This window comes from Frigoribacterium sp. CFBP 8751, assembly GCF_014841545.1.
Classification (GTDB): Bacteria; Actinomycetota; Actinomycetes; order Actinomycetales; family Microbacteriaceae; genus Frigoribacterium.
In genome coordinates this window covers 169,047-224,154 of record NZ_JACYUB010000005.1, presented here as the reverse complement: position 1 = coordinate 224,154, position 55,108 = coordinate 169,047, and the positions used below count along the sequence as shown (strand labels likewise).

Annotated in this window: 53 protein-coding genes and 4 tRNA genes (2 of these 57 only partly in view); 32 read left to right on the top strand and 25 right to left on the bottom strand. The window is 71.1% G+C overall.

Going from position 1 to position 55,108, the window contains the following annotated elements:
- The 3 genes in view from IFT88_RS13600 to IFT88_RS13590 are tightly spaced (each overlapping or abutting the next) and all read left to right on the top strand, a layout consistent with a single transcriptional unit that may run on beyond the window.
- A protein-coding gene (locus tag IFT88_RS13600) for an ATP-binding cassette domain-containing protein (protein WP_192121168.1) crosses the window boundary here: on the top strand, nucleotides 1-238 show its final stretch. 1,241 nt of this gene lie to the left of the window's left edge; 238 of the gene's 1,479 nt are visible here — the last part of the coding sequence; its start codon lies off the left edge, out of view; the stop codon is at nucleotides 236-238.
- Nucleotides 235-1,029: an energy-coupling factor transporter transmembrane component T family protein gene (locus tag IFT88_RS13595; RefSeq protein ID WP_192121166.1), complete on the top strand. Its 795-nt coding sequence runs from the start codon at nucleotides 235-237 to the stop codon at nucleotides 1,027-1,029. Before IFT88_RS13600 ends, IFT88_RS13595 begins: the two co-directional genes overlap by 4 nt.
- The gene (locus IFT88_RS13590; protein WP_235472224.1) at nucleotides 1,022-1,585 is read left to right on the top strand and encodes an ATP-binding protein; all 564 of its coding nucleotides are present in this window, start codon (nucleotides 1,022-1,024) and stop codon (nucleotides 1,583-1,585) included. The genes IFT88_RS13595 and IFT88_RS13590 overlap by 8 nt, the downstream gene beginning before the upstream one ends.
- A gap of 10 nt (nucleotides 1,586-1,595) precedes the next feature.
- On the opposite strand, the gene IFT88_RS13585 is transcribed toward IFT88_RS13590, so the two are convergent.
- Complete coding sequence (locus IFT88_RS13585; protein WP_192121164.1) at nucleotides 1,596-3,809, bottom strand: acyltransferase family protein; 2,214 nt, start codon at nucleotides 3,807-3,809, stop codon at nucleotides 1,596-1,598.
- Between the two features lie 42 nt (nucleotides 3,810-3,851).
- Here IFT88_RS13585 and IFT88_RS13580 point away from each other — a divergent pair, with 42 nt between their 5' ends.
- On the top strand, nucleotides 3,852-5,477 hold the full coding sequence (locus tag IFT88_RS13580) for a glycosyl hydrolase family 28-related protein (protein WP_192121162.1): 1,626 nt from the start codon (nucleotides 3,852-3,854) through the stop codon (nucleotides 5,475-5,477).
- A 12-nt stretch (nucleotides 5,478-5,489) separates the two neighbouring features.
- On the opposite strand, the gene IFT88_RS13575 is transcribed toward IFT88_RS13580, so the two are convergent.
- The 5 genes from IFT88_RS13575 to IFT88_RS13555 all read right to left on the bottom strand — a co-directional run bounded on the left by IFT88_RS13575 (nucleotide 5,490) and on the right by IFT88_RS13555 (nucleotide 8,893).
- On the bottom strand, nucleotides 5,490-5,807 hold the full coding sequence (locus tag IFT88_RS13575) for a metallopeptidase family protein (RefSeq protein ID WP_137848109.1): 318 nt from the start codon (nucleotides 5,805-5,807) through the stop codon (nucleotides 5,490-5,492).
- A 553-nt stretch (nucleotides 5,808-6,360) separates the two neighbouring features.
- Nucleotides 6,361-6,433: transfer RNA gene (locus tag IFT88_RS13570), tRNA-His, on the bottom strand.
- A 40-nt stretch (nucleotides 6,434-6,473) separates the two neighbouring features.
- Nucleotides 6,474-7,094, bottom strand: coding sequence for an oligoribonuclease (gene orn, locus IFT88_RS13565; protein WP_043596986.1), 621 nt, complete (start codon nucleotides 7,092-7,094; stop codon nucleotides 6,474-6,476).
- A 78-nt stretch (nucleotides 7,095-7,172) separates the two neighbouring features.
- Entirely contained in the window at nucleotides 7,173-8,432 is a 1,260-nt protein-coding gene (locus IFT88_RS13560) for an MFS transporter (RefSeq protein WP_192121160.1), read from the bottom strand.
- On the bottom strand, nucleotides 8,429-8,893 hold the full coding sequence (locus IFT88_RS13555; protein WP_192121159.1) for a MarR family winged helix-turn-helix transcriptional regulator: 465 nt from the start codon (nucleotides 8,891-8,893) through the stop codon (nucleotides 8,429-8,431). Before IFT88_RS13555 ends, IFT88_RS13560 begins: the two co-directional genes overlap by 4 nt.
- A gap of 95 nt (nucleotides 8,894-8,988) precedes the next feature.
- Between IFT88_RS13555 and IFT88_RS13550 the strand changes: the two genes are divergently transcribed.
- The 5 genes from IFT88_RS13550 (at nucleotide 8,989) to IFT88_RS13530 (ending at nucleotide 13,262) form a co-directional block, all read left to right on the top strand.
- Nucleotides 8,989-9,273, top strand: coding sequence for a hypothetical protein (locus IFT88_RS13550; RefSeq protein ID WP_043597121.1), 285 nt, complete (start codon nucleotides 8,989-8,991; stop codon nucleotides 9,271-9,273).
- A gap of 84 nt (nucleotides 9,274-9,357) precedes the next feature.
- A complete protein-coding gene (locus IFT88_RS13545; RefSeq protein ID WP_043596991.1) occupies nucleotides 9,358-9,618 on the top strand; it encodes a thioredoxin domain-containing protein in 261 nt (86 codons plus the stop codon).
- Nucleotides 9,619-9,714: 96 nt separating this feature from the next.
- Nucleotides 9,715-11,013, top strand: a complete 1,299-nt coding sequence (locus tag IFT88_RS13540) for a bifunctional glycosyltransferase family 2/GtrA family protein (protein ID WP_056227173.1) — start codon at nucleotides 9,715-9,717, stop codon at nucleotides 11,011-11,013.
- The gene (locus IFT88_RS13535; RefSeq protein ID WP_192121157.1) at nucleotides 11,010-13,130 is read left to right on the top strand and encodes an ArnT family glycosyltransferase; all 2,121 of its coding nucleotides are present in this window, start codon (nucleotides 11,010-11,012) and stop codon (nucleotides 13,128-13,130) included. The genes IFT88_RS13540 and IFT88_RS13535 overlap by 4 nt, the downstream gene beginning before the upstream one ends.
- A 56-nt stretch (nucleotides 13,131-13,186) precedes the next feature.
- Nucleotides 13,187-13,262 (top strand) — tRNA-Arg (locus IFT88_RS13530).
- A gap of 71 nt (nucleotides 13,263-13,333) precedes the next feature.
- Here IFT88_RS13530 and IFT88_RS13525 read toward each other — a convergent pair.
- The 3 genes from IFT88_RS13525 to IFT88_RS13515 all read right to left on the bottom strand — a co-directional run bounded on the left by IFT88_RS13525 (nucleotide 13,334) and on the right by IFT88_RS13515 (nucleotide 15,748).
- Nucleotides 13,334-14,200 carry a hypothetical protein gene (locus IFT88_RS13525; RefSeq protein ID WP_192121155.1) on the bottom strand — a complete coding sequence of 289 codons (867 nt, stop codon included), beginning with the start codon at nucleotides 14,198-14,200 and terminating at the stop codon, nucleotides 13,334-13,336.
- 90 nt (nucleotides 14,201-14,290) lie between these two features.
- Entirely contained in the window at nucleotides 14,291-14,587 is a 297-nt protein-coding gene (locus tag IFT88_RS13520; protein ID WP_231567179.1) for a hypothetical protein, read from the bottom strand.
- A 141-nt stretch (nucleotides 14,588-14,728) separates the two neighbouring features.
- The gene (locus tag IFT88_RS13515; protein ID WP_043596993.1) at nucleotides 14,729-15,748 is read right to left on the bottom strand and encodes an aldo/keto reductase; all 1,020 of its coding nucleotides are present in this window, start codon (nucleotides 15,746-15,748) and stop codon (nucleotides 14,729-14,731) included.
- Between the two features lie 47 nt (nucleotides 15,749-15,795).
- Here IFT88_RS13515 and msrA point away from each other — a divergent pair, with 47 nt between their 5' ends.
- The 6 genes from msrA to IFT88_RS13485 all read left to right on the top strand — a co-directional run bounded on the left by msrA (nucleotide 15,796) and on the right by IFT88_RS13485 (nucleotide 20,090).
- Nucleotides 15,796-16,323, top strand: a complete 528-nt coding sequence (msrA, locus tag IFT88_RS13510; RefSeq protein ID WP_192121153.1) for a peptide-methionine (S)-S-oxide reductase MsrA — start codon at nucleotides 15,796-15,798, stop codon at nucleotides 16,321-16,323.
- A 56-nt stretch (nucleotides 16,324-16,379) separates the two neighbouring features.
- On the top strand, nucleotides 16,380-16,595 hold the full coding sequence (locus IFT88_RS13505) for a methyltransferase (RefSeq protein WP_137847439.1): 216 nt from the start codon (nucleotides 16,380-16,382) through the stop codon (nucleotides 16,593-16,595).
- 115 nt (nucleotides 16,596-16,710) lie between these two features.
- A complete protein-coding gene (locus IFT88_RS13500; RefSeq protein ID WP_192121151.1) occupies nucleotides 16,711-17,316 on the top strand; it encodes a single-stranded DNA-binding protein in 606 nt (201 codons plus the stop codon).
- 153 nt (nucleotides 17,317-17,469) lie between these two features.
- A complete protein-coding gene (locus IFT88_RS13495) occupies nucleotides 17,470-17,877 on the top strand; it encodes a DUF6993 domain-containing protein (protein WP_342212158.1) in 408 nt (135 codons plus the stop codon).
- 37 nt (nucleotides 17,878-17,914) lie between these two features.
- The gene (gene ettA, locus IFT88_RS13490) at nucleotides 17,915-19,600 is read left to right on the top strand and encodes an energy-dependent translational throttle protein EttA (RefSeq protein WP_056226966.1); all 1,686 of its coding nucleotides are present in this window, start codon (nucleotides 17,915-17,917) and stop codon (nucleotides 19,598-19,600) included.
- 16 nt (nucleotides 19,601-19,616) lie between these two features.
- Nucleotides 19,617-20,090 carry an acyl-CoA thioesterase gene (locus tag IFT88_RS13485; protein ID WP_043597007.1) on the top strand — a complete coding sequence of 158 codons (474 nt, stop codon included), beginning with the start codon at nucleotides 19,617-19,619 and terminating at the stop codon, nucleotides 20,088-20,090.
- A 16-nt stretch (nucleotides 20,091-20,106) separates the two neighbouring features.
- Here IFT88_RS13485 and IFT88_RS13480 read toward each other — a convergent pair whose 3' ends face one another.
- The gene (locus IFT88_RS13480; RefSeq protein ID WP_446718833.1) at nucleotides 20,107-20,976 is read right to left on the bottom strand and encodes an acyl-CoA thioesterase; all 870 of its coding nucleotides are present in this window, start codon (nucleotides 20,974-20,976) and stop codon (nucleotides 20,107-20,109) included.
- 21 nt (nucleotides 20,977-20,997) lie between these two features.
- Between IFT88_RS13480 and IFT88_RS13475 the strand changes: the two genes are divergently transcribed.
- The gene (locus IFT88_RS13475) at nucleotides 20,998-21,669 is read left to right on the top strand and encodes a hypothetical protein (protein ID WP_043597013.1); all 672 of its coding nucleotides are present in this window, start codon (nucleotides 20,998-21,000) and stop codon (nucleotides 21,667-21,669) included.
- 15 nt (nucleotides 21,670-21,684) lie between these two features.
- Here the strand turns inward: IFT88_RS13475 and IFT88_RS13470 are convergent, their stop codons facing one another.
- The 3 genes from IFT88_RS13470 to pepN form a co-directional block, all read right to left on the bottom strand.
- Nucleotides 21,685-22,170 (bottom strand): globin, encoded by a 486-nt coding sequence (locus IFT88_RS13470; protein ID WP_082060186.1) that lies wholly within the window; start codon nucleotides 22,168-22,170, stop codon nucleotides 21,685-21,687.
- Nucleotides 22,167-23,168, bottom strand: a complete 1,002-nt coding sequence (locus IFT88_RS13465) for a mechanosensitive ion channel family protein (RefSeq protein ID WP_056226968.1) — start codon at nucleotides 23,166-23,168, stop codon at nucleotides 22,167-22,169. The genes IFT88_RS13470 and IFT88_RS13465 overlap by 4 nt, the downstream gene beginning before the upstream one ends.
- A gap of 128 nt (nucleotides 23,169-23,296) precedes the next feature.
- Nucleotides 23,297-25,837: an aminopeptidase N gene (gene pepN / locus IFT88_RS13460; RefSeq protein WP_192121147.1), complete on the bottom strand. Its 2,541-nt coding sequence runs from the start codon at nucleotides 25,835-25,837 to the stop codon at nucleotides 23,297-23,299.
- Nucleotides 25,838-25,928: 91 nt separating this feature from the next.
- Between pepN and IFT88_RS13455 the strand changes: the two genes are divergently transcribed.
- The 5 genes from IFT88_RS13455 (at nucleotide 25,929) to IFT88_RS13435 (ending at nucleotide 30,408) form a co-directional block, all read left to right on the top strand.
- The gene (locus IFT88_RS13455) at nucleotides 25,929-26,555 is read left to right on the top strand and encodes a mycothiol-dependent nitroreductase Rv2466c family protein (protein WP_137847432.1); all 627 of its coding nucleotides are present in this window, start codon (nucleotides 25,929-25,931) and stop codon (nucleotides 26,553-26,555) included.
- A gap of 90 nt (nucleotides 26,556-26,645) precedes the next feature.
- Entirely contained in the window at nucleotides 26,646-27,131 is a 486-nt protein-coding gene (locus IFT88_RS13450; RefSeq protein WP_043597130.1) for a ribose-5-phosphate isomerase, read from the top strand.
- Between the two features lie 105 nt (nucleotides 27,132-27,236).
- Nucleotides 27,237-28,211, top strand: coding sequence for an Fpg/Nei family DNA glycosylase (locus IFT88_RS13445; protein WP_043597021.1), 975 nt, complete (start codon nucleotides 27,237-27,239; stop codon nucleotides 28,209-28,211).
- Nucleotides 28,212-28,279: 68 nt separating this feature from the next.
- Nucleotides 28,280-28,903 (top strand): FMN-binding negative transcriptional regulator, encoded by a 624-nt coding sequence (locus tag IFT88_RS13440; protein WP_192121145.1) that lies wholly within the window; start codon nucleotides 28,280-28,282, stop codon nucleotides 28,901-28,903.
- Entirely contained in the window at nucleotides 28,900-30,408 is a 1,509-nt protein-coding gene (locus tag IFT88_RS13435) for an amidohydrolase (protein WP_192121142.1), read from the top strand. Before IFT88_RS13440 ends, IFT88_RS13435 begins: the two co-directional genes overlap by 4 nt.
- 77 nt (nucleotides 30,409-30,485) lie before the next feature.
- Here IFT88_RS13435 and IFT88_RS13430 read toward each other — a convergent pair whose 3' ends face one another.
- Nucleotides 30,486-30,974, bottom strand: coding sequence for a Dps family protein (locus IFT88_RS13430; protein WP_043597026.1), 489 nt, complete (start codon nucleotides 30,972-30,974; stop codon nucleotides 30,486-30,488).
- A 185-nt stretch (nucleotides 30,975-31,159) separates the two neighbouring features.
- Here IFT88_RS13430 and IFT88_RS13425 point away from each other — a divergent pair, with 185 nt between their 5' ends.
- Nucleotides 31,160-32,668, top strand: a complete 1,509-nt coding sequence (locus IFT88_RS13425) for a histidine kinase (protein ID WP_052505435.1) — start codon at nucleotides 31,160-31,162, stop codon at nucleotides 32,666-32,668.
- A gap of 29 nt (nucleotides 32,669-32,697) precedes the next feature.
- Nucleotides 32,698-33,366 (top strand): response regulator transcription factor, encoded by a 669-nt coding sequence (locus IFT88_RS13420; protein ID WP_043597028.1) that lies wholly within the window; start codon nucleotides 32,698-32,700, stop codon nucleotides 33,364-33,366.
- Nucleotides 33,367-33,428: 62 nt separating this feature from the next.
- On the opposite strand, the gene IFT88_RS13415 is transcribed toward IFT88_RS13420, so the two are convergent.
- A complete protein-coding gene (locus IFT88_RS13415) occupies nucleotides 33,429-34,199 on the bottom strand; it encodes an SGNH/GDSL hydrolase family protein (RefSeq protein WP_043597030.1) in 771 nt (256 codons plus the stop codon).
- Between the two features lie 271 nt (nucleotides 34,200-34,470).
- Nucleotides 34,471-34,541 (bottom strand) — tRNA-Gly (locus IFT88_RS13410).
- Between the two features lie 152 nt (nucleotides 34,542-34,693).
- On the opposite strand from IFT88_RS13410, the gene IFT88_RS13405 reads away from it, so the two are divergent.
- From IFT88_RS13405 to clpX, 5 genes are all read left to right on the top strand, one after another.
- Nucleotides 34,694-34,766 (top strand) — tRNA-Pro (locus IFT88_RS13405).
- A gap of 62 nt (nucleotides 34,767-34,828) precedes the next feature.
- Nucleotides 34,829-36,151: a trigger factor gene (gene tig, locus IFT88_RS13400; protein WP_043597032.1), complete on the top strand. Its 1,323-nt coding sequence runs from the start codon at nucleotides 34,829-34,831 to the stop codon at nucleotides 36,149-36,151.
- A gap of 213 nt (nucleotides 36,152-36,364) precedes the next feature.
- A complete protein-coding gene (locus IFT88_RS13395) occupies nucleotides 36,365-36,952 on the top strand; it encodes an ATP-dependent Clp protease proteolytic subunit (RefSeq protein WP_043597035.1) in 588 nt (195 codons plus the stop codon).
- A gap of 40 nt (nucleotides 36,953-36,992) precedes the next feature.
- A complete protein-coding gene (locus IFT88_RS13390) occupies nucleotides 36,993-37,658 on the top strand; it encodes an ATP-dependent Clp protease proteolytic subunit (RefSeq protein WP_043597037.1) in 666 nt (221 codons plus the stop codon).
- 209 nt (nucleotides 37,659-37,867) lie between these two features.
- Nucleotides 37,868-39,148, top strand: coding sequence for an ATP-dependent Clp protease ATP-binding subunit ClpX (clpX, locus tag IFT88_RS13385; protein ID WP_043597039.1), 1,281 nt, complete (start codon nucleotides 37,868-37,870; stop codon nucleotides 39,146-39,148).
- Between the two features lie 47 nt (nucleotides 39,149-39,195).
- Here the strand turns inward: clpX and IFT88_RS13380 are convergent, their stop codons facing one another.
- On the bottom strand, nucleotides 39,196-41,223 hold the full coding sequence (locus tag IFT88_RS13380) for a M3 family metallopeptidase (protein ID WP_192121140.1): 2,028 nt from the start codon (nucleotides 41,221-41,223) through the stop codon (nucleotides 39,196-39,198).
- 34 nt (nucleotides 41,224-41,257) lie between these two features.
- On the opposite strand from IFT88_RS13380, the gene IFT88_RS13375 reads away from it, so the two are divergent.
- The gene (locus tag IFT88_RS13375; RefSeq protein WP_192121138.1) at nucleotides 41,258-42,076 is read left to right on the top strand and encodes a methyltransferase domain-containing protein; all 819 of its coding nucleotides are present in this window, start codon (nucleotides 41,258-41,260) and stop codon (nucleotides 42,074-42,076) included.
- A 95-nt stretch (nucleotides 42,077-42,171) separates the two neighbouring features.
- On the opposite strand, the gene IFT88_RS13370 is transcribed toward IFT88_RS13375, so the two are convergent.
- Nucleotides 42,172-42,444: a hypothetical protein gene (locus IFT88_RS13370; RefSeq protein WP_137847425.1), complete on the bottom strand. Its 273-nt coding sequence runs from the start codon at nucleotides 42,442-42,444 to the stop codon at nucleotides 42,172-42,174.
- On the bottom strand, nucleotides 42,444-45,089 hold the full coding sequence (gene valS / locus IFT88_RS13365; RefSeq protein WP_249409034.1) for a valine--tRNA ligase: 2,646 nt from the start codon (nucleotides 45,087-45,089) through the stop codon (nucleotides 42,444-42,446). The genes IFT88_RS13370 and valS overlap by 1 nt, the downstream gene beginning before the upstream one ends.
- Before the next feature lie 246 nt (nucleotides 45,090-45,335).
- On the opposite strand from valS, the gene proP reads away from it, so the two are divergent.
- Nucleotides 45,336-46,877, top strand: coding sequence for a glycine betaine/L-proline transporter ProP (gene proP, locus IFT88_RS13360; protein ID WP_056226986.1), 1,542 nt, complete (start codon nucleotides 45,336-45,338; stop codon nucleotides 46,875-46,877).
- Between the two features lie 111 nt (nucleotides 46,878-46,988).
- Here proP and IFT88_RS13355 read toward each other — a convergent pair whose 3' ends face one another.
- The 4 genes from IFT88_RS13355 to IFT88_RS13340 are packed head-to-tail and all read right to left on the bottom strand — an operon-like array spanning nucleotide 46,989 to nucleotide 52,201.
- Nucleotides 46,989-48,719 carry a dipeptide ABC transporter ATP-binding protein gene (locus tag IFT88_RS13355; RefSeq protein ID WP_192121136.1) on the bottom strand — a complete coding sequence of 577 codons (1,731 nt, stop codon included), beginning with the start codon at nucleotides 48,717-48,719 and terminating at the stop codon, nucleotides 46,989-46,991.
- Nucleotides 48,716-49,612: an ABC transporter permease gene (locus IFT88_RS13350; RefSeq protein WP_192121134.1), complete on the bottom strand. Its 897-nt coding sequence runs from the start codon at nucleotides 49,610-49,612 to the stop codon at nucleotides 48,716-48,718. Before IFT88_RS13350 ends, IFT88_RS13355 begins: the two co-directional genes overlap by 4 nt.
- Nucleotides 49,609-50,559 (bottom strand): ABC transporter permease subunit, encoded by a 951-nt coding sequence (locus IFT88_RS13345; protein WP_192121132.1) that lies wholly within the window; start codon nucleotides 50,557-50,559, stop codon nucleotides 49,609-49,611. Before IFT88_RS13345 ends, IFT88_RS13350 begins: the two co-directional genes overlap by 4 nt.
- Before the next feature lie 4 nt (nucleotides 50,560-50,563).
- Nucleotides 50,564-52,201 (bottom strand): ABC transporter substrate-binding protein, encoded by a 1,638-nt coding sequence (locus tag IFT88_RS13340; protein ID WP_043597051.1) that lies wholly within the window; start codon nucleotides 52,199-52,201, stop codon nucleotides 50,564-50,566.
- 122 nt (nucleotides 52,202-52,323) lie between these two features.
- On the opposite strand from IFT88_RS13340, the gene IFT88_RS13335 reads away from it, so the two are divergent.
- Nucleotides 52,324-52,956 (top strand): TetR/AcrR family transcriptional regulator, encoded by a 633-nt coding sequence (locus IFT88_RS13335; protein ID WP_043597139.1) that lies wholly within the window; start codon nucleotides 52,324-52,326, stop codon nucleotides 52,954-52,956.
- Here IFT88_RS13335 and IFT88_RS13330 read toward each other — a convergent pair.
- Nucleotides 52,953-53,462: a GtrA family protein gene (locus IFT88_RS13330; RefSeq protein ID WP_043597054.1), complete on the bottom strand. Its 510-nt coding sequence runs from the start codon at nucleotides 53,460-53,462 to the stop codon at nucleotides 52,953-52,955. The two genes, IFT88_RS13335 and IFT88_RS13330, sit on opposite strands and share 4 nt — an antisense overlap.
- Nucleotides 53,463-53,747: 285 nt before the next feature.
- Here IFT88_RS13330 and IFT88_RS13325 point away from each other — a divergent pair, with 285 nt between their 5' ends.
- On the top strand, nucleotides 53,748-54,947 hold the full coding sequence (locus tag IFT88_RS13325; RefSeq protein ID WP_192121130.1) for an LAETG motif-containing sortase-dependent surface protein: 1,200 nt from the start codon (nucleotides 53,748-53,750) through the stop codon (nucleotides 54,945-54,947).
- An 18-nt stretch (nucleotides 54,948-54,965) separates the two neighbouring features.
- Here the strand turns inward: IFT88_RS13325 and IFT88_RS13320 are convergent, their stop codons facing one another.
- Nucleotides 54,966-55,108: the 3' portion of a cation diffusion facilitator family transporter gene (locus IFT88_RS13320; RefSeq protein WP_192121128.1), read on the bottom strand. It continues 838 nt past the right edge of the window; the window shows 143 of its 981 coding nt (coding positions 839-981); the start codon falls outside the window, past its right edge; the stop codon is at nucleotides 54,966-54,968.

Here is a 55,108-nt window from a genome sequence, read left to right as displayed (position 1 = left end):
CTCGGTCGCGACCGTGCTCGCCTCACGCCCGTCGATGCTCGTGCTCGACGAACCGACCTTCGGGCAGGACGCCCGCACCTGGCGAGAACTCGTGGCCCTTCTCGCCGAGCTGCTCGACGAGGGCCGGGCGGTCGTCGCCGTGACCCACGACGCCGAGTTCGCGTCGACCCTCGCCGACGACGTGCTCGACCTCAGTGCCCACGCTCGCCGCACCGATCCCGCCGAGATGCGCCGATGAGCGTCCTCACCCCGGTCGTGGCGACCGGCGTGGTCGGGCGCGTCAATCCCGTCGCCAAGCTGCTCGCCGCCGTCGTGCTCGCGATCGCCCTGCTGCTCTCGATCGACTGGGTCTCGGCCGGCACCGCGCTGCTGCTCGAGGCCCTGCTGCTGCCCTTCGCCGGTCTGTCCGCCCGGCAGCTGGTCGCCCGCACGGCACCGCTCTGGATCGCCGCCCCGACGTCGGTCGTCGCCATCGCCCTCTACGGACGCGACGGCGGGGCGTCCGTGGTCGAGTGGGGGTTCCTCTCGGTGACCGAGGGGTCGCTGGCCCTCGCCGGGGCGATCGGCCTGCGCATCCTCGCCGTCGGCGTGCCCGGCATCGTGCTGTTCGCGACGACCGACCCGACCGACCTCGCCGACGGTCTCGGTCAGGTGTTGCGACTGCCGGCACGCTTCGTGTTGGGGGGCCTCGCCGGGCTGCGTCTGGTCGGGCTGTTCATGGACGACTGGCGGCAGCTCGCCCTGGCCCGTCGCGCCCGGGGCGTCGCGGACTCGGGCGGGCCGGTCGGGGCGCTGAGGCGGTTCGTGCAGCAGGCCTTCTCGCTGCTCGTGCTGTCGGTCCGACGCGGCAGCAAGCTCGCCACCGCCATGGAGGCCAAGGGCTTCGGCGGCGACGCCCCGCGCACCTGGGCTCGTCCGTCGTCGTTCGGGCTGCGAGACGGCGTGCTCGTCGCCCTCGGCGTCGTCATCGCCGCCACCTCGGTGACCGCGGCCGTCCTGGCCGGCACGTGGGAGTTCGTCCTTGCCTGAGCGGGTCGTCGTCGACGACGCCGTCGGGGCCCTGCTCCGCCGAGCCGAGGAGGCGCGGGTCGGGTCGCGTCGCGTGGTCCTGTTGATCGACGGCCGCTCGGGCTCGGGCAAGACCACGCTCGGCCGTGCGGTGGCCGCCGCGTGGCCCGTCGACCGGCTCGGACCCGTGCGCCTGGTGCACCTCGACGACGTCTACCCGGGCTGGCACGGGCTCGAGGCGGCGTCCCGCGCGGTCGAGACGTCCATCTTGTCGCCGGTCGACCCGGGATGGCGGCGGTGGGACTGGGAGCACGACCGCGCGGCGGCATGGGAGGTGCTCGACCCGGCCGTCTCGCTGATCGTCGAAGGGGCCGGGGCCTTGACCCGCGCCTCCTCGGCGCTGGCCGACGTCCGCGTGTGGCTGGAGCTCGACGCCGACACCCGTCGGCGACGGGCCCTCGACCGCGACGGTGCCGCCTTCGAGCCGTGGTGGGACGTCTGGGCTGCCCAGGAGGATCGGCACCTCGACCGGTGGTCGCCGACGGGCCTCGCCGACCTGGTCGTCGAGGCGCGGTAGCGCCCAGGCGTCAGAGCACCTGCCGAGCCCGCAGCAGGTCGCCCAGCACGGGCGAGACGGCGAGCGCGAAGGCCGTCGTGAGGTGCACGCGGTCCTCTTTCACGGGGACGGTGCCGACGAACGCCGGACAGAGGTCGCTCACGCAGGTCAACACCCGCAGGTCGACGAACGTCCCGCCGACCGCGTCGAGGACCTCGCGGTCGGCCGCCGCCCGGTCGAGCCACGTGCGGGACGTCCGCGAGATGCAGTCGACCGGGCTGCCGCCTCGCCGGAAGCACGACGCGATGTCGGCGTCGTCCGGTGGCGGGGTCAGGACCACGACCGACCCGGCGGCGGCGGCCGCGCGTCGAGCGTGGGCGCCGAACCCCTCGGACCATCGATCGGGTGTGATCGTGCCCGCTCCGTCCTCGGAGAGCGTCTGATAGGAGTTGGTCACGAGGACGACGTCGGGGCGCGTGTCGTCGATCAGGGCGAGGGTCTCGTCGTTGTGCGCGCGACAGGACTCGAGGATGCCGGCGACGTCGTTCTGGACGCGGATGTCGACGAACGGGCACGCGAACTTGGCCCGGTTGATCAGCGTGAATCCGCCGTCGGTCGACTCGGCGAGGGGGACGAGTGCATCGAGGTGGTGCATGGCCGTCGAGTCCCCGACGAGCAGGACCGTGGTGGTCGCGGTGGGGGAGGACCACGTGCAGTCGTCGGGTGTCCGCCCCTGGGCCTCGGCGTCCCCGCAGGCGAGGTGCGGGCTGCCGGGTCGCGTCCGGTCGAGGACGGACTCGATGCCGGGGTCGAGGTCGGGCCACGAGGTGGCCGAGAGGGCTCGTCCCACCTCGGCGGACCACTCGTCGAGTGCTGGCAGGTCGAGGTCGTCGGTGCCACCGGCCCCACCGGCGTCGCCGTCACCGTCGTCGACCCCGTCGTCGGGGCGTCCGTCGGCCGATGTGGCGGGCAGGACGGGAGGAGCGGCCGTGGGCCGCACGGCATCGACGGCCAGGGCGGTGGCCGTGACGGCGGCCACCGCGAGGAGCGCGACCCCGCCGCGCCGGTACGTCGACCGATGGTCTCGTCGCCATCGTCGCCAGGCGCGTCCGGGTGGGCCCGGCTCGAGGAGGGGGGAGGCGATGAACGGTCGCTCGACGAGGTGGTACGTCAAGGCCGACAGGACGAGTGTGGCGACGAAGACGGTCGGCCAGAGCCTGGCCGGATCGTCGCCCAGCAACGAGGTGCCGACCACGAGCACGACGAAGTGCCACAGGTAGATCGAGTACGAGAGGTCCCCGACGATCGTCACCGGTCGGCTGGCGAGGGGCCCGAGCCACGGTGTTCCGACGCAGCCCGTTCCCGAGGCGAGGACGAGCAGCGTGGCCGCCACGGGCAGCAGGGCTCCGGGAGCCGGGAACGGAACGGTGCTCGTCGTGACCCAGGCCGAGGCCACGACGCCGACGAGGCCGATCCACGCCAGGGTCGGACGGAGGACGACGGGGAGCCGGGTCATCGTGGGGGCCGCCGTCGCGAGGAGCGCTCCGAGGGCGAGCTCCCATGCGCGGGTCAGGCTCGAGAAGTAGGCGACGGTCGGCGATGCCGTGGACTGCTGCCAGGCCCAGGCGAGCGATGCCACCACGAGCACCAGCAGCAGCGTCCCCAGGGCCACCCTCGGGACGGCCGGACCGGGCCGTCGCCGGGCGACGGCGACGGCGGCGACGACCACGAGGGGCCAGACGAGGTAGAACTGCTCCTCGACCGCCAGGGACCAGTAGTGCTGGAAGGGCGACTCGGGGCCCTGGGCCGCGAAGTAGTCGGTGCCGGTGGCCGCGAAGTGCCAGTTGGCCAGGGACGCGGCGGACCACAGGGCGTCCACCGCGGCCGAGGTGCCCCGGGCCGGGCCGATGGCGGACCAGGTGACGAGCGTCCCCACCAGGAGGACCAGGACGCTCGCCGGCACGATGCGGCGGACGCGGCGTCGCCAGAAGTCGGCGAGGGAGACCCGCCCGTGCCGGTCGGCCTCGCGCAGCAGCAGCCCCGTGATCAGGAACCCCGACACGACGAAGAACACGTCGACCCCGACGAATCCACCGGCGGGCCGACCCGTGACGTGTTCGACGACGACCATCGCCACGGCGAGGGCCCTGAGCGCCTGGACGTCGAGACGGTGAGCGCGGGCACGGGCGGGACGGCGCGGCGCGATGTTCTTGTCGATGGTGTGCACCCGATCTTCTGACGACATGTGGTGAGGCATATATTACCCATGCTCGTGTACCCTGGTGCCATGACCGATCCCCTCGCCGAGACTCCGACCCGTTCGCGTCGCGGATTCCTGTTGGTCGGCGCGGCGGGCATCGCCGCGGCCGGTGCCGCGGCGGTCGCTCCCGCCGTCCGACCGGCTCGTGCCGCCGACGGGCCCTCCGCCGACGCGCCTCCCACCGACGGGGCCGGTGCGGCACCGGCAGCCGGTGTCGCGGCATGGGACGATCGCACGGGAGTCGACGTCCGTGACCACGGCGCGGTCGGCGACGGTCGGACCGACGACACCGCCGCGTTCGCCGGGGCCGTCGAGGCGGCCAGGGCGGTCAGGGGGCGTGTGCTCGTACCGGCCGGCACGTACGTCGTCGACTCGGTGACGGTGCCGCTGCTGGTGTCGATCCGGGGCACGGGGGCCGACGTCAGTCGGTACGGGGCCTCCACCGACGGCGGTGTCACCATCCGGCACCTCGCCCGATCGACGAGGCCGATGTTCGTCGTCGACGGCAACGGCGTCACCCTCGAGGGGCTGACCCTCCAGGGCAACGGCTCGACGGCACCCCTCGTACAGGTCGTCAACGGTTTCGAGTCCCGTTTCGACCGGGTGCAGTTGGCCGGCGTGACCGGCACGGCCCTGCTCGTCGAGCGGGTCAACAACAATCTCTGGTCGGACCTCTTCGTCAACAACTGCGGGTCGGCCGACGCGGCCGCGGTCGTCGTCCGGTCCCCGGCCTCGGGTGGGTCGAACACGAACACGTTCACCTGCGTGAACCTCCACATCGAGGGCAGCGCGAACGTCGCGCTCGATCTCGCCTGGGGTTCGACCGCCGAGTACTTCGTCGAGTTCGTCCGGCTGATCGCCCCGCACATCGAGACGCTGCAGCGGGCGGGCTCGGGCACCGACGCGACCGTGCGCATCGGCAACGTCCGGCAGGTCGAGTTCGTCGCCCCGACGATCTACGGCGGGCCGGGACCGTTGATCGAGCACGACGAGAGACGACGTCGGGGCGTCGACCTCGACGGGGGCATCCGATTGCTCGGCGGCGCCCTGCTGGGGGCCGACCCCGCCCAGGTCGGTGCGTCGAGCGTGCTCGTGCGGCTCACCAAGGGCGACGACTTCGCCCTGGTGGGCACCCGTCTCGGTCGCTTCACCCAGGCAGGGGTCGAGTTGGGGGCGGGGTACGGCTCGCGGTTCGCCGTCGATCCGACGACGCGGATCGCGACGACCGGCTCGGCCGTCGACGTCGTCGACCGACGAGAGGTCGAGGCTCGGCCGCTCTGGGCCTGGGGTGGCGACCTCGCGGTCGGGCGTCGGTTGCTGGGTGCCCTCGGCGGCCCCTCGCCGGTGGCGTCGGCCATGGGGCGGAACGGCGACGGCGCACCGGCTCCCACCCTGGCGGGTTCCGATCTAAGGGGAACGGTCGGCTTCGGTTCGGGTCGGGCCCGTCGTTCCGGTACGCAGGTGCGGGTCCGGTATTCGAAGCCCTTCGCCACGGCGCCGGTGGTCTCCATCTGTCCGGCCTCGAACGCGGCGGCGTCGGCCCAGTTCTTCGTCGTGTCGCGTCCCGACGCCTTCGACGTCGAGATGGTCGGCGACCTCGCGGACGGCCTCCCAGCCGACGCCTACCGGTTCACGTATCAGATCATCGGGTGACGGCGGCCCCCGTCAGGCCCAGCCGAGTTCGTGCAGTTGGTCGTCGTCGATGCCGTAGAAGTGGGCGATCTCGTGGACGAGCGTGACGTGGATCTCGTCGGCGAGCTGGTCGAGGTCGTCCACGGCGGCGAGGTGCGGTTCGCGGTAGAGGATGATCCGGTCGGGTAGCTCGCCGAAGCCGTACTGGCCACGTTCGGTGAGGGCGACGCCGTCGTACAGGCCGAGCAGGTCGAGCGTGCCGTCCTCGGGGCGGTCCTCCGTGACGAACACGACGTTGTCGAGCCCGTCGACCATGTCGTCCGGCAGCAGGTCGAGTTGGTCGACGACCATCGCGTCGAACGCCTCGGCGCTCACCTCCGACGGGTCGATCCCGGTCGCGTGTCGTTCGTCGGCATCCAGCGCGTCGTCGCTGTTCTCGGGGGAGTCGTCCACTCGCTCACTCTCGCACGCCCACACGGCCTGTCGCTGGGCGCTTCTCCGAGCCCCCTGCCGCGACGAGCGGAGCGATGTCGTACACCCCGCGAGGCCACGACCGCGACGAGCGCAGCGGAGTCCTGACCCTCGACGTCGTGGATGCGCTCGCGCATCCGCGACCAGAAGGCTCTGGAGCCCGAAAAATCCCCGGCCCATCGGAGGGCAGGTCGCGACCGCGACGAGCGCAGCGGAGTCCTGACCCTCGACGTCGTGGATGCGCTCGCGCATCCGCGACCAGAAGGCCCTGGAGCCCGAAAAATCCCCTGCCCATCGGAGGGCAGGTCGCGACCGCGACGAGCGCAGCATAGTCCTGACCCTCGACGTCGTGGATGCGCTCGCGCATCCGCGACCAGAAGGCCCTGGAGCCCGAAAAATCCCCTGCCCATCGGAGGGCAGGGGATTCTATTCGGGTGAGTAACGGGGCTTGAACCCGCGGCCTCCTAGACCACAACCAGGCGCTCTACCAGCTGAGCTATACCCACCATGCGCGACTGCCGAGGCGATCGCAACGAGAAGACTCTACTACAAGCGGGGGGCCCATTCGTCCACGACGGCCTTCGAGATCGCCTGGACGTCGTCGGTGGTGGGGCCGGGGTCGGCGACGAAGCCGGCGCGACGGTAGTACTCGAGTTCGCGGATGGATTCGAGGATGTCGGCGAGGGCGCGGTGGCCGCCGTGCTTCTGGGGGGCGTTGAAGTACACGCGGGGGAACCAGCGGCGGGCGAGCTCTTTGATGGAGGACACGTCGACGCTGCGGTAGTGCAGGTGGCCGTCGACGCGGGGCATGTACTTCGCGAGGAAGGCCCGGTCGGTGCCGATGGTGTTGCCGGCGAGGGGGGCGTGCTGCTCGGTGGGGACGTACTTGAGGATGTACTCCAGCACCTCGAACTCGGCCTCGGCGAGGCTGACGCCGTTCGGAATTTCGTCGATGAGCCCCGACGAGCGGTGCATCTCGGTGACGAACTCACCCATGTTGTCGAGGGCGGACTGATCGGGTTTGATGACGATCGTGAAGCCCGGGTGCACGGGCGTCAGGTCGAAGTCCGTGACGACCACGGCCACCTCGACCAGTTCGTCGACCGAGAGGTCGAGCCCGGTCATCTCGCAGTCGATCCAGACCAGTCGGTCGTTGCTCGTAGCCATTGGGCGAGTCTAGTCCGGTGCCCTTCCGGCACCGCGCCTCCTGCGGTGGTCGGGTGCAGGAGGCGCGGTGGCGGTGGATCAGATCGCCTCGCCCGCTCCGATGGCCTCGGCTTCGACGCGAGCCGGTTCGGGGCCGTCGTCGACCCGGCGCAGGGCACCGCGCGCGGCCACCACGACGACGAAGGCGACGGCGACGCTCGCGGCGGCGAACACGTAGGCGGCGCTCGGGGCGATCGTGTCGGCGAGCAGGGTCGCCACGGGCGGGGCCACGGCGCCGCCGAGGAAGCGCACGCCCGAGTAGGCGCTGGACGCGACCGAGCGGGGCAGGTCGGTCGCCTCCATGACGGACTCGGTCAGTACCGTGTTGAGCACACCGAGCACGAGGCCGCCGACCACCACGCAGACCACGAGGGCGGCCGGCGTCCGGACGACGACCGCGGCGGCGACGAGGTCGAGCGCGAGCAGGGGGAGGGCGATGCGCAGCACGGTCGTCCGACGCAGGCGTGCGGTCAGCAGCGGCGCGACCCAGACCGAGGTGATCGCGAGGCCGACGCCCCAGCCGAAGAAGGTGAAGCCGATGCCGAGCGCGCCGAAGCCGAGCGGGTAGGGCGTGTAGGCGAGCAGGACGAAGAAGCCGATGTTGTAGAAGAGCGCCGTCGCGGCGAGGGCACCGAGCGCCGGGTTGCCCAGGGCGCGGAACGGCGCCGAGAGCGCCGTCGGCGTTGGTTTCTCCGTGGCGCCGCCCTTCAGGAACAGCACGATCGCGATGAAGGCGATCGCCATCAGCGTGGTGACGCCGAAGAACGGCCCGCGCCAGCTGACCGAGCCGAGCAACCCGCCGATCAGCGGGCCGATGGCGATGCCGAGACCGAGGGCCGCCTCGTAGAGGATGATCGCCGAGGCCGTGCCGCCGGACGCCGCGCCGACGATGGTCGCGAGGGCGGTCGAGATGAACAGGGCGTTGCCGAGCCCCCAGCCGGCGCGGAAGCCGATGATCGACCACACGTCGCCGCTGGTGGCGGCGAGCAGGGCGAAGACGACGATCAGGGCGAGCCCGATCAGCAGGGTGCGCTTGGCGCCGAGTCGGCTCGACACCCAGCTGGTGAAGAACATCGCAATGCCTGTGACGGCGAGGTAGCTGGTGAAGAGCAGCTCGGTCTGCGTCGGGCTGGCCTTCAGCGACTCCGCGATGGCGGGGAGGATCGGGTCGACGAGGCCGATGCCCATGAAGGCGACGACGCAGGCGAAGGCGATGGCCCACACGGCGGTCGGCTGCTTCAGGATGCTCGGCTTCGGTTCGGGCGTGGTGCGGGCGGAAGCAGAGGCAGGCGCGCTCACGCGAACACCGCCTCGGCGGCGTCGGAGCGGACGTCGGCACGGGTGCCGACCCGCGAGGCCAACAGGCGGGTGGCGTGCTCGAGCACGGCCCACTCGTCGTCGTCGAGGTCGGCGAATAGGCCGCCGAGCGAGTCGGCGAGTTGCCCCCGCCACTCGGTGAGCGCCGCCGTGCCCTTGTCGGTGATGGCGATGAGCCAGGCCCGGGAGTCGTCGGTGTCGGCGATGCGCTTGACGAATTCGTCCTCGGCGAGGCCCCGGAGGAGCTTGGTCATGGTGGGCTGCGACACGCGGCTGGCCCGGGCGAGGTCGCCGACACGGAGTTCGCCGTCGGTCGTCAGGATCGAGAGCGTCCGCCAGACGGCGGGCGAGGTGGTGCGGCCGGTCTCCTGCGCGGCGATGCGCGTCAGGCGATGGGTCGACGTCAGGAGGGATTCCAGGATGTCTGTCGGCTGGGAAGTCATCCGTCGAGTGTATAGCCAAGCTATATAGCTTGGCTATGGGTTTCGGACCGGCGAAGCTGGGCGCCGACTCCGCGCCTCCTGGTAGACCTGTGGGCATGACAGACAGCAAGCCCACCGTGGCCGAGGGTTCCGAGTACGTCGTCTTCTTCGACGGCGGTCCGAGCGACGGCTCCACCGACACCCGCATCAGCACCGACGGTTCGTACGACGAGCAGATCACCGACTTCGTGTTGATCGACGGGATGGAGACCGGCATCGTCTACACCGCGACCGAGGCGAAGATGGTCGGCGAGCAACTGCAGGTGCACTACTCGCTCGACGCGAAGGACAGCGACCCCGTCGACGACCCCGAAGACCGCAACGACGACCGCGACAACTGACGTCGGCGGCTCCGGCCGCGACGACGAACGAGACCGCAGGAGGCGCGGGGGAAGTTTCCCCCGCGCCTCCTCGTTGTCCCCGGCATGATGCTCGAGCTGTACACGTCCGCCTTCTGCGGGCCCTGCCACGCGGCCAGGGCGGTCGTGGCCGAGGCGAGGGGACTCGTGCCCTCCCTCGTCGTCGACGAGGCCGACGTCGCCGCCCGGCCCGAGGCTGCCGAGCGGCGTGACGTCCGCAGCACGCCGACCATCGTGATCACCCGGGACGACGGCGAGGTCGTGTTCCGCTCGCCGGGAGTGCCGACGTTGGACCGCCTGCTCGGGGCCCTGTCCCTCGCCATCTGATCGCGGCGCCCCGTCATGGGAGGCTCATAGGATCTCCACGGCGTCGCCATCGACCGGTGCGAGGCCGCTGATGGCGTGGCGACCGATCGTGGTCCCATGCCTGACACCGACATCCTGCGTCTCGACATCGTGGTGCCCGTCTTCGACGAGGCCGCCACCCTCGAGGCCAGCATCACGAGCCTCCATGACCATCTGACCCGCCACGTCACCGAGACCTGGCGCATCACCGTGGCCGACAACGCCAGCACCGACGGCACGCCGGCCCTCGCCGACGACCTCGCCCGACGCCTGCGGTGCGTGACCGCCGTCCACCTCGCCGAGAAGGGCCGAGGCCGTGCCCTCAAGCAGGTCTGGGCGGCCTCGCCGGCCGACGTGCTGGTCTACCTCGACGAAGACCTCTCCACCGACCTCTCGGCGCTCGGCCCGCTGGTGGCACCGCTGCTCTCCGGCCACTCCGACCTCGCGATCGGCACCCGGCTCAGCCGATCGTCGCGGGTCGTTCGCGGCGGCACGCGGGAATTCGTCTCGCGCAGCTACAACTTCCTGCTGCGTCGCACGATGGGGGTCGGGTTCAGCGACGCCCAGTGCGGCTTCAAGGCGATCCGGCGCGAGGCCGCCGAGCGACTGCTGCCCCTCGTCGAGGACACCGGGTGGTTCTTCGACACCGAACTGCTGATCCTCGCCGAGCGCTCGGGCCTGCGCATCCACGAGGTGCCGGTCGACTGGGTCGACGACCCCGACAGCTCGGTCGACATCGTCTCCACGGCCGCCGCCGACCTCAAGGGGATGCTGCGCGTGGGCACGGGCATCGCCCGGGGCGCGATCCCGGTCCAGGCGGTGTACGACGCGATCGGGAGGCGTCCGTTCGAGCCGCCCGCGCCTCCGACGTTCTTCTCGCAGGTCGTGCGGTTCGGTGTCGTCGGGGTCGCCTCGACCGCCGCGTACGCGCTGCTCTACCTCGTCGCGCAGCAGGTGATGCCGGCCCAGGCGGCGAACTTCGTGTCGTTGCTCGTCACGGCCGTGGTCAACACGGCCGCCAACCGGCGGTTCACGTTCGGGGTACGGGGGGCGTCGGGCGTGGCGCGACACCAACTGCAAGGGCTGATGGTCTTCGTGCTCGCCTGGGTGCTGACCTCGGGGTCGCTCGTCGTGCTGCACGCCGCGGCTCCCGCGGCCGGCGCGCAGGCCGAGCTGCTGGTCTTGACGGCCGCGAACCTCGTCGCGACCGTCCTGCGCTTCGTGCTCTTGCGCGTCTGGGTGTTCCGGTCGGAGGCGACGCACGTGACGCCGGGACCGGCCGACGAGCGGGGCGGTGTCGCCGACCCCGTGTCCGACCTCGCCACCCGCGTCGCCGCCGTGGCCGGCGACGACGACGTCACGGTGGTCGGTCGATGAGCGCCGGGACCACGCCGGTGCCGCTGACCGATCGACGCGCGCCGTCCGGGTCGGCCGGCGCGCGCCTCCGTTCGCTCGCCCGTCGCCTGGTGCGCGGGCGTGAGGACGCGGCACGGTGGGAGCGACCGGCGTTCCTCGCGCTGCTGGTCGCCACGGGGGCCTTCTACCTGGTGAACCTGTCGGCGAACGGCTGGGCGAACTCGTTCTACTCGGCCGCGGTGCAGGCCGGTTCGCAGAACTGGGAGGCGTTCCTCTTCGGTTCGTCCGACGCCGCCAACTCGATCACGGTCGACAAGCCGCCCGCGAGCCTGTGGATCATGGCGTTGTCGGTCCGGATGTTCGGGCTGTCGTCGTTCAGCATCCTGCTGCCCGAGGCGCTGATGGGCGTCGCGACCGTCGGACTCGTCTGGGCCACGGTGCGGCGGCACTTCTCGGGCGTCGCCGCGTTCGTCGCCGGTGGAGTCCTCGCCCTGACCCCGGTCGCCGTGTTGATGTTCCGCTTCAACAACCCCGACGCGCTGCTCGTGCTGCTGCTGACCCTCGCCACGTACCTGACGCTGCGCGGCGTCGAGACGGGCCGCGTCCGCTGGGTCGTCTGGGCCGGCGTGGCGATCGGCTTCGGCTTCCTGACCAAGCAACTGCAGGCATTCGTCATCCTGCCCGTGCTGGCCGGGGTGTACCTCGTCGCGGCGCCCGTCCTGCTGCGCCGGCGGGTGCTGCACCTGCTGGCCGCGCTCGGTGCGGTCGTGGTGTCGGCCGGCTGGTGGGTCGCCCTCGTCGAGCTGGTGCCCGCGAGCATGCGGCCGTACGTCGGCGGCTCGCAGACCAACTCGTTCCTCGAGTTGACCTTCGGCTACAACGGCCTCGGACGGCTCACGGGTGACGAGACCGGCAGCGTGACGGGCGGGGGCGGCGGCACCGGCGCTGCCACGACGGGCATGTGGGGCGAGACCGGCATCACCCGGCTCTTCACGGGCGAGTTCGGTGGCCAGATCACCTGGTTGCTTCCCGCCGCCCTCGTGATCGGCGTCTCGGCACTCGTGCTGCTCGGCTGGCGACACCGGACCTCGGCCCGTCGGGCGACCCTGTTGCTGTTCGGTGGCTGGACGGTGCTGACCGCCCTCGTCTTCAGCTTCATGTCGGGCATCTTCCACGCGTACTACACGGTGGCGCTCGCCCCGGCCGTCGCGGTCACCCTGGGGGCTGCGGCCGACGTGTTGTGGCGACGACGGGCCCGGCTGTGGGTGCGGATCGTGCTGGCGGCGTCGGCTCTGCTCACGGGCGTCTGGGCCTGGGTGCTGCTCGGTCGGGCGGAGTCCTGGCAGCCGTGGCTCCGGTACGTCGTCGTCGCGCTCGCCGTCGTGGGCGCCGTGCTCGTGCTGCTGCCACGACGGGGCCGGGCGCTCACGGCGGCCACCCTCGCCGTGCTGCTCACGGGCGGCCTGCTGGCTCCGGCGGCCTACTCGGTCGAGACCGTGTCGACGGCCCACACCGGTTCGATCGTCACGGCCGGCCCGACCGTGTCGGGTGGCACGGGCGGGTTCGGCGGTGGTGGCGCAGGCGGCGCCGGCGGCTTCGGCGGTCGCGGTGGGGCCGCTGGTGGCGGGCCCGGTGGCGCGGCTGGCGGAACGCCCCCGCAGCTGCCGGGCGGCACCGGCGGGGGAGCGGGCACCGGCACCGGCACCGGAGCGGGAACCGCGGGAGGCGCGGGTACGGCCACGCGCGGACTCCCCGGTGGCGGGGGCGGAGCCGGCTCGCTGCTCGGCTCGGGCTCGGTCACCGACGAGCTCGCCGCCGTGGTCGGCGCGGACTCGGACCGCTACACCTGGGTCGCCGCGGCCGTCGGGTCGAACAGCGCGGCGGGCTACCAGCTCGCGACCGGCGACCCGGTCATGGCGGTCGGCGGGTTCAACGGCAGCGACCCGTCACCGACCCTGGCGCAGTTCGAGCAGTACGTCGCCGACGGGCAGATCCATTGGTTCGTCGGAGGGACCGTCGGGCAGTCGAACGGCGGCAGCTCGTCCTCGAGCGAGATCGCGGCCTGGGTCGAGGCGAACTTCTCCTCGACCGAGGTCGACGGGGTCACGCTGTACGACCTGACCAGCCCGCTGGGCTGACCAGCGCCGTGCCCGACCCGGCTCGCCGGGCCGGGCACGGTATCGTGGACGGGTTCGCCCCCGTAGCTCAGCGGATAGAGCAGGAGCCTTCTAATCTCTTGGTCGCAGGTTCGATTCCTGCCGGGGGCACCACGCAGCACCCCACCCCCCCACACGACGACGCGCCCCCGACCGAGGTCGGGGGCGCGCTGTCGTCCAGGTGGTCAGTCGTCCGCGCGTTCGGGTGCCGTGCGGCGGCGGACCTGGCTCGCACTGACCGGCTGCTCGTAGCGCTCGTCGTCCATCGGGTCGTCACGCGTGTCGTCGTGGGAGGCGTCACCCGACGTGACGGGGGGTGCCTCGGGCGCGGACACCGGCGACGGTCCGGTCAGCGGGGCGGGAGCCGTGGGTGCTCGGTAGGCCTCGTCGCCACCCCGGACCGGGGCATCGTCGAGGGCCGCGGGGCGGAGCGTCGCCGAGGGGGCGGCACCCGTGGGCGCGGAGGCCTCGGTGCGTCGCTGCTCGGTCGCCGACGCGGCGCGCTGCTCGGCCTCCCAGGCTTTCTGCTTCGCGGCCGTGTCTCGGTCGACGTCGGCCTCTTCGTACTTCCAGCGGGCGAGATCGTCGCGGAAGAGCTTCTTGGCCCGGCCGGGGCGGTTCTGCCACTCGACGAGGCGGTCGCGGAGTTCACCGAGCGTCTGCTCGGACTGGAAGCTGAAGGACGCCGAGTTGCGCTTGATCTCGGCCAGTTCGTGAGCCGCCCAGTCGGCGGCGAGGGTGCTGCCGGTCGCGGGCAACAGCCGCAGGCGGACGTCGGCTTCGTGGCCGAGGTGATCGGCGTAGGCACGCTCCTCGACCCCGAGCGAGGTGTAGACGGCACCCTTGCGGGCCGCCGAGACGAGGGCCGCGACGGCCGCGGCTTTCGCCTCGTCCTCGTGCGACGACACGACTCGCCGCGTGCTCGCCCGGCCGATGAGGGCTGCGACGACGCCGGCCACGACGATGGCGACGAAGGGGATCACCGCATCGGTGACGACACGCCACCCGTTGTCCGAAGAGAGCCATTCGACGAGATCGTTCCACCACTGCATGGGGCGAACACTACAGCCGAGGTCGAAGGTTGGACGGCTGCGACATGCTGTCGGGGAGGCCGTCACGGTGCCCGGGCGGAGGCATCGGGATCAGGCGAACCGGAAGCAGTCGGTGGCGTCGTCGCGACTCCAGAACTCACCGATCTCGACGAAGCGACGCTGACGGGGCAGGAACCGCTTGGCGCGGTAGCGATCGCCCTGCGGGTCGTCGAAGCGCTCGACGTAGCCCACGATCTCACCGCCGGGTCGGGTCACCCGAGCGAGGTCGTCGTGCACCTGGACGAGGTGCAGGCCGCCCCGGGTCGAGCGCAGGGAGGGCAGGGGAACGCCTGCGTGAGCGTGCGGGGCAGACGGGACGATCGCGTGGTCGAGGGTGCTGCTGGTCATGAGGTGCTCCTGAGGTCATCCGGCCGATGCTGTCGAGAACACCCCTGACGCTAGGGGTGACCACCGACATCGACCTCGGACACCTCGGGCACCTCGGACACCTCGGAGGGCGCGGTGCCCCGTCGGCACCGCGCCGTCCGGTCAGCGGCCCGTGCCGTCGACCGCCAGCGGCTCGATCGCCGCGAGCTCGTCCTCGGTCAGCTCGGCACCGTCGAGGGCGTCGAGGCTGTCGTCCAGCTGGGCCACCGACGAGGCGCCGATGAGGGCGCTGGTCACGGCGGGCTGACGCAGCACCCAGGTGAGCGAGAGCTGCGCGAGCGACTGGCCCCGCGCCTCCGCGATCTCATTCAGGCCGCGGACGCGCGAGAGGTAGGTCTCGTCGAGGGCGTCCTCGGAGAACCACCGGCCCTCGGCCGCGCGCGAGCCCGCGGGAGCACTGCCCGAGAGGTAGCGGTTCGTCAGGAGGCCCCCGGCCAGGGGCGAGAACACGATCGAGCCGACGCCGCGGGTCAGCAGGGTGTCGAAGAGCCCCCGCTCGGGCCGGCGGTCGAACATGTTGTACCGCGGCTGGTGGATCAGCAGCGGCACGCCCTCTGCCGCCAGGGCGTCGATCGCGGCCTCGGTCTGCGCCGGGTCGTAGTTGGAGATGCCGGCGTAGAGCGCCTTGCCCTGCCGGACGGCCGTCGCGAGCGCCCCCATCGTCTCGTCGATCGGGGTCTCGGGGTCGGGGCGGTGCGAGTAGAAGATGTCGACGTGGTCCATGCCGAGCCGCCCGAGGCTGGCCTCGAGCGAGTTGAGCAGGTACTTGCGCGACCCCCCGTCGCCGTACGGCCCGGGGGTCATGTCGTAACCCGCCTTGGACGACACCACGATCTCGTCGCGGTAGGGGCGCAGGTTCGCCGCGGCGATGCGGCCGAACTGTTCTTCGGCCGAGCCGTAGGGCGGGCCGTAGTTGTTCGCCAGGTCGAAGTGGGTGACCCCGCGGTCGAACGCGCGGAGCACGATGTCGCGCTGGGTCTCGAGTCCGCGGTCGGAACCGAAGTTGTTCCAGAAGCCCAGCGAGATGCGGGGCAGCTTGAGCCCGCTGCGGCCCGTGCGGACGTAGTCGAGTCGTGAGTACCGTGCGTCGTCGGCGACGTAGGGCGTGAAGGGTGATCTCATGCGGTCAGCCTAGGGCGGGGCCTCGAGTCGGGAGTAGGTTCACGGGCATGACGACATTCGTTCTCGCCGGCGGTTGCTTCTGGTGCCTCGACGCGGTCTACCGCACCCTCGACGGCGTCACCGAGGTGGTCTCGGGCTCTACCGGCGGAGACACCGTGGAGCCGAGCTACGACGACGTGTGCACCGGCCGGACGGGGCACGCCGAGGCCGTCGCGGTCACCTTCGACCCCGAGAAGATCCCCGCCGACGTCGTCCTCGACGTCTTCTTCACCCTGCACGACCCGCGTCAGCTGAACCGGCAGGGCGCGGACGTCGGCACCCAGTACCGTTCGGCGATGTTCTCCGCCGACGACGAGCAGGCGGTGCTCTTCCGGGCGGCCCGCGACCGCGCCTCCGAGGCCTGGGACGGCGGTGTCGTCACGACCATCGAGCCGCTGCCCACCTGGTACGACGCCGAGGAGCACCACCAGGACTTCTTCGCCAAGAACCCCGGCCAGGGCTACTGCACCGCCGTCGCTCTGCCGAAGGTCACCAAGATCCGCAAGTCGTACGCGAAGTACGTGCTCGCCTCGTAGACGGGCCGCGCCGACCGGCGCGACCGACCGAGAGAAGAGGAAAGGGGCGCTCGACGATGAGTGACCAGAACACCTTGCACCGACAGACCTGGGTGGCCGTGGGCCCGGCAGGCGCGGTCGGCACCATCCTGCGGAGCGACGGCGGCTTCACCGTGCGCCTCTCCGCGAAGGGGACCGACGGCGGCGTCTATCCGACCCTGGCCGTGGCCAAGAGCGCCCTGTTCGCGGCGTTGGGCCCGGGAGCCGAGTACCCCGAGTTCCACGAGCACTGAGGCCTCCGCGGACGACCTCGCGTCGCGTCGTCCCCCGAGCGGCCCCCGTCGTCCTTCTCCACAAGGAGGCGCGGGTGCCGTCCCGGGGGAGTCCCGCCTTCGCGAGACTCCCGTCATGACAGACACCATCACCCTCACAGGGATCATCGCGACCGACCCCCGGGCCCTCGTGACGCAGTCAGGCCTCTCCATCTCGAGCTTCCGGCTCGCCTCGTCGCAACGCCGCTACGACCGCGTCAAGGGCGAGTGGGTGGACGGCGAGACGAACTGGTACACCGTCACGGCCTTCCGCCAGCTCGCCGACAACGTCCTCGCCAGTCTCCGCAAGGGGCAGCGGGTCGTCGTCACCGGGCGGGTCCGCATCCGCTCGTGGGAGTCCGGTGAACGCAGCGGCATGACGGTCGAGGTCGACGCCGACGCGATCGGTCACGACCTCGTCTGGGGAAGGTCGACGTTCGAACGACGGGTCGCGTCCGCCCCGGCCGTCGGACCGGTGGCGCCGACTGCCGCGGGTGGTGACGACCCGGCCGCGACCTCCGGCCTGGACGGGGCGGCACCCCGGACGGAGGGCGACGGTGGGGCCGGTCACGGAGGTCCCTCGGACGGTTCCGCCTCGGATGCGTCCTCGTCCGGCCCCGACCGGGTGGCGGTCCCGGACGAGGGTGCGGACTGGGGTGCTCCACCGGCCATCGGTGCCGACGAGGCGCCGGCCCCGTTCTGAGCTCCGGAGCGCCCCCGTGCTCCCGGCCCGCGGGTCGGTACGCCGTAGACTCGACACGGCTCGCCGACCCGCGGCCGCCACCCGCGACGAAGGGCACCTGTGCACGGTTCGAGACCCCCACGCGGCCTGGGGCTCGCCGCGATCCTGCTGGCCGTGGCGGTCCCCCTCGCGGGCTGCACCTCGTCCCCCGAGCCGGCACCGACGACGCAGCCCACGGCGACGTCGACGGGCGCTCCGGCGTTCTCGTCCGAGTCGACGACGGCCGAGGCGCTGGCCCACTTCGACGAGGTGAACGCGGCGACCGTCGCCGCGAACGCCCGCCCGGGCGGGCGCGCGGTCGTCGACGCGCTCGTGGCTGCGGGCTTCGACAAGTCGTCGATGCAGGTCACCGCCGACACGACCTCGATCGGCCGCGACGCCGACAGCGTGCAGTTCTCCGTGCTCTGGGGTCAGGACTGCCTGATCGGGCAGGTCTCGGGCGCGGGGTACACGAGCCAGACGGCGCCGGTGCTCGGCACGGGCGCCTGCCTCGTGGGGTCGACCCGAGCCATCGACTGGTGACGACGGGGGCGGGGCCCCGCCCGATAGACTCGCTGCCATGGCCGAATACATTTACTCGATGGTGCGCGCCCGCAAGGCGGTCGGCGACAAGCTGATCCTCGACGACGTCACCATGTCGTTCATCCCGGGGGCGAAGATCGGTGTCGTGGGGCCGAACGGCGCCGGCAAGTCGACGATCCTCAAGATCATGGCGGGGCTCGACACCCCCAGCAACGGCGAGGCGAAGCTCAGCCCCGGTTACTCGGTCGGCATCCTCATGCAAGAGCCCGAGCTCGACGAGACCAAGACCGTCCTCGAGAACGTCCAAGAGGGCGTGGGGCCGATCAAGCAGAAGCTCGACCGCTTCAACGAGGTCTCGGCCGCCATGGCCGAGCCCGACGCCGACTTCGACGCGCTGCTCGCCGAGATGGGCACCTTGCAAGAAGAGATCGACGCCGCCGACGCGTGGGACCTCGACTCCCAGCTCGAGCAGGCCATGTCGGCCCTGCGCACGCCTCCGGGTGACGCCGAGGTCGCGAACCTCTCCGGTGGTGAGAAGCGCCGCGTCGCGCTGTGCAAGCTCCTGCTGCAGAAGCCCGACCTCCTGCTCCTCGACGAGCCCACCAACCACCTCGACGCCGAGAGCGTGCTCTGGCTCGAGCAGCACCTCAGCAAGTACCCCGGCGCCGTGCTCGCCGTGACCCACGACCGGTACTTCCTCGACCACGTCGCCGAGTGGATCGCCGAGGTCGACCGCGGCCGTCTCTACCCCTACGAGGGCAACTACTCGACCTACCTCGAGAAGAAGGGCGAGCGCCTCCAGGTCCAGGGCAAGAAGGACGCCAAGCTCGCGAAGCGCCTCGCGTCCGAGCTCGAGTGGGTCCGAAGCAACGCCAAGGGCCGCCAGGCCAAGTCGAAGGCGCGTCTGGCCCGCTACGAAGAGATGGCGAACGAGGCCGAGCGCACGCGCACCTTGGACTTCGAAGAGATCGTGATCCCCGTGGGCCCGCGCCTCGGCTCGCAGGTCATCGACGCCAAGAAGCTGCACAAGGCGTTCGGCGAGCGGGTGCTCATCGACGACTTGTCGTTCACCCTGCCCCGCAACGGCATCGTCGGCGTCATCGGCCCGAACGGCGTCGGCAAGACGACCCTCTTCAAGACGGTCGTCGGCCTCGAGCCGCTCGACGGCGGAGAGCTGAAGGTCGGCGAGACGGTCGACATCTCGTACGTCGACCAGAGCCGTGGCGGCATCGACCCGAACAAGAACCTGTGGGAGGTCGTGTCCGAGGGGCACGACTACATCCAGGTCGGCAAGACCGAGATCCCGTCGCGGGCCTACGTGTCGCAGTTCGGCTTCAAGGGTCCCGATCAGCAGAAGAAGGCCGGCGTGTTGTCCGGTGGTGAGCGCAACCGTCTCAACCTGGCGCTGACCCTCAAGCAGGGCGGCAACCTGCTGCTGCTCGACGAGCCCACCAACGACCTCGACGTCGAGACCCTGGGCAGCCTCGAGAACGCGCTGCTCGAGTTCCCCGGCTGTGCCGTGGTCATCACGCACGACCGGTGGTTCCTCGACCGCATCGCGACGCACATCCTCTCGTGGGAGGGCCTGAACGACGACGGCACCCCCAACTGGTACTGGTTCGAGGGCAACTTCGAGGCGTACGAAGAGAACAAGGTCGAGCGCCTCGGTGCCGACGCGGCGAAGCCGAGCTCGGCCACGTACCGCAAGCTCACGCGCGACTGACCGGCACCCCACCGTCATGACCCGCCTGCACGTGCCGACCCGAGTCCGCTGGAGCGATCTCGACGGGTACCGACACGTGAACAACGCGTCGATGCTGCGCCTCCTCGAGGAGGCGCGCATCGACGCGTTCTGGTCGGCCGACGGGGCGATCGACGAGCGGTCGTCGGCCGCCGTCCTCGACGGCAGCCCGAACGCCACGACGATGACGCTCATCGCCCGTCAAGAGCTCGAGTACCTGATCCCCATCCCGTACCTGCGGGCCCCACTCGACGTGCAGATCTGGGTCGGACGTCTCGGCGGAGCGAGCCTCGAGGTCTGCTACGAGGTCTGGTCGCCCGAGGGCGTCGAACCCCGGCAGCTGTTCACGAAGGCCGCCACCACGATCGTGCTCGTCGACTCGGCGACCGACCGGCCACGACGCATCTCGGACGTCGAGCGCGACGCCTGGTCACCGTTCGTCGAAGAGCCCCTCGCCTTTCGCCGGCGCTGACCCGGCACGCGTCCCGTCAGCCTCGTGGCACCCGCACCATGCCCTCTTGCGCGACGCTCGCCACGAGCGTGCCCGCTCGGTCGTAGATGCGACCGAGCGAGAGCCCGCGGCCACCGACCGCGTTGGGGCTCTCTTGCACGTAGAGCAACCACTCGTCGACACGCGCGGGGCGGTGCCACCACATGGCGTGGTCGAGGCTCGCGACCTTGAGGCCGGGGGTGACGAACGCGACGCCGTGGCGGCGGTAGATCGGTTCGAGCAGGGTGTAGTCGCTGGCGTAGAGCAGGGCGGCGCGGTGGAGGTCGGCGTCGTCGGGCAGCGGGCCCGTCGCCTTGAGCCAGACGGCCTGGTGGGCGACGTGGTCGCCCTCGACGCTGAAGAACACGGGCGACGGCACGTGACGCATGTCGAACGGGCGCCGCGCCCACGACTGGGCGACGGGGTTGTCGACGGCCGACAGCAGTTCGGCGTCGCTCGGGACGCCCTCGGGGTCGGGCAGCCCGGTGGGCATGTCGACCTGGTGGTCGAGCCCCTCGTCGGGGGTCTGGAAGGACGCGATCATCGAGAAGATCGGCACCCCGTCCTGCGAGGCCTGGGTGCGTCGGGTCGCGAACGAGCGGCCGTCGTGGATGCGGTCGACCGTGAACGTGATGGGGATGGTGAGGTCGCCGGGCCGCAGGAAGTACGAGTGCAGCGAATGGACGTCGCGTCCACCGCCGACGGTGCGCTGGGCGGCCACGAGGGCCTGCGCCGCGACCTGTCCGCCGAACACGCGACCGAGCGGCTCGGGTTGTGACCCCCCGGTGAAGACGTCCTGCCCGCCGACGTTGCCCGCCGGCGAGAGGTCGAGGGTGGACAGCAGGCTCTGCAGCGGATCGACGGTCACCCGATGTAGTTTAGGGGGCCGATGAACGACGCATTCACCCTCCCCGACTCCCTGTCCCTCAGCGATCTCGCGACCTATCTCGGGCGTGCGGGCCGGGTCGAGGACGGCTCGGTCCGGCTCATCGCCGGCTCGGGCGTCCTCGCCGTCTACGTCGCCGTCTTCTACCCGATGGGGCTGCTCGACTCGAGCCCCACGGTGCTCGGACTGCGCACCTTCCAGCTCGACGACCGTCCCGAGTTCGACGCCGTGGTGCCGGTCCGGTCGTTGAAAGAGCGCCTCGTGCGCCTGCAGAACGACGTCGTAGACCCGACCGCGCCCGTCACCGTGTCCGTGCCCGCCACGGTCAACACGGTCACCTGGGCGGCCATCTCACCGCCGCGGGGCGGCTGGGCACGGCTCGAACCGATCGAGTCCGACCGCCTCCGCTCGACGGCCGAGGCGGGCATCGCCCGCGTCGCCGAGGCGATCCCGACGGGCACGGGCGAGCAGATCGTGCACCGGGTGAGGGCCGACGTGTGGTCGGCACCCGTCGAGGGCGCCGAGGGAGTCCCCGCAGGTGCCGGCTTCGGTGCGCTCAGCCTCGGCTTCCTCGACGGCGAGGACGAGGTCGCCGTCTTCGAGACGGGCACCTGGACGCGCCTCACGACGCCCAAGGGCCACGTCCTCGTCAAGCGTCGGTCGTCCCTGCTCTGACGCGGTCCGCGGTCGTCAGCGCTCGAAGGTGTTGACCATGGCCTGGGCGGCGCGGTCGAGGTAACCCCAGAGCATCGCGTCGTCGAGGGGTGCGAGTTCGAGTTCGTCGACGGCCACCCGCATGTGTTGCAGCCAGTGGTCGCGCGCCTCGGGCGTCACCCGGAACGGCATGTGCCGCATGCGCAGGCGGGGGTGCCCGCGCTCCTGGCTGTAGGTGGTGGGCCCACCCCAGTACTGCTCGAGGAACCCCGTCAAGCGCTGGATCGCGCCCTCGAGATCGGCCTCGGGATACATCGGCCAGAGCACCTCGTCGGTCCGGACGCCCTCGTAGAAGCGACGGACCAACTTCTCGAAGGTCGGCCGCCCGCCGATCTGCTGCCAGAAGTTGCCCTGGGCGGCGTCGTCACCGAGACCCCGCCGGACGGTGACCGGCACGGCCGACGGCGGGGGAGTCACGGGCTGCGCGGTGGACGGGCGTGGCGTCAGCGGGATGTCGGTCATTTGCGCTTGCTCCGCGGCACGTGGGGCGTCGGCACCGTGCGCGGCGCCCGGGCGCCCTGGACCGAGGAGGCGCTGTCGAAGCCGGTCAGGACGACGCTCGTCAACGAGGGCAGCACGATGTCCATGGCGTCCAGGGTCTTCTTGAGGCGCGACCGCAGCTCGCGGTCGACGTTGTCGCGATCGGAGGACCTGGTCTTGGCGACGATGCGGATCACCACGTGTTCCTCGGAGATCGACTGGATGCCCCAGACCTCGGGCTGGTCGATGATGGCGCGCTTCCACTTGGGGATCGCCGCGAGCTCGTTGGCCGTGTTCAGCATGGCGTCCTGCACCTGGTCGACGTCGGCGGAGTACGGCACGGCGAGGTCGATGACCACCCGCGTCCAGCCCTGCGACATGTTGCCCACGCGCAGGATCTCGCCGTTGCGCACGAACCACAGCACGCCGTTGACGTCGCGGACCTGCGTGACGCGGATGCCGACGGCCTCGACGACGCCGGCCGCGGGCCCGACGTCGACGACGTCGCCCACCCCCAGCTGGTCCTCGGCGACCATGAAGATGCCGTTGAGCATGTCTTTCACGATGTTCTGGGCACCGAATGCGAGACCCGCCCCCACGACCCCGGCGGCGCTGACGATGGCGACGGCGTTGAAGTTGAGCTCGCCGAGGATCAACACGAGTGCGATGCCCGCGACGACGACCGTGACCACGTTGTTCAGCACGCTGCCGAGCGTGCGAGTGCGCTGCACGACCCGGACCGCCTGGAGGGGAGAGGCCATGAGGGCCTGCGTGTCGTCGACGTTCTGCTTGCGTTTGATGCCGTTCACGACCTGGTCGACGACCCGACGGATCGTGAAGTGCAGGGCGACGCGCAACAACACCGCGACGAGCAGGATCGCGACGATCCGGATGGGAACGCGCCACATCGTCCAGAACGCGTCCCAGTCGAAGGCGATCGGGGCGGCGGGGTCGGTGGCAGCTGCGAGGAGGAGGTCCATATGAGCGACAAGTCAAGCACGCCGCCGCGACCTCACCCGGGAGGCGCCTGGACGCCGGAACGGCGGGCCCTGTGAGAGGGCCCGCCGTCCGGTTCGTTCGTCGGGTCGTCGTGCGACCCGGGGCGCGACTACTGCTGGTCGACCGCCTGCACCCGCAGGGCCCGCTCGACGCCCGCGACGCTCTCGCTCACGATGCGGCGCAGGGCCGGCGTCTCGGGGTTCGCCTCGAGCCACGCGTAGGACGCGTCGACGAGCGCCTGGTCGGCGAGGCCGGCCGGGTACAGCCCCGAGACGAGGGTGTCGGCGATGTGGTAGCTGCGCGACTCCCAGATGCCGGTGAGCGACGAGAAGTAGCGCTCGACGAGCGGCTGCAGGATCGCCGGGTCGTTCGTGTGCTGGTACCCGAGGGTCGTCGCCCGGACGATGGCGTTGGGCTGGTCGGCGCTGTCGACGACCGACGCGAAGGCGGCGAGCTTGCCCTCGGTGGTCGCGATCGTCGCACGGGCCCGTGCGGCCGCCTGGGCACCGTTCGCCGTGTTGTCCTCGGCGAGGGCGGCGTCGATCTCGGCCTCGCCGGCACCGCCGACGAGCACGAGGCCCTCGAGCAGCTGCCAGCGCAGGTCGGTGTCGACGGTGAGGCCCTCGAGGGCGAGCGATCCGTCGAGCAGACCGGCCAGCGCCTCCTCGTGCGCCTCGGTGGACGCGATCGCGGCGAAGAAGGTGACGAACTGGAACTGCGCGTCGGACCCGGCCTCGGCGCCCTGGGCCAGGGCCCAGAGGCCGTCGCCGACCTCGGTGATCGTGGAGGCGCGGCGTGCGGGTGCGACGTAGCTGCGGGCGGTCTGCAGCAGCTGCGAGAGCGTGGTGCGGATCGTCGTCGACTCGGTCTCGGTCGCGATGTTGTCGAGCACGAGTCGCACGTAGTCCGAGGCCGAGGTCTCGGCGTCGCGCGTCGCGTCCCAGACCGAGCCCCAGACGAGGGCACGGGCCAGCGGGTTCGAGATCGTCGACAGGTGCGCGATCGCGGTGGCGAGCGACACCTCGTCGAGGCGGATCTTCGCGTAGGCGAGGTCGTCGTCGTTGATCAGCACGAGGTCGCCGCGCTTCAGGCCGACCAGCTCGGGCACCTCGGTGCGGGTGCCGTCGACGTCGATCTCGACGCGGTCGGTGCGCACCAGGGCGTCGCCCTGCAGAGCGTAGAGGCCGATGGCGAGGCGGTGCGGGCGGATGGTGGGGTGGTCGGCCGGGGCCTCTTGCAACACGGCGAACGACGTGATGACGCCGTCCTCGTCGACGTCGAGCTCGGGACGCAGCGTGTTGACGCCCGCGGTCTCGAGCCAGAGCTTCGACCAGCTGGTCAGCTCACGGCCCGAGGTCGCCTCGAGCTCGACGAGCAGGTCACCCAGCTCGGTGTTGGAGTGGTGGTGCTTCTTGAAGTACGCGGCGACGCCGGCGTAGAAGGCGTCGATGCCCACCCAGGCGACGAGCTGCTTCAGCACCGACCCGCCCTTGGCGTAGGTGATGCCGTCGAAGTTGACCTGGACGTCTTCGAGGTCGGTGATCGTGGCCACGACGGGGTGGGTCGAGGGCAGCTGGTCCTGGCGGTAGGCCCAGCTCTTCTCCATCGCCTGGAAGGTGGTCCAGGCCTCGGTCCACTCGGTCGCCTCGGCGGTCGAGATGGTCGAGGCCCACTCGGCGAACGACTCGTTCAGCCAGAGGTCGTTCCACCACTTCATCGTGACGAGGTCGCCGAACCACATGTGGGCGAGCTCGTGCAGGATCGTGACGACGCGGCGTTCCTTGATGGCGTCGGTCACCTTGCTGCGGAAGACGTAGGTCTCGACGAAGGTGACGGCACCCGCGTTCTCCATGGCGCCGGCGTTGAACTCGGGCACGAAGAGCTGGTCGTACTTCTCGAAGGGGTACGCGTAGTCGAACTTGTCCTCGTAGTAGGCGAAGCCCTGACGGGTCTTCTCGAAGATGTAGTCGGCGTCGAGGTACTCCGTGAGCGAGCGACGCGTGAAGATGCCGAGCGGGATCGTGCGGCCGTCGGAGCTGGTGAGGTCGCTGCGGACGACGTCGTACGGGCCGGCGATGATCGCCGTGACGTAGCTCGAGAGCACGGGCGTGGGCGAGAACGTCCAGGTGCCGGTCTCGCCGTCGACGACGGGGTCGGGGGTGGTCTGGTTGCTGACGACCTGCCAGCGTGCGGGCGCGGTGACCGTGAACTGGAACGTCGCCTTGAGGTCGGGCTGCTCGAAGACCGCGAAGACGCGGCGGCTGTCGGGCACCTCGAACTGCGAGTAGAGGTAGACCTCGCCGTCGACCGGGTCGACGAAGCGGTGCAGGCCCTCGCCGGTGTTGGTGTACTCGGCGTCGGCGACGACCTCGAGCACGTTGTCGGCGGCCAGCTCGGCGAGCTGGATGCGGACGCCGTCGGAGACCGCGTCGACGTCGAGCGCGGTGCCGTTGAGGGTCACCGAGTGCACGGTGCGGGTGAGCGCGTCGATGAACGTCGACGCGCCGGGGGTGGCGGTGAAGCGCACGGTGGTCGAGCTGCCGAACACCTCGTCGCCACGGGTCAGGTCGAGGGCGATCTCGTACGACTGGACGTCGACGACGCTCTTGCGCTCTTGCGCCTCGACGCGGGTGAGGTTCTCTCCGGGCACGCTGGCTCCATCCGTCTGGGGGGTGAGGGGGGACTCGTGGTCCGCTGAGAGCCTAGACCGGCTGTACGACACCGGGGTGTTGACTGAGGGCATGACCGACACCCCCGTCCCCGCGCCCCACACCGTCGTCGACTTCTGGTTCGACCCCTCGTGCCCCTGGGCCTGGATGACCAGTCGTTGGGTCGACGAGGTCGCGAAGCACCGCGACCTCGACGTCACCTTCCACGTCATGAGCCTCGCGGTGCTCAACGAGGAGAACGACGTCAGCGACGAGTACAAGGCGAACTTCGCCCGCATGCTGCGCTACACGCGTCTCGTCACGGCGGCGGGCGAGCTCCACGGTCAGCAGATCGTCAAGCCCCTTTACGACGCCCTGGGCACCCGCATCCACCACGAGGGCGAGAAGGACGGCGACGTCGTCATCGCCGGTGCCGTGGCCGAGGTCGGACTGCCCGCCGAGTTCGCGCGGTACGCCGACGGTGACGAGTTCGACGAGCAGATGCGCGCCAGCCACTTCGACGGCATCGGCCGCGTCGGTCAGGACGTCGGCACCCCCGTCATCGCCGTCGACGGCGTGGCCTTCTTCGGCCCCGTCATCTCGCCCGCGCCGAAGGGCGACGAGGCCGTGCGCCTCTGGGACGGCGTCGTCGCCGTGGCGTCGTACCCGGGGTTCTTCGAGATCAAGCGCTCTCGCACGGTCGGGCCGATCTTCGACTGAGGACCCGCGCCTGCTCGGGCCCCGACGACGGACCACGAGGAGGCGCGGTGCCGGTCGGCCCCGTCGTGGCCCGGTTCTAGGATGGTCACCATGCGCATCCACGTGGCGACCGATCACGCCGGCCTCGACTTCAGCACGACCGTCATCCAGCACCTCACCGACGCGGGCCACGACGTGACCGACCACGGTCCGACGAGCTACGAGCCGCTCGACGACTACCCCTCGTTCTGCATCGCGGCGGCGCGGGCGACCGTGCGTGACCAGCGTGCCGGTCACGAGGCGCTCGGAGTCGTCTTCGGCGGCTCGGGCAACGGCGAGCAGATCGCCGCGAACAAGGTCGAGGGCGTCCGGGCGGCCCTGGTCTGGAACGACTCGACCGCGAAGCTCGCCCGCCAGCACAACGACGCCAACGTCATCGCGATCGGTGCACGTCAGCACACCGAGGCCGAGGCGCTCGCGTTCATCGACGCCTTCGTCGCCGAGCCGTTCAGCCACGACGAACGCCACGTGCGCCGCATCGCGCAGGTCGGCGAGTACGAGACCACGGGCGCGATCGCCGGTCACCCGGTCGACTGACGACGTAACGTCGAGAGCGGCGGGACCCCGACCGGGGCCTCGCCGCTCCGTCGTCTCCGCCGTCGAGCGCGAGACCGACACACCGACCACCAGAGAGGTGCCGCCGTGCCCGAGGGCCATTCCGTCCACCGCATCGCCAACCAGTTCGAGCAGAGTTTCGTCGGCCACCGCGTCGAGGTGAGCTCGCCCCAGGGCCGGTTCGCCGACGGTGCGACCCGGCTCGACGGCGCCACGATGGTCGACGCGAAGGCCGTCGGCAAGCAGATGTTCCTCGAGTTCGACAACGGGCTCTGGCTGCACGTGCACCTGGGGCTCTACGGCGCCTGGGACTTCGCCGGCGACATCGCCACGGGCCACTCGATGGCCGAGTCGCGGACGCGCCGGGCGGCGACCCGCAAGGCCGAGAACGCTCCCGACGACGACGGCGAGGACTCGATGGCCAGCATCGGTGCCCCTCGCAGGACGCGCGTGAGAATGGCCGAGCAGGAGAAGACCGAGGACGACATCGAGTCGTTCCCGCCCGAGCCCGTCGGGCAGGTGCGCGTGCGTCTGCTGACCGACACCGCCGTCGGCGACCTCCGTGGCCCGACGAAGTGCGAGGTCCTCGACGCGGCCGGGGTCGACCTGGCGATCTCGAAGCTCGGCCCCGACCCCTTGGTCGACTCGCCCAAGAAGGGCAGCGACCGCTTCGTCACGACCGTCCGCAAGAAGCGCACCCCGATCGGCCTTCTGCTGATGGACCAGAGCGTGGTCAGCGGCATCGGCAACATCTACCGCGCCGAGTTGCTGTTCCGGGCCCGGCTCGACCCGCACACGCCCGGCAACCAGGTGCCCGAAGAGGTGCTGCGTGCCCTCTACAAGGACTGGACGAAGCTGCTCAAGAGCGGCGTCGAGCTCGGCCAGATGATGACCATGGACGGCCTCACCAAGGCCCAGCACGCCAAGGCACTGCGCAGCCGAGCCGACCGACACTGGGTCTACCACCGTGAGGGCCTGCCCTGCCGGGTCTGCGGCACGAACATCGTGATGGAGATGGCCGCGGGCCGCAAGCTCTACTGGTGCCCGACCGACCAGGTGTGACCGGGCCGCCGTGTCACGTCCCCGTCACGGCTTCCGGTCGCGGCTGAAACCTGTGCCAGGGTGACACCATGCGGCACACCCCCACGTTCGTCCTGTCCGACGTCGACGAGGTCAAGCGGTTGATCCGCGAGAACCCGTGGGCCACGATCGTGTCCCACACGGCCGTGGGACTCGTGGCGTCGCACTACCCGGTCGTGCTCGAGCAGGACGACGACGACCCCGACGCCATCGTGGTCGTCAGCCACGTCGGCCGCCCCGACGAGCGCTCGCACGAGCTCGGTGAGCACGAGGTCATGGTGATCGTCCAGGGCCCGCACGGCTACGTCTCGCCCGGCTGGTACCCGGCCAAGCAGATCATCCCCACCTGGAACCACGTGACGGCGCATCTCTGGGGCACGCCCGAGATCCTCTCCGACGACGAGAACTTCCGCGTGCTGGGCGAGCTCGTCGACCACTTCGAGCGCGTCATGCCCGAGCCGTCGACGCTCACCCTCGACGAGGCAGGCTCGCGACGGGTCGCGAAGGGCACCGTCGGCATCCGCCTGCGCGTGACCCGGTTCGACGCCCGCGCCAAACTCAGCCAGAACAAGGCGCCCGAGGTCGTCGACCGCATCGTCGACGAGCTCGAGCACGGCGACCACTACGCGCAGCCGGCGCTCGCCGCCGAGATGCGCCGGGTGCGCGACCGATGACGGTCGGCGGCGGCACCCCGGCCGAGGAGGCGCGGCGCACGCTGCTGAGGGACGTCCGCCTGGTCGGTGGCGGGCCCGCCCCCGTGGACGTCCTGCTCGACGGCGGCCGCGTCGTCGCGCTCGCGTCCGGTCTCGCCCCCGACGGTGCCGAGGTCGTCGACCTCGACGGCCGCTGGCTCGCCCCGGGCCTCTGGGACTCCCACGTCCACATGGACCAGTGGGCGCTGGTGCGCCGTCGCCTCGACCTGTCGCGGGCGAGGTCCGCCGCCGAGGCGGCCTCGATCGTGGGGGAGCGCCTGCGCGACGAGCCGGTCGAGGCGGGAGGCACCCTCGTCGGCTACGGCTTCCAGGACGCGCTCTGGCCCGACGCCCCGAGTCGGGCGCTGCTCGACTCGGTGGCGGGCGACGTGCCGGTCGTCCTGGTCAGCAACGACCTGCACTCCGTCTGGCTCGACTCGGCAGCCCTGGCCCGTCACGGTCACGCCGACCATCCGACCGGTCTGCTGCGTGAGCAGCCGGCCTTCGACGTCAGCGCCGCCGTGAGCGTCGTGCCGGACGAGCAGCTCGACCGGTGGGTGGCCGAGGCCGTCGACGCGGCCGCCGCGCGCGGGGTCGTCGGCGTCGTCGACCTCGAGATGACGCTGTCGCTCGACCGCTGGAGCCGCCGCGTGGCCGGCGGGACCCGCGGGCTGCGCATCCGTCCCGGGGTCTACCCGCGCGACCTCGACGCCGTCGTCGCCCGCGGGCTGCGCACCGGCGACGAGATCCCGGGCACCGACGGGCTCGTCACGATGGGGCCGTTCAAGATCATCACCGACGGCTCCCTCGGCACCCGAACCGCGTGGTGCCACGACCCGTACCCCGGGCTCGAGGACGACCCCGCGGCCCGGGGGCTGCGCATCTACGAGACCGACGAGCTCGTCGGGTGGCTGCGCCGCGCCTCCTCGGCGGGGTTCGTGCCGGCCGTGCACGCGATCGGCGACGCCGCGAACGCCCAGGCGCTCGACGCCCTCGAGGAGGTCGGCTGTGGCGGCAGCGTCGAGCACGCGCAGTTGCTCGACGCGCGCGACGTCGAGCGGTTCGCGCGCCTCGGCATCGTGGCCAGCGTCCAGCCGGAGCACGCCATGGACGACCGCGACGTGGCCGACCGCTTCTGGGCCGGTCGCACCGGTCGCGCCTTCGCCTTCGAGAGCCTCGTCGCCGCCGGCGTCCGCCTGCAGCTCGGCTCGGACGCCCCCGTGGCGCCGCTCGACCCCTGGGTCGCGATGGCCGCGGCGATCTCACGCTCGCGTGACGGACGCGAGCCGTGGCACCCAGAACAGCGACTGGTCGCCTCGGCGGCGCTCGCCGCGTCGACCGGCGGCCGGGCACGGGTCGAGGTGGGGTCGGTGGCCGACCTCGTCGTCACCGAGGTCGACCCGCTCACCGCGACGGACGACCAGCTGCGCCGGATGCCCGTCGTCGGCACGGTGCTGGCGGGTCGGTGGACGCACCGCACGCTCTGACGGGGCGGTGTCGACCCGACACGGCGAAGGCCGCCACCCCGGGCGGGGTGGCGGCCTTCGTCCGTCTGGCGAGGGGGTCAGCCGGCGACGTGCGCGGCGAGGAACCAGCGGTCCTTCTCGAGGCCCCGCGAGATCTCGATCGCGACGTCCTGGCTCGAGGCGTCGAGCTCACCGAGCTCGTCGATGGCCTCGCGGACGGCGACGAGCGAGGCGTCGATCTGGGCGACCAGCTCGGCGATGGTGACGTCGATCTGGTTGAAGCCGGGGGAGGTCGGGGGGATGACGGTCTTGGCGGCGACGGTCTCGATGCGTCCGTCGACCGGCAGGCCGAGGGCGACGACGCGCTCGGCGGCGAGGTCGGCCCATTCGCGGGCGTGGTCGACGACCACGTCGATGAGTTCGTGGACGGCGACGAACGCGATGCCGCGCACGTGCCAGTGGGCCTGCTTGCCGTTGACCGACAGGGCCGTCATGTCCGTGACGATCTGGCTGAGGAACTGGGCGACGCCGGCGGCGACGTCGGGGTCGACGGAACCCTGGGGGACGGTGCGGGTGATGTCGGTCATGACGTGGTCCTTTCCTAGACGATGGAGGCAACGCTAGACGTCTGGGAGAATTCCGCAAGCAAGCTGAGGCTCGGCTCACCTAGGCCAGCCTCACCTCACCCCGCTCGTGAGGGGGGATAACCCCACCGGCGTTCCGGGCGCTGGCACCATGGGGTGGACGCCCCGCGCAGACCAGGCTCGAAGGCATGATCCAGGAGACCACCATCACCGCCGCGAACCCCTACCTCTCGCCCCCGTCCCGCCCCGGCGGCTACCGACGACGCTGGCGCGAGTTGCCTCGCGAACTCGGCTACGTCGCGCTCTCGGCCGTCCTCGTCGTCATCGTGACGGTGGCCGCCTCGTTGTTCCTGCACACGGTCAGCGGGTCGAGCGACTCGTTGTTCACCCTCGTCTTCCTCGCGATCGTCGTCTTCGGCGCGCTGTGGATCGCCCGGTGGTTCGGCACCTTCGAGGTGCTCCGCCTGGGCTGGGCCAGCGACCGTCCGATCCGACCCGTCGACTGGACTCCCAACACCGCATGGGGTCGGTCCACGAACCGCTTCGTGCGGGCGGTCTCGGTCTTCGCCAACCCGCACTACTGGCTGTACCTGCTCTACGGCGTCGTGGTCTTCCCGATCGTCGCGGGCTTCACGACCTTCGTCCTCGTGAGCCTGCTGGCCGGCCCGGTGCTCGCGGTCCTCGGGGTCGTGCTCGTCTTCCAGGCGTTGCCGCCGTTCGACACCTTCAACTGGGCGTCCGCGATCGGCAACGGCGGAGGCGCGGTGCTCGTCGTCCTCGCGCTCGCCCTCTTCGCCGTGGTCGTCCTGGTCTACCCCTACGTCGTGCACGGGTTCGTCGTCATGCACCAGGCGATCGCCGGCGTGATGCTCGGCGGGTTCCGCAGCGAGCAGCTCGAGGTCGAGCTCGCCGACCGAGAGATCTCGCGCACGGCCGCCCTGTCCGCCGAGGGCACGGCCCTCCGCCGGCTCGAGCGCGACATCCACGACGGGCCCCAGCAGCGCCTCGTGCGCCTGCAGATGGACCTCGCGGCGGCCTCCCGCGCCGTCGACACCGATCCCGAGAAGAGCAAGTCCCTCATCGAGGAGGCGCGGGTGCAGTCCCGCGAGGCCCTCGAGGAGCTGCGCGCCCTGTCCCGCGGTTTCGCGCCTCCGTTGCTCCTGGACCGCGGCCTGGTCGCGGCACTCGAGTCGCTCGTCGACCGCTCGGTGGTTCCGACCACGATGCTCAACCGGGTGCCCGCGCACGTCGCGATCCCGAGCGACATCGAGCGCAACGCGTACTTCATCGCGTCCGAACTGGTGACGAACACGGGCAAGCACGCCGAGGCGGCCAGCGCCGACCTCGTGCTGCGCACGCGCCAGGCTCCCGACGGCATCGGCACGCTGCTCGAGCTCGTCGTGACCGACGACGGACGCGGCGGTGCCGGCCTGCGCGACGGCCACGGTCTCGCCGGGGTGCAGGAGCGCCTCGTGGGCCTCGGCGGCTTCCTCGACATCAGCAGCCCGCAGGGCGGGCCGACCATCGTCACGGTGAGCATCCCGATGACGATCGAGGTGCCGAGCAACCCGACGATGCCGCTGCCGACCGAGCCGCTGCCGCCGTTCTCGTCGACGGCCGTGACCGAGCCGCTGCCCGACGGGGCGCTGCCCGACGGGCCGCTCGACCCGCCGGCCGGGCCGCCCGCGCGACCGTAGTCCGTGGGCCGCGCCCGTAGTCTGGACGCGTGAGTCTCGAGAGCCCCTCCCGTCAGCCCCTCCGCGTCGTCGTCGCCGACGACTCGGTGCTGCTGCGGGAGGGGCTCGTCCGACTCCTCGACGAGATCGGGGTCGAGGTCGTCGGGGCGTACGGCGACGCCGACTCCTTGCTGGCCGACCTGGACGAGGTCCGTCCCGACATCGCCGTGCTCGACGTCCGCATGCCGCCGACCCACACCGACGAGGGCGTCCGGGCCGCGATCGAGGCGCGACGCCGTCGGCCCGACCTCGGCATCCTGCTGCTGTCGCAGTACGTCGAGGTGGCCTACGCCCGCGACCTGCTCGAAGCGGGCTCGGGCGGGGTCGGCTACCTGCTCAAGGACCGCATCGCCTCGTTCGACGAGTTCCGTGACGCGCTCGGGCGGGTGTCCGACGGCGGCACGGTCCTCGACCCGCAGGTGGTCTCGCAGCTGCTGGGTCGTCGCAGCGACCCGCTCGCCGCGCTCACGCCGCGTGAGCGAGAGGTGCTGACGCTGATGGCCGAGGGGCGCACGAACGCCGCCATCGCGGCCGAGCTGGTCATCGGCACGGGTGCGGTGGAGAAGAACGTCACCTCGATCTTCCAGAAGCTCCTGCTCGAGGACAGCGGCACCGACCACCGTCGGGTGCTGGCGGTGCTCGCCTTCCTACAGCGCTGAGTCGGCTCGTCCCCGGTTCGGTGGAGCTCGCGACCGGCTGACAGAGCGCCGGACGGGTGTCGTCAGCTGGTCGTGCCCGGCGCGCCGTCGGCCGGGTCGGCGGGGGAGTCCGCCTGAGGGGCTACGGCCCGCGGGCCCGCCACGTCGAGGACGGCGTCGCGTAGCGCGTGGCCGAGGGCCTCGTAACCGGCTGTCGTGGGGTGGATGCCGTCGACGGTCGTGCCGGCGGCGAAGACGTCGCCCGCCCGGGCGAACCCCCAGGGGTCGGTGAACGTCCAGCCCTTGTCGGCGACGTAGCGCTCGAGTTGCCCCTCGTACCGCGCCGCGGCCCGCGGTGCACGGTCGTAGGGCGGGATCGCGGCCACGACGACGTGCTCCGGCCGGATCGTGTCGACGATGGCGTCGTAGGACGCGGCGGACTCGGCGAAGCTCAGCCCGAGGCGCACGTCGTTCGTGCCGGACATCAGCACGAGGACGTCGACGTCGGCGACCGGGCGCACCGCCGCGGCCTGCTCCTGCACTGTCGAGCCGCCCTTGGCGTAGCCACCCACGTAGTCGATGCCGTCGCCCTGGGCGTAGGTCATCCAGGTGTCGGCGGTGAGCCCGGCGCTCAGCAGACGACCGCCCCCGGCGGTCAACGAGTCGCCGACGATCGCGACCCGCACGCCCCCCGAGCTCGGAGCGACGGCCACGCCGGGCCCGGCCGCGGCCTGCGCGATCGCGCCGGACCCGGAGGCGCGGGTCGCCTCGGTCGGAGGGGCGGCGCATCCGGCCGCGAGGGTGGCCACGACCGCACCGACCAGCGCGACCCGTGCGAACGTCGCGCGTCTCATGTGGCCATCTTGGGTCACGTCGCGCCGAGAAAAATCATCCGCCAGCACGACTTCCCCCCGAGCCGGCCGAGAGACCCCTGAAGAGCGCCGACACCGACGTGCAAGGCCCGGAGAACATTTCATTGAAGGCGCCCCCGGCGCCGGACGCCTGCGTGCAAGGCGCGAAGAAGATTTCATTCAAGGCGCCTACCGGCGCCGACGCCTGCGTGCAACGTGCGGAGAAGATTTCATTCAAGGCGCCCCCCGGCGCCGACNCGTCGAACAAACACAGAGGGGATGACGGGAATCGAACCCGCGTGATCAGTTTGGAAGACTGAGGCTCTACCATTGAGCTACATCCCCGTGAGCGGCCGAGCCGCACGGGTGAGACCAGCATAAGGCATCCGACGAGGTCGCTCAGTCACGGGCCCTCGGCGTCGGCTAGACTCGACGCGGCCTTCACGTACCCGACCTCAACGGGGCTCACGCGTGCCGGCCAGTTCCAGGCTGATACACGGGGCGTAGCGTAGTGGCTAGCGCGTCCGTTTTGGGGGCGGAAGATCGCAGGTTCGAGTCCTGTCGCCCCGACGATCGTCTACCTGCTGTCTCGGATGTGAGTTCAGCGCCACCAACACAGGAGAAGCCCCACATTGGTCCAGACCACGGTTGAGAAGCTCAGCCCCACGCGCGTCAAGCTCAACATCGTCGTCACCCCCGACGAACTCAAGCCCAGCGTCACGCACGCCTACGGTCACATCGCCGAGTCGGTCAACATCCCCGGGTTCCGCAAGGGCAAGGTGCCGCCGCCCATCATCGACCAGCGCGTCGGTCGTGAAGAGGTGCTCAACCACGCCGTCAGCGAGAGCCTCGACAAGTTCTACCGCGAGGCCGTGACCGAGACCGAGATCCGCGTCCTCGGCCGTCCCGAGGCCGACGTCGTCGAGTGGCCGAACGTCAAGGACTTCTCCGGCGACCTGAAGATCGCCGTCGAGGTCGACGTGCGCCCCGACTTCGACCTGCCCGAGTACGACGGCCTCGAGCTGACGGTCGACACGGTCGACATCACCGACGACGAGATCGCCGAAGAACTGACGAACCTGCGTACCCGTTTCGGCACGCTGGTCACCGTCGACCGTCCCGCCACCACGGGTGACTTCGCGCAGATCGACCTCACGGCGACCATCGGCGACGACGTCGTCGACACCGCCAAGGGCATCTCGTACGAGCTCGGCTCGGGCGAGCTGATCGAGGGCATCGACGAGGCCCTCGAGTCGCTCACCGCCGGTGAGAGCACCACCTTCGAGTCGAAGCTGCTCGGCGGCGATCGCGAAGGCGAGACCGCCCTCATCGCCGTCGACGTCACGGCCGTCAAAGAGCGCGAGCTGCCCGAGGCCGACGACGACTTCGCCCAGATCGCCAGCCAGTTCGACACGATCGACGAGCTCAAGGGCGACCTGAAAGAGCAGCTGGCCAAGTCGAAGACCTTCGGTCAGGGTGCCCAGGCACGCGACCAGGTCGTCGAGAAGTTGCTCGAGGCCGTCGAGATCCCCGTCCCCGAGAAGCTCGTCGAGGACGAGGTGCACCGTCACCTCGAGCAGGAGAACCGGCTCGAGGACGACGAGCACCGCGCCGAGGTGAAGGAGAGCAGCGAGAAGGCCTTCCGCAACCAGATCCTCCTCGACGCCATCGCCGAGAAAGAGGCCGTCAAGGTCGAGCAGGACGAACTGACGCAGTACCTCATCCAGGGTGCGGCCCAGTACGGCATGGAGCCCGGCGAGTTCATCAAGGTCCTCGACCAGAACGGCCAGATCCCCGCCATGGTCGGCGAGGTCGCTCGCAGCAAGGCCCTCGCGGTCGTGCTCAGCAAGGCCAAGGTCGTCGACGGCAAGGGCGACTCGGTCGACCTGTCCGCCTTCACCGCGACCGCGGGTGTCGGCGGCGACGACGACCACGCGGGTCACGACCACGCGTAAGCAACAGCGGCGGGTCGGCTGACCCGTCACGTCGAGAGGGCCGGGTGCGAGTGCACCCGGCCCTCCGTCGTTCCCGGCGCCGCGCCTCCCGGGCTCTCGGGCGTGCCCCGCGTGGCCGTGGAGGCGCGGTATCTGCCGTGGGCGAACAGCCCGGAACCCGTGCGTTGGCTCCGATAGATTCGACGACAAGCGACAACGAATGGGAGCTCCACCATGGCCGACGTGACACTGCCCAACAGTGTTTTTGACCGACTGCTCAAAGACCGGATCATCTGGCTCGGCTCTGAGGTCCGCGACGAGAACGCCAACGAGATCGCCGCGAAACTGCTGCTGCTCGCTGCGGAAGACAGCGAGAAAGACATCTACCTCTACATCAACTCGCCCGGCGGGTCGATCACGGCGGGCATGGCGATCTACGACGCCATGGAGTTCGTGCCGAACGACATCGTCACCGTCGGCATCGGCATGGCCGCGTCGATGGGCCAGCTGCTCTTGACGGCCGGCACCAAGGGCAAGCGCTACATCACACCGAACGCTCGCGTCCTGCTGCACCAGCCGCACGGTGGGTTCGGCGGCACCTCGTCCGACATCCAGACGCAGGCGCAGCTCATCCTCTCGATGAAGCGTCGACTGGCCGAGATCACGGCCGCGCAGACGGGCAAGACCGTCGAGCAGATCAACGAGGACGGCGACCGCGACCGCTGGTTCACCGCCGAGGAGGCCCTCGAGTACGGCTTCGTCGACCACATCCGCGGCTCGGCCACCGACGTCGTCGGCGGCGCCGGCACCGACCAGGCCTAGGCCCTTCGCCCCTTCGTCAGAACGAGAAAGAGAAGAACTCATGGAACTCCCGATGATGGGTGGCGCGGGTCGAGTGCAGACCCCCAGCTCCCGGTACATCCTGCCCAGCTTCGAAGAGCGCACGGCGTACGGCTACAAGCGCCAGGACCCCTACGCGAAGCTGTTCGAAGACCGCATCGTCTTCCTCGGCGTGCAGGTCGACGACGCCTCGGCGGACGACATCATGGCCCAGCTGCTCGTGCTCGAGAGCATGGACCCCGATCGCGACATCACGCTGTACATCAACTCGCCCGGTGGCTCGTTCACGGCCATGACGGCCATCTACGACACGATGCAGTACATCCGTCCCGAGATCCAGACGGTCTGCCTCGGCCAGGCCGCCTCGGCCGCGGCCGTCCTGCTCGCCGCGGGTCAGCCCGGCAAGCGTCTCGCCCTGCCCAACGCCCGCGTGCTGATCCACCAGCCCGCGACCGGTGGCAGCAGCGGCGGCCAGGCCTCCGACATCGAGATCCAGGCCGCCGAGGTGCTCCGCATGCGCACCTGGCTCGAAGAGACCCTGTCGAAGCACTCGAACAAGACGCCCGAGCAGGTGAACCGCGACATCGAGCGCGACAACATCCTGGGTGCCCAAGAGGCGCTCGAGTACGGCCTCGTCGACCAGGTCCTGGGTTCGCGCAAGAACCAGCCGGCGGCGCTGACGCGCTGACCTCGGCATGACGACGAAGGCCCCGGGCTCCCGCCCGGGGCCTTCGTCGTGGTGATCGCCGGGTCGTCGGCACGGCGTCCTCCGGCCATCCCCGTCGGATGTGCTCGAACCACCCGGGTCGGTCCGTGAGTGTCGGCGGATCGGGTTAGGCTCGGTGCACACGACGACCGGTCCCGGTCGATGACCTCAGCCAATCAGGGAGGCCGAGCATGGCGCGCATAGGTGAGAGTGCCGATCTGCTCAAATGCTCGTTCTGCGGCAAGAGCCAGAAGCAGGTCCAGCAATTGATCGCCGGTCCCGGCGTGTACATCTGCGACGAGTGCGTCGAGCTCTGCAACGAGATCATCGAAGAGCGCCTCGCCGAGGCCGGTGACGAACCCGCGAGCGAGTTCGACCTGCCCAAGCCCCGCGAGATCTACTCGTTCCTCGAAGAGTACGTGATCGGGCAGGACGCGGCGAAGCGTGCCCTCTCAGTGGCCGTCTACAACCACTACAAGCGCATCCGCGCCGCCTCGACCCTCACCGCCGCCGAGTCGCTCGCCGACGAGGTCGAGATCTCGAAGTCGAACATCCTGCTGATCGGCCCGACCGGCTGTGGCAAGACCTATCTGGCGCAGACCCTGGCCAAGCGGCTGAACGTGCCGTTCGCCGTCGCCGACGCCACGGCCCTCACCGAGGCCGGCTACGTCGGCGAGGACGTCGAGAACATCCTGCTCAAGCTGATCCAGGCCGCCGACTACGACGTCAAGCGGGCCGAGACCGGCATCATCTACATCGACGAGATCGACAAGATCGCCCGCAAGGCCGAGAACCCCTCCATCACGCGCGACGTCTCGGGCGAGGGCGTGCAACAGGCGCTGCTCAAGATCCTCGAGGGCACCGTGGCCTCGGTGCCGCCGCAGGGTGGCCGCAAGCACCCCCACCAAGAGTTCATCCAGGTCGACACGACCAACGTGCTCTTCATCGTCGCCGGGGCGTTCGCCGGGCTCGAGGACATCATCTCGAACCGCGCAGGCAAGCGCGGCATCGGTTTCGGTGCCCCGCTGCACAGCAAAGAAGACGAAGCAGCCCTCTTCAGCGAGGTCCTGCCCGAAGACCTCCACAAGTTCGGTCTGATCCCCGAGTTCATCGGTCGTCTGCCCGTGGTGACCACGGTCACGCAGCTCGACCAGCCCGCGTTGATGCAGATCCTCACCGAGCCGAAGAACGCGCTCGTGCGGCAGTACCAGCGCATGTTCGAGATCGACGGGGTCGAGCTCGAGTTCGACCGCGGCGCCCTCGAAGCGATCGCCGACCTGGCCGTCCTGCGTCAGACCGGCGCCCGCGGGCTCCGCGCCATCCTCGAAGAGGTCCTCGGTCCGATCATGTTCGACGTCCCGTCGGACGACACCGTCGGGCGAGTCGTCATCACACGGGCCTCGGTGCTCGAGAACGCCGCGCCCACGATCGTGCCGCGCCTCGTCGAACAGCGCACCGAGAAGTCCGCCTAGCAGCGACGTCAGAACGCCCCGGCCGGTTCGGCCGGGGCGTTCTCGTGTCAGGCGAGGCCGCGGCGCGCGAGCAGGGGCTCGACCCGGGCGTCCCGACCACGGAAGTCGCGGTAGGCCTCGAGGGGGTCCTTCGAGCCGCCGACGCCCAGCAGGCGTGAGCGGAACCGGTCACCGTTCTCGCGGGTGAGCCCGCCGTTCTGCTCGAACCACTCGACCGTGTCGGCGTCGAGCACCTCGCTCCAGATGTACGAGTAGTAGCCGGCGTCGTATCCGCCCGAGAAGGTGTGGGCGAAGTACGTGCTCGAGTAGCGGGTGGGGACCGACGCGAGGTCGAGGCCCACCGCGGCCAGCGCCTCCTGCTCGAACGCCTCGACGTCCGTGATCGCCGCGGCCTCGGCCGACGACACGGCGTGCCACGCCTGGTCGAGCAGCGCCGCGGCGAGGTACTCGCTCGTCTCGAAGCCCTGGTCGAACCCCTGCGAGGCGATGAGCGCGTCGACCAGCGGCTGGGGGAGGCGTTCGCCGGTCTCGTGGTGCACGGCGTAGTTCGCGAGCACCTCGGGCCAAAGCATCCACATCTCGTTCACCTGGCTGGGGAACTCGACGAAGTCGCGGAAGACGTTCGTGCCCGAGAAGCTCGGGTAGGTCACCCGGGCGACGAGGCCATGCAGGGCGTGACCGAACTCGTGGAAGAACGTCGTCACCTCGTCGAGCGTCAGCAGGGTCGGCCGGCCGGCCGGTGGCTTGGGCACGTTGAGGTTGTTGACGACCACCGTCGGCAGTCCGGTCAGGGCGGACTGCGAGACGAGCGGGTTCATCCAGGCACCGCCGCGTTTGCTGTCACGCGTGTACAGGTCGAGCACGTAGAGGCCGACCTCGCGGCCGTCGGCGTCGGTCACCTCGAAGACCCGCGCCTCGGGGTGGTAGGCGACCAGGTCGGGGCGCTCGGCGAACCGCAGGCCGTAGAGCTGCCCCGCGGCGAAGAAGACGCCGTCGTGCAGCACGCGCTCGGCCTCGAAGTACGGCCGCATCGCGGCCGTGTCGACGTCGTGCTTCTCGGTGCGGACCCGTTCGGTGAAGAAGGCCCAGTCCGACGCCCGGATCGTCCGGCCGGCGACGCGCTCGAGCTCGGCCTGCTCGGCGCGTGCGTTTCGGGCGGCAGGAGGCGCGAGTCGCCCGAGCAGGTCGGCCACCGCCTCGGGCGTGCCCGCCGTCTCGCCCGCCGTGACGTAGGCGGCGTGCGACCGGAACCCGAGCAGCTCGGCCCGCTCGGCGCGCAGCCGGGCGATCTCGAGCACGAGCTCGCGGTTGTCGTGGTCGCCTCCGCGGCGTCCGCGCGAGAGCGACGCCTGCATGATGCGCTCGCGCAGCGCCTGGTCGGTCAGGCTCGCGAGGTAGGGGTGGCCGCTGAACAACACGAGGGTGATGACGTAGCGACCCTCGAGTCCACGCTCTCGGGCCGCCTCGGCGGCGGCGGCGATCGCCCCGGCGTCGAGTCCGTCGAGTTCGGCGACGTCGTCGACCACGACGGCGAGGTCGTTCGTGTCGGCCAGCAGGTTCTTCTCGAACCGTGTGGTCAGGGTCGAGAGCCGGCCGTTGAGGTCGCGCAGGCGGTCTTTGTCGTCGTCGCCGAGGGCGGCCCCCGAGCGAGTGGCCTCGGCGACGAGTCGTTCGACGAGGTATCGCTGCTCGGCGGTCAGGTCGAGGGCGTCCCGGCGCTCGTGCACGCTGCGGAGACGGGCGAAGAGGCGCGGGTCGAGCCGGATGGCGTCGGCGTGTGCCGCGAGCCGCGGGGCCAGCTCGAGTTCGAGGGCGTCGGTGGCCTCGGTCGAGTCCGACGAGGTCTTGTTGAAGAAGGCGTGCTCGACGCGGGTGAGGATCGCGCCGCTGCGTTCGAGGGCGGCGACCGTGTTCTCGAAGGTCGGCTCGTCCGGGTCGGTCGCGATCGCCTCGACCTCGGCCAGCTGCTCGGCGAACCCGGCGTCGAACGCGGGGCCGTAGTCGTCGTCGGAGATGCTCGCGAACGGCGGCAGCGAGTACGGCAGCGTGCTGGGGGAGAGGAACGGGTTCGTCATCAGCCCACACTAGGAGGCGCGCTAGGGTCGCCGCATGAGCGAACGCCCCGAGACGCACGCCCGGTACACCCACGGCCACCACGAGAGCGTGCTGCGCAGCCACTCGTGGCGAACGGTCGAGAACTCCGCCGCGTACCTCGAGCCGCACCTCGTGCCCGGGGTCAGCGTCCTCGACGTCGGGTCGGGGCCGGGGACCATCACCGTCGACATCGCCGGCCGTGTCGCGCCCGGTCGGGTGATCGGCATCGACGCCGCCCCCGGCATCGTCGAACAGGCGTCGTCGCTCGCGGTCGGGGCCGGCCTGCACAACGTCCACTTCGAGACGGCCGACCTGTTCGCCCTGCCGTTCGACGACGACGCCTTCGACGTGGTGCACGCGCACCAGGTCCTGCAGCACGTGGGCGACCCGGTGGCCGCCCTGCGCGAGATGCGTCGGGTGGCCCGACCCGGGGGAGTCGTGGCCGTCCGCGACGTCGACTACCACGGCTGCGTCTGGGCTCCCGAGAACCCCGGTCTCGACCGGTGGATGGACGTCTACCAGGCCGTGCACCGCGGCAACGGCGGCGAACCCGACGCGGGGAGGCGCCTCAAGGGCTGGGCGCTCGAGGCGGGCTTCGTCGACGTGGCGAGCAGCGCCTCCGTGTGGTGCTTCGCCTCGGACGAGGACCGCACCTGGTGGGGCGACAGCTGGGCGACCCGCGCGACGGAGTCGGCGTTCTACGCCGACGCGATCGGCAAGGGTGCGGCCACGCACGACGAACTGCACGCGATCGCCGACGCCTGGCGCGCCTGGCGCGACGCCCCCGACGGCTGGCTCATCATGCCGCACGGCGAGCTGCTCGCCCGCGCCTGACCGTCAGCACCGGGCGGCGAGGGCTCGAGGGGACACGACATGCCGCTCACCCTCGACGGTGAGCGGCATGTCGTGACATCTCGGCCGACGTGGCGTCAGTCGTCGTCGCCCTCGGCGTCGTCACCCTCGGTGTCGACGGGCTCGTGGATGCGGGCCTCGCCGGTGACGGCGTCGACCCGGATGACCGTGCCGTCGTCGAGCTCGACGACGGGACGGTGCTCGAGCCAGGTCAGCGTCCAGCGCCACGAGGTCGCGTCGACTCCTTGGTCGGAGAGCTCACGCTCGACCTGGGCGACCGCCCCGAGGACGGGAGCAGGCAACTCGGCCGGGGCCGCGCCTCCCACGCTCCACCGCGTGCCGAGCTGCATCAGGCACCCGCCGTCGGAGCAGGATCGGCAGCAGCGCCGGAGCGGGCCGCACCGGCGTCGGCCGGCACCTCGGCGAACACGATGTCGCCGACCGCCAGCTCGTCGCCCTCGGCGAAGGACAGCTCGGCGATCTTGCCGACCGCCGCGAGGTCACCCGCCGCGAGCTTCACGAGCTCGAGCTGGGCCGAAGGGCCCGTGATGACGGCCGAGGCCACCGGGGTCTTCTGCGAGGCCTTGGCGTCCGACTTCGCCCGCCGGACGAAGATCAGTGCCTGCCCGACGAGCCCCACGAGACCGGACGAGGTCTCGCCCTCGGTGAGGCCGAGCTCGTCGACGGTCGGCCACGCGGCCCGGTGCACCGAGTCGTCGTGCGTCCAGGACCAGACCTCTTCGGTGGCGAACGGCAGGTAGGGCGCGAGCAGGCGCAGCAGGCCCTCGAGCACCGTGCGCAGTGCGAGCACGGCGGAGGCCTGCTCGGCCGGCGTGGTGGCGCCGTAGGCGCGCTCCTTCACGAGCTCGAGGTAGTCGTCGCAGAACGTCCAGAAGAACTTCTCGGTCGTCTCGAGCGCCCGGGCGTGGTCGTAGCCCTCGAGCGCCTCGGTCGCGGTCTCGATCACGGCGGCGAACGACGCGAGGAGGTCACGGTCGAGCGGCTGGGTGATCTCGAACTCTCCTGAGGGCAGCTCGAACGAGTACACGAACTTGGCCGCGTTGAGCACCTTGATGGCCAGACGGCGGCCGATCTTGATCTGCTTGGGGTTCTGCGGGTCGAACGCCGCGTCGGTGCCCAGCCGGCTCGACGCCGCCCAGTAGCGCACCGAGTCCGAGCCGTGGTCGTCGAGCATGGCGGCCGGGGTCACCACGTTGCCCTTCGACTTCGACATCTTCTTGCGGTCGGGGTCGACGATGAAGCCCGAGATCGACGCGTTCTTCCACGGCACGGTGCCCGACTCGAGCTGCGACCGCAGCATCGTCGAGAACAGCCAGGTGCGGATGATGTCCTGCCCCTGGGGGCGCACGTCGTAGGGGAACACCAGGTCGAACAGCTCGGGGTCGCGCTCCCAGCCGCCGGCCAGCTGCGGGGTGAGCGACGACGTCGCCCAGGTGTCCATCACGTCGACCTCGCCGACGAAGCCGCCGGGCACGCCGCGCTGCGACTCGTCGTAGCCGGGAGCCGCCTGGGAGGCCGGGTCGATCGGCAGCTGCGCCTCGGTGGGCACGATCACCTGGTCGAAGACGGGGTTGCCGTCGCCGTCGAGCGGGTACCAGACCGGGATCGGCACGCCGAAGAACCGCTGGCGCGAGATGAGCCAGTCGCCGTTCAGGCCGTTGACCCAGTTGTCGTAGCGGACGCGCATGAAGTCGGGGTGGAACGCCACCTGGCCACCGCGCTCGAGCAGCGAACCCTTGAGCTGCTCGTCGCGGGCGCCGTTGACGACGTACCACTGACGGGTCGACACGATCTCGAGCGGCTTGTCGCCCTTCTCGAAGAACTTCACCGGGTGCGAGATCTTGCGAATCTCGCCCACGAGCTCGCCCGAGGCGGTCAACTGCTCGACCACGGACTGCTTGGCGCTGAACACCGTCTTGCCGGCCAGCTGGGCATAGGAGGCGCGCCCCGCCTCGGACGTGATCGCCTCGGGGGCCTCGCTGACGAAGCGGCCGTCGAAGCCGATCACGGCGCGGTTCGGCAGCTGCAGCTCGCGCCACCAGACCACGTCGTTGGTGTCGCCGAAGGTGCAGACCATGGCGATGCCGGAGCCCTTGTCGGGCTGGGCGAGGTGATGCGCCACCACGGGCACCTCGACGTCGAACAGCGGCGAGCGGACGGTCGTGCCGAACAACGCCTGGTAGCGCTCGTCGTCCGGGTGCGCGACGAGGGCCACGCAGGCCGGCAGCAGCTCGGGCCGCGTGGTGTCGATCAGCACGTCGCCCTGGCCGTCGGTGCGGTGGAAGGCGAGCTTGTGGTACGCCCCGGGCATCTCTTTGTCCTCGAGCTCGGCCTGCGCCACGGCCGTGCGGAACGTGACGTCCCAGAGCGTCGGCGCGTCGGCCTGGTAGGCCTCGCCGCGGGCCAGGTTGCGGAGGAACGCCTTCTGCGCGATGGCCTGCGAGTCGTCGTCGATGGTGCGGTAGCTCTGGGTCCAGTCGACCGAGAGGCCGAGCTTCCGCCAGACGTCCTCGAACTGCTTCTCGTCCTCGACCGTGAGGCGCTCGCACAGCTCGATGAAGTTGCGACGCGAGATCGGCACCTGGTCGGCGGCCTTCGACGACTTGTTGTCGCCACCCTCGAAGGGCGGGGTGAAGTCGGCGTCGTAGGGCAGCGACGGGTCGCAGCGCACACCGTAGAAGTTCTGCACGCGACGCTCGGTGGGCAGTCCGTTGTCGTCCCAGCCCATCGGGTAGAACACGCGCTTGCCGCGCATGCGCTCGAACCGGGCCTTGACGTCGGTGTGCGTGTAGCTGAACACGTGGCCGATGTGCAGGCTGCCCGAGGCGGTCGGCGGCGGGGTGTCGACCGAGAACACGGAGGCGCGGGTCGCGTCGGTGCGGTCGAAGCGGTAGGTGCCGTCGGCCTCCCAGACCTGACCCCAACGGGCCTCGAGTCCTTCGAGGGCGGGCTTCTCGGGCATCGCTGACGTCATGGTCTTCTCCGGTTCTGTGGACGGCACCGTGTCGGTGGGGAGGTGCCTGGTTGTGGGACTCCGACCAGTGTACGCACCCTCGCGAGGGCTCCTCGTGGACCGCCGCCGCGCCTCCCGCGCGCTGCGCCCACTGCACCCCTGCGCACGCTGCACTGGTACTGACATGGCGGTTCTGTTAGGCTCGACGGGTTTTTTGCCGACGCTGGGGTCGACTGCCACCGCCCGACGACCTGGAGGCCTCACCCGATGTCAGCCAAGAAGAACGACAGCAAGAAGCCCGCCCGCCGCAGCCTGACCACCGACGACGTCACCGTCGTCGAAGAGGGTCTGCTCAAGCGCGCGGTCAGTGCCGCAGCCCTCGGCAACGCCATGGAGTGGTTCGACTTCGGCGTCTACGCCTACATCACGACGACGATCGCCCAGGTGTTCTTCCCGCCGGGCAACGACGCGCTCAACATCCTGTTCACCTTCGGCACGTTCACCGCCGCGTTCATCGTGCGCCCGATCGGCGGCGCCTTCTTCGGCCCGCTCGGCGACCGCATCGGACGCCAGAAGGTGCTCGCGCTCACGATGATCCTGATGGCGGCGGGGACGCTCGCCATCGGCCTCATCCCGTCGTACGCGACCATCGGCCTCTGGGCGCCCGTCCTGCTGTTGTTGGCGCGCCTCCTGCAGGGCTTCTCGACCGGCGGTGAGTACGGAGGCGCGGCCACGTTCATCGCCGAGTACTCGCCCGACAAGCGCCGCGGCTTCATGGGCTCGTGGCTCGAGTTCGGCACGCTCGCCGGCTACGTGCTCGGTGCCTCGCTGGTCACCGGCCTGCAGCTCGGCATGAGCGAGGAGGCGCTGCTCGCCTGGGGCTGGCGCATCCCGTTCCTGATCGCCGGGCCGCTCGGCCTGATCGGGCTCTACCTGCGCCTCAAGCTCGAGGAGACCCCGGCGTTCCAGAAGCAGCAGGAAGAAGCGGCCGGGCGCGAACACGTCAAGGTGCCGTTCGTGAAGCTCTTCGCCGAGAACTGGCGTGCGCTGATCGTCTGCATCGGCCTGGTGCTGGTGTTCAACGTGACCGACTACATGCTGCTGTCGTACATGCCGACCTACCTCACGAACACGCTCGGACGCAGTGCCACCTCGGGGCTGCTGCTCGTGATCGTCGTGATGGTCCTGATGATGATCGTCATCACGTTCAGCGGGCGCCTGAGCGACCGGTTCGGACGGCGTCCCGTGCTGTTCGCCGGCTGCATCGGGTTCCTGGTGCTGTCGTGGCCGGCCCTCAAGCTCGTGCAGTCCGAGAGCACGCCGCTCGTCTTCGTCGGCCTGCTGGTGCTCGGCCTGGTGCTCGTCACGTTCACGTCGACCATGCCGTCGACGCTGCCCGCGCTCTTCCCGACGATCATCCGCTACGGCGCCCTGGCCATCGCGTTCAACGTGTCGGTCTCGCTGTTCGGCGGCACCACGCCCCTGGCCACCGAGGCGCTGGTCGTCTGGGCCGAGGGGAAGGGCTTCTCGTGGGCCCACGACATCCCCGCCTTCTACCTGATGGCCGCGGCCGTGATCGGCCTCGTCGCCGTGTGGTTCACGAAAGAGACGGCCAACGAGCCGCTGCTCGGTTCGGGCCCGTCGGTCGCGACCGACGACGAGGCGCGCGAGCTGGTCGAGGCCTACGCCGACGAGTCGAGCGAGGTCGCGAAGTCGGACTGGGCGCTCGAGTGGGCGCAGTCCGGCCTCATCGACGTGGTCGACCCGAAGGCCGCCGAGGCCGACGCCGCCCACCGCGCCCGTCCCTAGTCCACCCGCCGCGGTCGGGACATCACGACGTGCCGCTCACCCTCGGAGGTGAGCGGCACGTCGTGTCACGGGGCCGGGCCGGGCCGGTCGGGCGGGGCCGGTCGGGCGGGGCTAGGGGCGAGCGGCGAGCAGGGCGCGGGTGTGGGCGTGCTGCGGGGCGGAGAACACGTCCGCCGTGCGGCCCTGTTCGACGATCCGGCCCTCGTGCATCACGGCGACCCGGTCGGACATGTGCTCGACGACGTCCAGGTCGTGCGAGATGAAGACGTAGGCGAGCCCGTCCTGCCGCTGCAACTCGTCGAGCAGGTCGAGCACCTGGGCCTGCACCGAGACGTCGAGCGCCGAGACCGGCTCGTCGCAGACGATCACCCGGGGCCGCGGGGCCAGGGCGCGGGCGATCGCCACCCGTTGCCGCTGACCGCCGGACAACGTGTCGGGCCGTCGCGCCACGGTGTCGGCGTCGAGCCCGACCCGTGCCAGCAGGGCGACGACCTCGCGCTCGACGGGGCCGAGACGCGTGCTGCGGCCGGCCGTCAGCGCGTCGGCCAGCAGTCGACCGACGGTGAAGCGCGGGTCGAACGAGCTCGAGGGGTCCTGGTAGACGGCCCCGAGGTCGCCCCGGCGGGGACGGCGATCGCGCTCGCGCGCCGGGGCCCAGGTCGTGCCGAGCAGGTCGACCGTCCCGGCGTCGGGGTCGTCGAGGCCGAGCAGCAGACGAGCCGTCGTGGTCTTGCCCGAGCCGGACGCTCCGACGAGGCCGAGCGTCTCGCCGGCCCGCAGCGAGAGCGAGACGTCGTCCACGGCGACCCGGTCGGGCCCCCGACGGCTCGCGAAGACCCGGCGCAGGCCCGTCGCCACGAGGACGGGGCCGACCGGGGGAGTCGTCGACGTGTCGGGCGTCGACGGGCCGGGCGCGCCTCCTGACCGGGGTGTGCCGGGAGCGACCGGCGTCGTCGACGCAGGCGCGCCTCCCGCGTCCGGGCCGTCGGGCGTCACGGCGGCCGACAGGCGCCGACCCCGCGGGGCCCCACCCGGCAGGGCGGCCAGGAGCATGCGCGTGTAGTCGGCCTGCGGTGAGTCGAGCACGGTCGCCGTGGCCCCCTGCTCGACCACGCGTCCGTCGCGCATCACGACGACGCGGTCGGCCAGGCGGCGCACGACCCCCAGGTCGTGACTGATCGCGAGGACGGCCGTCCCTGCGTCGCGGAGGGCCGCGAGCCGGTCGACGACCAGGCGCTGCACCTCGGCGTCGAGGGCGGTGGTCGGTTCGTCCGCGACGATCAGGCCGGGCCGCAGGGCGAGGGCCGCGGCGACGAGTGCCCGCTGCCGCAGCCCTCCCGAGAGCTCGCCCGACCGCAGGCCGCGGCGCGCCTCGGGGTCGGGCATGCCGACCTCGGTGAGGACCTCGAGCACCCGGGCCCGACGGGCGGTCGGCGAGAGGCGCGTGTGCAGTCGCAGGGCGTCGTCGATCTCGCGACCGACCGGGCGCAGGGGGTCGAGCGAGACCAGGGCGTCCTGCAGCACGAGCCCGATGCGCGGGCCGCGCAGCCGACGCCAGCGTCGTTCGGTCAGCGTGAGAAGGTCGTCGCCACCGAGTCGCAGGGCGTCGGCCGTCACCGTGCCACCGGTCAGCCCGAGCAGGGCCCGGGCGGTCACGCTCTTGCCCGAGCCGGACTCGCCGACCAGGGCCACGCATTCACCGGGACCCATCGAGAACGACACGTCGTCGACGGCGGTCACCCCGTCGAACGCGACGTGCAGGCGGTCGACGACGAGGTCGTCCGAGGAGGCGCGGTGCCGGTCACCGAGAGCGGCGCCGGTCGCCGGCGGGTCCGTGGTCATCGTCGTCCTCCTCGCCCGCGTCGCGCGAGACCGCGCCCCAGGACCGTGGCCGACGCGGCCGTCACGACGACGGCGAGCCCCGGGAAGACGGTCATCCACCAGGCGACCGCGAGGTACGTGCGCCCGGCCGAGAGCATCGCACCCCACTCGGGTGCCGGGGGCGGCGATCCCAGTCCGAGGTAGCTCAGCGACGACGCCCAGACGACGGCCTGACCGAGGCCCAGCGTGGCGAGCACGACGACGGGGGCGAGGGCGTTCGGCAGCACGTGGCGCAGCAGGACGACCCCGGGGCGGCGACCGAGCACGGTCGCGGCCTCGACCATCGGCGACCGGCGGACGGCCGCCACCTGGCTGCGGACGATGCGGGCGTACCCGGGGGCGGTCGCGAGGCCGACGGCGATCGTCGCGGGCACGGCCCCGGGCCCGGTGAACGCGATGACGACGAGCGCCAGCAGCAGGCCGGGCAGGGCGAAGAGGACCTCGAGCACGCGACTCACGCCGACGTCGGTCGCCCGACCGACCAGGCCGCGACCGCCGAGGCCCGCCAGGACGCCGAGGGCCACACCCAGGCCCGTGCCGATCAGCGTGGCGACGAGCCCGATCGTCAGCGAGGCGCCGGCTCCGTGGACGACGCGGGTCCAGACGCCCCGCCCCGACTCGTCGGTGCCGAACGGGTGCGCGGGCGACGGACCGGCGAACGCGTCGGTCGGCGACACGGCGAGCGGGTCGGCGGGGGCCAGCAGGGCCGGCGCGACGGCCATCACGACCACGAGCGACAGCAGGGCGGCCGCGACGAGTTCCGCCGGGCCGAGCGGCAGGCGCCGCCGGGCGGCGCGCATCGAGGAGGCGCGGGTCGGGTCGGCACCCCGGGGCAGGTCGGGCAGCGCGGTCATGCCGCGCGTCCTCTCGGGTCGACCGCGCGCTCGGCCAGGTCGCCGAGGGCGACCACGACGACGTAGGCGAGGGCCGAGACGAGGGCGACACCGGTCACGAGAGGGATGTCACGCAGCGTGACCGCGCCGAGGAGGGTGCGGCCGAGTCCCGGGCGCGCGAACACCGACTCGACCACGACGGCGCCGCTGAGCAGCGAGCCGAAGGCCCAGCCCGACAGGGCGAGCCCGGGCAGGGCCGCGTGCCGGAGCAGGTGACGGCCGAAGAGCCCCGACGGACTCTCGCCCCGGGCTCGGGCCGAGAGGGCGAAGGGGGTGGCCGCGGCGTCGAGGAGCGAGTCGCGGGTGACCTGGCCGAGGAACCCCGCGACGGGGATCGCGAGCGTGACGACCGGTAGGACGAGCCCCGCGGGGGTGCCCGTGCTCACCGGGGGTAGCAGCCCGAGCTCGGTGCTGAAGACCAGGATCAGCAGGCTGGCCAACCAGAAGTGCGGGACGGCCGAGGCGACGACCTCGAGCCCCGATGACACGGCCGAGGCGATCCGACCGCTGAGGGTCGCCCACCAGGCCGTCGCGATCGCCAGCAGCCAGGCCACGACCAGGGCCAGCAGGGCCAGGCCGATCGTGCCCGGCAACTGGTCGAGCAGCAACCGGCCGACGTCGGTGCGCAGCGAGTACGAGGTGCCGAGGTCGCCCGTCGCGAGTCGACCGAGCTGCGCGAGGTACTGGACGAGCAGCGGCTGGTCGAGGCCGTACTGCCGGCGGACCGTGTCGAGGGCCTCGGCCGACGCCTGCGACCCCGGACCGCCGAGGATCGCCTCGGCCGGGTCGCCCGGCACGAGCCGGATGGCGAAGAAGATGAGCGTCGCGACGGCCCAGAGCACGAAGACCGCACCGAGCAGGCGGCCGACGAGCCACCGACCCGCCCGTCGCCACCGCCCGGGACGCACCCGGTCAGCTCGCCTCGTAGGCGTCGTACATCGTCGGCGCCTGGACCGTCGGCAGGGCACGGACCCCCTGGACGGCCGAGCGCACCAGGTAGTGGTTCTGCTGGTCGTACAGCGGCAGGACGTGCCACCCCTCGAGGATGATCTGCTGCGCCTGCTGGTAGAGGTCGGCGCGCTCGTCGGCGTCGCTCGTCTCGGAGGCGCGGGTCAACAGGTCGTCGAGGGCCGGGTCGCTCGTCTGCGACAGGTTGGCGAAGTAGCCGCTCGGGGCCGGGGTGATGCCGTCGCTGTCGTAGAGGATGCGCAGCACGTCGGGGCCGACCTTCGTGTACGGCGCGCTCACCAGGTCGTACTCGTTCGCGGCGAGGGCGCCGTACCAGCTCGAGAGGTCGAGGGGCTCGAGGGTGACGTCGAAGCCGAGGTCCTTCGCGCCGGCCTGGACCTGCTCGAAGAGCGACTGCTCGGCCGGGATCGACTGGTTCGTGCTGACCGGGAACGTCGCGGCGAGGCGCACACCGTCCTTCGTGCGGTAACCGTCCGCGTCGCGGGTGGTCCACCCGGCCCGGTCGAGCAGGTCGTTCGCCGCGTCGGTGTCGACGTCGAAGAGCGACTCGTCGGAGAATGCCAGCGGCTCGACGCTCGACAGCGGGCTGTACGACCGCGTCGCCGTCCCGAAGAAGAGCGAGTCGATGCCCGAGTCGACGTCGACGCCACGGATGAACGCCTCGCGGACGGCCAGGTCGTCGAAGGGCGCCTTGCCGGCGTTGAGCTCGATGCGGTTCGAGGCCCCGGGGCGAGGGGCGTCGATCTCGTCGAGCGAGTCGTCCTTGGCCGCGGCGACCAGGGTGTCGGGCTGGGCGTTGTCGATCACGTCGACCTGGCCGGCCTGCAGCGCGGCGTAGCGCGACGCCGAGTCGGGGATGAACCGCCAGACGATCTCGTCGAGGTAGGCGGGCCCCTGGTGCCCGGCGTCGGCCGGCGGCGAGCTGTAGTCGTCGTTGCGGGTGAGGACGACCTGCTGCTGCTTGGTCCACGACTCGACCGCGAACGGGCCGGTGCCGACCGGTGACTCGCAGTTGACCTCCTGGCTGCGGGTCAGGGCGTCGGGGGACTCCATCGCGAGCCAGGGCTGTGAGAGGGACTCGAGGAGGGCGCTGTCGGGCTCGCGCAGGTCGAAGCGTGCCGTGCGGGCGTCGACCGCCTGGACGCCGGTGACCTTGCCGAGGGCGAGGTACCCGGTCGACGACAGCGTCGTGGGGTCCTGGAGGTGGGCGACGTTGGCGGCCACGGCGGCGGCGTCGAACGGGGTGCCGTCGGTGAAGGTCACGCCGTCCTTCAGCGTGAAGGTCCAGCTGAGGCCGTCGGATGCCTCTTCCCAGGAGTCGGCCAGCCACGGGACGACGTCACCGTTCGCGTCCTTCGAGACGAGCGACTCGAGGTACTGCGTCGACACGAGCGCCTGCGGGTAGTTGCCGCCCACGTGGGGGTCGAGGCAGGTCGGCTCGGCGTCGCCCGAGGCGTAGGTGAGCGTGCCCCCGGAGACCGGGGTGGAGGAGGCGTCGGGGTCATCCCCGCTCGTGCAGCCGGCGAGCACGAGGCTCGCGACGGCGGTGGCGGCGATCAGGACGGGCAGGCGGCTGCGCATGGGGCTCCGGGCGTGGGGACTGACGGGACGTCGGGTGTGATCCACTGCCTCCGAGACGAGGGCTGCATTCGTGGACCGGGTGCAACAAGTGCGGCGTCGAGTCTAGCGGCATGATGGTGGCCATGTCAGATGGACCAGGTCCGATCCGCCCGCGGCGGCCGGTCGGCCGACCTCGCCGCTCGTCCGCCGAGATGCTGGCCGACGCGGCCGCCGAGCTGTTCCTCGAGAACGGCTACGCCGGGACGACCGTCGACGACATCGCCCGCCGGGCCGGCGTCAGCCGCGGCACGTTCTTCAACTACTTCGAGGCCAAGTCCGACCTCTTCTGGCTCGACCTCGACCAGAGCCTCGCGGATCTCGGGGACCTGCTGCGCGCCTCCTCGGGGCTCTCGCCGGTCCGGGCGGTCGAGGCGGCGCTCGTCGCGCTCGCCGAGGCCCACGATCCCGAGCGCGTGCCGTGGGCGCTGACCCAGTCCGAGGCGATGGCCCTCGGTGACGACCTGGTCGCGTCGGCGGCCGTCCGGTTCGTGCGCCAGCAAGGGGCGGTCGCATCGTACGTCGCCGAGCGCTCGGGTCGCGATCGGTCGGACCTGTCGGCCCAGGTGGTCGGCTCGGCCTTGATCGCCGCCGCGGCGGCCGCGATCTCGACCTGGGCCCGAGCCGGTGTCTCGCGCGGGCCCCTCGGACCGGTCGTCGCGGCGGCCGTGGGGCCGGTCGCGGACGGACTCGACGCCCGGGAGGCGCGCTCGGCCTAGACGGTCGGTGTCGGCGACGTCGAGGGGGACGTGGGCGAGAGGACGTCGACCAGCTCGGCGCGCTTCGGGAAGACCCACTTGTTCATGGCCCAGTAGCGGAAGACCATGGCGAGCATGGTGCCGACGATCGGGCCGCTGACGAAGTCGGCGATCTCTTGCGCGGTTCGCGAGACGTTCGGCACCTCGAGGCCGAAGCCGTAACGCGAGAGGTAGAGCGGCGCCGAGTTGAGGCCGACCCCGATGATGCTGACGATGACGAAGAGCAACATCTCGTGCGCGGTGTGACGCTCGCCGCGGTCGTCGAACGACCACTTCTTGTTCATCCAGTACGAGAAGACCGTCGCGACGATGATGCCCAGCGCGAGGGCGGTGACGGGGTGCTGGGGGATGACGAACAGCTTGAGCCCGTAGTTGATCACCATGGTGATCACGAAGCCGATGCCCCCGACGACGAGGAACCTCGCCGCGGAGGGGTGCTCTCTGATGAGCTTGATGACTGCTTGCACTGCATCACGGTAGCCGAGCGCGCCATGAAGTGGCTGGAAGCGACCGCGGGATGCGTCACGAATCACCCCCCGAACGAGAGGGTGAGCCCGCGCGGCGCCGGAGGGTTGAGGGCGGCTCAACCTTGCGGATGACTTCTCGTCACGGCCTGATCACGGCGTGAGGATCTGTCGCCCTCGGTGGCTAACGTCGTGCTCGTCGGACCGGATCACCGGGACGGCGACCGGTCGCCCCGGGGTGGGTCAGGGCGACCGGTCCACCCTGACTCACGGAAGAGGACATCACTCATGAAGAAGACCGTGTCGACCGCCACCGCGCTGTCGACGGCCATCGTCATCGCCCTGGGGGGCATCGCGCTGAGCGGACAGGCGGCCTTTGCGCAGCCGGTTCCGATCGAGCAGGAGGCGGCGGCCGCTCCGGCCGACGTCGAACCCGTGGTCGAAGCGACGGTAGAGCCCGAGATCGTCGACGACGCTCCGGAGCCGGCCGTGCCCGCGGACGAGTCCACAGCCGAGCCGACGGACGGTTCCGGGCCGGATGAGGATGAGGCGCCCGTCGGCACCGAGCCGGGCGTGGCGGTGCCCGAGACAGCGGTCGAGGGTTCGGATGAGGCACTCGCGGCGCGGGCGGGCGCCTTCACGCTCGAGAGTCCCGTGCAGGGCGGGGCCTACGACACCCTGGGTTACGACGTCGTCGTCCTCACGGACGAGGTCGACGTGCAGATCGAGGTGCTCGACGGCGCGGGCGTGGTCGTCTGGGGCGCGGTGCACCAGTCCGGTCCGCGGATCGAGACGACCATCGGTCTCGGGGACGACGCCGCAGTGGACCAGACCGTCACGGTGGTCGTCGAGGATGCCCAGGGACTCGTGCTGGGGCAGGAATCCCGCACGTTCCGGATCGACGTCCCGACGTCCCCGGCCGTGACCGTGAGCACGCCACGGACCGGGGCGGTCGTGACGGCAGATTCCGAGTACCCGGGTCTGGGTGTGTTCGAGATCGCCGGAACGGGCGTCCCCGGATCGGCCATCGCCTTCACGGTCGAAGCCTTGAGTGGTCAAGAGGGGTGGGGCCACGACTACGACGCCCCCCGCGTCGCCGCCGACGGTACCTACCGCTTCACGGAGATCCTGCCTCACGGGTCGTGGCGGCTGCTCGTGAGTCAGTACGTGCCTCGCGGTGACGGCCAGCTCGGCCTCGAGGGTCCGCCGCGCAGCCGTCAATCCGTCCCGGTCGTGGTGGAATTCGCACTGGCCGCTCCGGCTGCGGCAGCGCCGGTGGTGTCTCCGGTCACGCCTGCGATCGTCCCGACCGTCTCGAAGCCCGTCATCCCGGTCGGTGTGAGGGTCGTCCCCGTGTCGCACCGCTCGGACCTCGCCTACACGGGCTCGTCCGAGACGACGCCGTGGGCGGGTCTCGCGGGCATGGTGCTCGTGGGTCTCGGGGCGGCGACCGTCCTCGTCACCCGGCGCCGCGCCTCCCGGGGCTGACGCCTGAGCTGTCCGCGGTCAGCGACGAGCCGGGTCGGACGCCCTCCGGGGCGTCAGGCTCGGCTCGTCCGGCGTGGAGAGGGTGAGCACGGCTTCTTCGACGGCGTCGTGGTCCTCGAGTTCTCGCTCGACCCGGCGGAGTGCCACCGCGACGTGCTCTT

Coding starts and splice junctions, on each gene's coding strand:
- valS (WP_249409034.1), bottom strand. CDS start 45,089: ATGACGTCAGCGATGCCCGAGAAGCCCGCCCTCGAAGGACTCGAGGCC.
- IFT88_RS13415 (WP_043597030.1), bottom strand. CDS start 34,199: ATGAGACGCGCGACGTTCGCACGGGTCGCGCTGGTCGGTGCGGTCGTG.
- clpX (WP_043597039.1), top strand. CDS start 37,868: ATGGCGCGCATAGGTGAGAGTGCCGATCTGCTCAAATGCTCGTTCTGC.
- IFT88_RS13340 (WP_043597051.1), bottom strand. CDS start 52,201: ATGCGCAGCCGCCTGCCCGTCCTGATCGCCGCCACCGCCGTCGCGAGC.
- IFT88_RS13430 (WP_043597026.1), bottom strand. CDS start 30,974: ATGACCGACATCACCCGCACCGTCCCCCAGGGTTCCGTCGACCCCGAC.
- IFT88_RS13485 (WP_043597007.1), top strand. CDS start 19,617: ATGACCCGCCTGCACGTGCCGACCCGAGTCCGCTGGAGCGATCTCGAC.
- IFT88_RS13515 (WP_043596993.1), bottom strand. CDS start 15,748: ATGAGATCACCCTTCACGCCCTACGTCGCCGACGACGCACGGTACTCA.
- IFT88_RS13505 (WP_137847439.1), top strand. CDS start 16,380: ATGAGTGACCAGAACACCTTGCACCGACAGACCTGGGTGGCCGTGGGC.
- IFT88_RS13455 (WP_137847432.1), top strand. CDS start 25,929: ATGACCGACACCCCCGTCCCCGCGCCCCACACCGTCGTCGACTTCTGG.
- IFT88_RS13555 (WP_192121159.1), bottom strand. CDS start 8,893: ATGACTTCCCAGCCGACAGACATCCTGGAATCCCTCCTGACGTCGACC.
- IFT88_RS13500 (WP_192121151.1), top strand. CDS start 16,711: ATGACAGACACCATCACCCTCACAGGGATCATCGCGACCGACCCCCGG.
- IFT88_RS13335 (WP_043597139.1), top strand. CDS start 52,324: ATGTCAGATGGACCAGGTCCGATCCGCCCGCGGCGGCCGGTCGGCCGA.
- orn (WP_043596986.1), bottom strand. CDS start 7,094: ATGGCTACGAGCAACGACCGACTGGTCTGGATCGACTGCGAGATGACC.
- IFT88_RS13435 (WP_192121142.1), top strand. CDS start 28,900: ATGACGGTCGGCGGCGGCACCCCGGCCGAGGAGGCGCGGCGCACGCTG.
- IFT88_RS13375 (WP_192121138.1), top strand. CDS start 41,258: ATGAGCGAACGCCCCGAGACGCACGCCCGGTACACCCACGGCCACCAC.
- IFT88_RS13395 (WP_043597035.1), top strand. CDS start 36,365: ATGGCCGACGTGACACTGCCCAACAGTGTTTTTGACCGACTGCTCAAA.
- IFT88_RS13550 (WP_043597121.1), top strand. CDS start 8,989: ATGACAGACAGCAAGCCCACCGTGGCCGAGGGTTCCGAGTACGTCGTC.
- IFT88_RS13520 (WP_231567179.1), bottom strand. CDS start 14,587: ATGACCAGCAGCACCCTCGACCACGCGATCGTCCCGTCTGCCCCGCAC.
- IFT88_RS13355 (WP_192121136.1), bottom strand. CDS start 48,719: ATGACCACGGACCCGCCGGCGACCGGCGCCGCTCTCGGTGACCGGCAC.
- IFT88_RS13575 (WP_137848109.1), bottom strand. CDS start 5,807: ATGGTCGTCGACCAACTCGACCTGCTGCCGGACGACATGGTCGACGGG.
- IFT88_RS13525 (WP_192121155.1), bottom strand. CDS start 14,200: ATGCAGTGGTGGAACGATCTCGTCGAATGGCTCTCTTCGGACAACGGG.
- proP (WP_056226986.1), top strand. CDS start 45,336: ATGTCAGCCAAGAAGAACGACAGCAAGAAGCCCGCCCGCCGCAGCCTG.
- IFT88_RS13350 (WP_192121134.1), bottom strand. CDS start 49,612: ATGACCGCGCTGCCCGACCTGCCCCGGGGTGCCGACCCGACCCGCGCC.
- IFT88_RS13595 (WP_192121166.1), top strand. CDS start 235: ATGAGCGTCCTCACCCCGGTCGTGGCGACCGGCGTGGTCGGGCGCGTC.
- ettA (WP_056226966.1), top strand. CDS start 17,915: ATGGCCGAATACATTTACTCGATGGTGCGCGCCCGCAAGGCGGTCGGC.
- IFT88_RS13470 (WP_082060186.1), bottom strand. CDS start 22,170: ATGACCGACATCCCGCTGACGCCACGCCCGTCCACCGCGCAGCCCGTG.
- IFT88_RS13390 (WP_043597037.1), top strand. CDS start 36,993: ATGGAACTCCCGATGATGGGTGGCGCGGGTCGAGTGCAGACCCCCAGC.
- IFT88_RS13585 (WP_192121164.1), bottom strand. CDS start 3,809: ATGTCGTCAGAAGATCGGGTGCACACCATCGACAAGAACATCGCGCCG.
- IFT88_RS13450 (WP_043597130.1), top strand. CDS start 26,646: ATGCGCATCCACGTGGCGACCGATCACGCCGGCCTCGACTTCAGCACG.
- IFT88_RS13580 (WP_192121162.1), top strand. CDS start 3,852: ATGACCGATCCCCTCGCCGAGACTCCGACCCGTTCGCGTCGCGGATTC.
- IFT88_RS13535 (WP_192121157.1), top strand. CDS start 11,010: ATGAGCGCCGGGACCACGCCGGTGCCGCTGACCGATCGACGCGCGCCG.
- IFT88_RS13465 (WP_056226968.1), bottom strand. CDS start 23,168: ATGGACCTCCTCCTCGCAGCTGCCACCGACCCCGCCGCCCCGATCGCC.
- msrA (WP_192121153.1), top strand. CDS start 15,796: ATGACGACATTCGTTCTCGCCGGCGGTTGCTTCTGGTGCCTCGACGCG.
- IFT88_RS13370 (WP_137847425.1), bottom strand. CDS start 42,444: ATGCAGCTCGGCACGCGGTGGAGCGTGGGAGGCGCGGCCCCGGCCGAG.
- IFT88_RS13440 (WP_192121145.1), top strand. CDS start 28,280: ATGCGGCACACCCCCACGTTCGTCCTGTCCGACGTCGACGAGGTCAAG.
- IFT88_RS13325 (WP_192121130.1), top strand. CDS start 53,748: ATGAAGAAGACCGTGTCGACCGCCACCGCGCTGTCGACGGCCATCGTC.
- IFT88_RS13425 (WP_052505435.1), top strand. CDS start 31,160: ATGATCCAGGAGACCACCATCACCGCCGCGAACCCCTACCTCTCGCCC.
- IFT88_RS13540 (WP_056227173.1), top strand. CDS start 9,715: ATGCCTGACACCGACATCCTGCGTCTCGACATCGTGGTGCCCGTCTTC.
- IFT88_RS13475 (WP_043597013.1), top strand. CDS start 20,998: ATGAACGACGCATTCACCCTCCCCGACTCCCTGTCCCTCAGCGATCTC.
- IFT88_RS13380 (WP_192121140.1), bottom strand. CDS start 41,223: ATGACGAACCCGTTCCTCTCCCCCAGCACGCTGCCGTACTCGCTGCCG.
- IFT88_RS13545 (WP_043596991.1), top strand. CDS start 9,358: ATGATGCTCGAGCTGTACACGTCCGCCTTCTGCGGGCCCTGCCACGCG.